Consider the following 57671-nt stretch of genomic DNA (forward strand, 5'->3'; position numbering starts at 1 on the left):
GAAGAAGAAATGCCCAATATTCATTTGGAATTCCTCCCAGAATATAGTCCAGATTATAACTTAATTGAATTAGTGTGGCATTCGGCAAAAGAATATGTAGCTAATCGTCTTTTTACCTCTATTGAAGAACTTGAGTATTTATTACATCGACTTTTAAATGAAGGCGAGTTGATTATTAAGTGGGAGCGTAAGCTTAAAAACAAAGGTAATTCTATTAACGTAATTTAAAAGCGCAACAGCTTACCTATACTTTAGTTTTATGGCAACGTTTGACAGGAGGACTACAAAGACGTTGGGCTAATAAACCTTTGTTGAGGTTTTGTAGGGATTTAGAACAACTATCTCTTATCGGTTTTTCTAGTGGCTGAACCAGAACCGGGGTCTACTTGTCGCGGATATCGCTAGCTTTAGCTTGATTTTGGCTTGAATTTTGTTTAAGTCCCGCTAATGAATAATCTTTAAAAATACTTCTGCGGTGCAAGCCAAAGGTAATCTTTACAAAAATACACAAATATGCCTTAAGCTTGAGGAATACACCTGAGCAAGTGAAATAATTTTATTGGTATAACAATATTTGCCTGGTCTTCCAGAGATAGCCTGTGTTTCAACTTCTATATTTTCTAGTTCATGCAATCAGCCCGATTTTAGTGCCAGTGTGCTTTTTTTGCGCCTGGATGATGACAATTTTGGTTGTCTGGAACATCTCTAGCGCGATCGCACAGGGTGTTTCCAAAACTCAGCGCTTGCATAGTATACCCTGTGTTAATTGTCAATATTTCACTGGTGATTATCGCCTCAAGTGTACGGTAAAGCCCAGCGATGCCTTAACCGAAGAAGCGATTAACTGCTCCGACTATTGTCCAGTTCCCGGTTATTCTCTACATTCTCCAGATTCGCTGTAGGATGGCAAGATAGTATTGTACGAACAACTATTCTTCGAGAATGCTGATTCAAAAGCTTAGTGCTTGTGAGGAATTTATTGCGGGCGATCGCACTCAGTTAAGAGAATTACTGCACCCAGATAAACAGCCGATAGAGTTGCGCTATAGTTTAGCTCACGCCGTTCTCCCAGTGGGACAAACATCTGTAGCGCACTCTTTAAAAACTTCTGAGGTTTACTACATCATTAGCGGCGCAGGTGAAATGCACATTAATGATGAAACCCAGTTAGTCGAACCTGGGGATGCGGTGTATATTCCACCCAATGCAAAGCAATTTATCCATAGTTGCGGAAAAGAGCCACTGGTGTTTATCTGTATTGTCGATCCAGCGTGGCGCAAAGAAGACGAGACAGTTTATTAAAAGGCAAAAGGCTTTAAATGCAACAACAGCACCCCAACGAAACTCACTGAGCGATCTCCTCTCATGGGCTTTTAGACCTGGAGTTGCACTAACTTAATAAAGTTTAGTTGCATAGCTCCCTAGTCAGTAACTGAGGAAATATCAGTCTTTAGGTGGGGTGCTGCTGTTGTTTTTTGACGAGACAGATGTTAGATTAAACAGCGTTTTTTACCTCTCAAGTCGAATATGAACTGCGCTGTGGTATCTGTCAGAGAAGCTTTTCAGCTTCAATTCTTACTTTAGCAGGCTCTCTGGAAACCACAAGAGAACGAAACCAAATTTTACAGTTGCAACAACTGCTGTTACTTTTACTAAGTAACATTAAGCTATTAGGTTGGGTTGAGGTTCCAAAGACCCAACCTATAACTACACATACTGAAGGGAAAGGCTTTTCAGCAAGTAAGCAAATTTATATTATTTTTTCTCCCTTGCTGAATTACTAAATTAATCCAAGTCGGATAAATTTATTTTGCTTTCTGGGGTTTTATAGGTACCACTAGAAACCTGTAGCTTCTGTAAGAATTCTTGCGTTAACTTGATAAAGGCTTTGGAGCCAGATGAACTTGGATTTGAGATAACTACTGGCGTAAAACTGTCAACAGCTTTGGAAACATTAACATCCATTGGGATTCTGGTTTTGAAAATTTGGGTGGGAGTAAAATCCTCGCTGACTCGTTGCATAACTTGCTGGTAATATCTGCCGCTGAGTATATTCCCTGACATAATGAAGACAATTCCCATCATTCGCAGATTCAGCAGGCTCTCAGTGCCATGACTTTCTTTTAATTTGTTGATCCGTCTTTCCAGTAGCTGAATTCCTACTACTGATAGGGGTTCTGGTCTAGCGGGTAGCAAGTAAAAATTACTGGCAACGATACCGCTACGAGTCAAGAGGTTATAGCCGGGAGCGCAGTCCAAAATAATGAAATCATAGTCTTTAATAACCGGCTCTAAAATTCCTCTGATTAATTCCCTTTCAAAGTTATTCCAGACTTCGATGAAGTTATTGTTGTCCCCATTCATCGCTTTTTCATGGAGCATTTCGGAAACTAAAAATTCATCGTAGAGGTCAATGTCTCCCGGTAATAAATCGAGTCCTTTGACTGTGCAAACGTAAGGTTGAATGATATCTTGAATTGACAACTTGCTGGGAATTTCTGGTCTAATTGCTTTGTAAACCAGTTGCCTTAATGTGCGCTTTTCTTTCCGGCTCTTGCCAAAGTCTTGTGGCGACATTAGGCTGAGCGTAGCGCTGATTTGGGTGTCTAGATCGACAACTAAAACCCGCTTCCCATAAGTTTTGGCTAAACAAGTCGCCAAGTTGACGCTGAGAGTCGTCTTACCGACACCGCCTTTCATGTTTACCGTTGCAATGACATATCCCATGTGTTCGCTCCTCTGGTGGGTGATGCTCGCTCTTACAGCGAATCCCCGGCACTCGATCGCTGGTCAACTGTTACAGCCTTAATAATAATCTTGGATTCTTTGTCGGAAGGCAATAGTGCGCCTTGAAGAGTTGCACCGACTTTGCGATCGCAGTGTCTCCCTTGTTAACTAAGGAGAAGGCGATCGCTGCAATATATTAACCGCTTTGGGCTTATGAGAGCGATAAACCTAACTTTCTCTCTCAAGTTCGTTTCTCATGGCTGAATATTTATAGATGCTGTGAAATATTCCCCAGAAGCGCGATCGCTCTGGTTAATTCAAGCACTCTAGCTGGTTGTACGCCAGAACCGCATCCGCCTTGCGCGATCGCAAATGCTTAAAATTATGTAAAATTTTGTAAATACCTGAAAACAAGATTTATGACAACTAATAGTGGATTCGGCAAAGGCAAGACAAGCAAAAAACCAACCAAATCCGCCTCTAAACGCACTCAAGCCTCCAAGCAGTACGACAAATTGAAGTCGGACGGCGTACCAGAATTTAATATATACATTCGCACTCAGGGTAAAAAGAACTGGTATCCAGCGGGTTCTCTAGCAGTAAATCGCACCAGCCAGATTAATCAAGCCATCTTTCAAGAAGAGGAGAACTTGCGCGAAGCCTCCTTACGCCTGTATCCAGTGCTACGCAAGAATAAAAGCCAATTGGAATATGGCTATCGTCTCAAAGGTTCTGAATTTGCAGATGAGCCGATTGAGGTTGCGGTTCCTCAAGAGCCAGTTTTACCTAACTTCTTCCAATCGACTTTCGATAAGGTGAAGAACAGCTTCTCTGGTTTGTTCAAGCGCGGTTAATTTTTTTTAATTAAAGGATAGTTTAAGCGATCGCGTGGTGGGGAAAAATACGCGATCGCTCAAATTTGCTATTGCTGCTGTCAGACGTGCGAGGCTACACTCATACAAGTATGAAAGAACATCATCTCAGGTTAGCGATCGCCTTGGCGCGGAAAACTTCATTCTATTGAGTAGGTTTAAGGTTCCAATCAGTGCAATGTTATTAAGGAAGTACAGAATTGAACTTTAATCCTGAGCTTTGCCGCAACGAGAGCGAAGTAGAAAGTAAACTCATAGTTCAATATCTGCTGCCACAGCTAGGATACACTCCAGAAAATTGGCATCAAGAGATTGCCGTTGGCAGCATTCGATTAGACTTCTTGGCATTTGCAGCGCAAGTTGTTCCATTTGTGTTGGATGACAACTCTCCGTTAAGTGTCGTGATGGAGGCAAAGCATCCTAATCAAAACTTAAATAGACATACTGGTAGGCTCAAGCGCTACTTAACGAGTTTAAATGTAGAATATGGATTGCTAACAAATGGCAAGGAAGTTAGAATTTACCAGAAACTACAGGATGATATTCAGTTAGTATTTAACTGTTCCGGCAGAGAAATCAGCTCTAAAATAGACGAAATAAAAACTCTCATTGGTAGAGAGAACTTAAAAGAAAAACCTACTGAAATTGAAAATATCCAGATTAATCCCAATGAAAACCAAATCCCTACCTCTGAAAAGTCACCAGCAACCCCTTCGATTGAAGTAACAAACGTACAAGCGGATTCAATTAATTCTCAACCCCAATCTACTGAACTTATAAAAGAGAAAAGGCAACATACTGTGAAAACAATTGCAATTTACCACAACAAAGGCGGCGTAGGCAAGACAACAACCGTAGTCAACCTAGCCGCCGCTATCAGGAAGAAAGGCAAAAAAGTCCTTATTGTTGACTTAGATAGCCAAGCTAACACTACCTTTGCAGCAGGTTTAGCAAAATTTGATGATGAAGACCTAGATGAGGTAAAAGATTGCAATGTTCGTCATCTATTGCAGTCAGAAGAGTTTTATCCTATAAACGAAGTTGCTAAGAAATCTCAGTATAGTAGTCCGGAAATTGATGTGTTGCCTTCCCACATCAGTTTAATGCAATACGAAACCGAGCTAAATCAACAAGATTCTAGTAAAATAATGCTTTTGCAAAAACTAAAAGCAGTAGAAGGTCAATATGATGTTGTAATTATTGATACGCCACCATCTTTAAACCTTTATGCCAGAATCGCCTTAATTACAGCTGATTATCTAATTATTCCTTCGGATCTAAAACCGTTTGCTAATCAAGGGTTAGTAAACGTCAAAGATTTTGTTAAAACAATTAATGGGTATAGAAAATTTCTCAATAAGCCACCTATTGAAATATTAGGTGTTCTTCCTTGTAAAATATCTACCAATTCCAGATTTGGACAATATACCTTACCAAAGCGCTTAGAGGTAATTCCCAAACGCTACGATTTGAAAGTAATGGAAAGCGTTATTTATGAAAGAGAGGAACTGGCAAAATGTACCGAAAGAATGCAGATTGTAGGTAATATAGAAATACCAGATCCAATATCGGTACTTGATTTTAAGCCAGATTCCCTCTCAGCCAAGGAATTTGAGTTACTAGCAAAAGAAGTTTTGCAAGAAATAGGACTAACTGCATGAAATTATCTACTTCGCTCGTAGCAGTAAAAAAAATTAACTCTAATGTTCCCCGTGCAGAATTTTTAGAGGATGAGTTAAATCGGACTGCTGAGTTAATTTTAAAAGCTGAAGGTATTATTAATCCCCCAGTTATTCGCAGAACCAGTCTGGAATCCTATGAGGTAGTTAATGGACACTTTGAATACTACGCCGCTGTTAAGGCTCGTGAGATAGATCCTCGTAAAGGGGAAATGATTGGAGCTTTCATTATTGAATCAGAAAATGAGAAAGTTCTCATGGATCAGGTTAAAGTCCTGAGAAATCGAGAAATTAATAATGAGTCACCAGTTGCTGACACACAGCCTTTAAATACGGTTGAATCATCAAAGGAGGTAATACAAATTGAAAGTATATTGCCTGAAATTGAGAAGTTGATAGATAGAAAACTTCAACTGATTAGCAACAGGATAAGTGAACATATTGATGAATTTGTAGAAAAAATTGAACCAATCCTGAATAAGCCAGTAAAAGTAGGAACCGAGGAAGATGATACGCCTCCGGTTAAAAAACCGGACTACACTGGAATGAAAAAGGAGGATTTAAAAGCGATCGCAAAAGAACGGAATATCAAGGGATTTTCAGGTATGAATAAAACTCAACTCATTGCAGCTCTTGAAAAAGCTGATGCAAGTCAAAGTTAGCGACAAATCTGTAAGACTAAACGAATTTTTATGAATATTTTAATGCTATCTTCAACGTTTCCCTATCCGCCTAGCCGGGGGGGAACCGAGATTAGAACCTTTAACTTGTTAAAATACCTGCACCAGCGTCATAACATCACACTGGTAACGCAACGCCACAGCGGGGTATCGGATGCAGAAGTAGAAGAACTTCGTCAGTGGGTAAGCGACTTGGTGATTTTTCCGATTCCTGCGGAACCCAAAGGTGGATTATTGGGGAAAGTGGGACGCTTTACAGAGTCACTGGTTAAGGGAACGCCGCCAAACGTTTTGCATCGCTACTCACCAGAAATGCAAGCTTGGGTGGATACCTATGTCAAAGCTGGGAAATGTGACGCGATTACCTGCGAACATAGTGTAAATGAAATCTACGTTAGCCCAGAATTTCGCAATTCAGTGCGGACGGTGGTAGATATTCATAGTTCCGTTTATGGCTGGAGTAAGAACCATCTGGAAATGGGGGCTTCTCCTAATGCTTTGCGCGATCGCTTATATCTCTCAATCTTGTACAGTTATGAGAAACGCTACTGCACTAAATTCTCAAACATTGTAGTCACTACAGAGGACGATCGGCAGCAAATGCTTCAGTTTAATCCTGCTGCTGAAATTAGGGTAATTCCTAATGGCGTTGATCTAGAGTTGTTTCCCTATCGTCCTAAAGATCCCGGTGGACACCAGCTAGTCTTTGTGGGGGCGATGGATGCTTCCCACAATATTGACGCGGCGCGGTTTTTTACCTTAGAAGTCTTGCCAGAACTGCAAAAGCGTTATCCTGATGCCACATTTAGTATTGTAGGAGCCAGACCAACGCCTGAAGTCAAGGCACTCTCGGATCGCTTGGGGGTAATAGTTACGGGTAAAGTGTCCTCGATGGCAGAACAGTTACACTCCGCAACTGTTTGTGTTGTCCCGCTACGCACCGGGTTTGGGATAAAAAATAAAACTCTAGAGGCGATGGCTGCTGGGGTGCCTGTGGTGGGAAGCGATCGCGGTTTGGAAGGATTAGCAGTTGAGGGTGAAGGCGTACCTTTACGGGCGTTACGCGCTAACGGGGTACGAGAATATGTGGATGCGATCGCGCGACTTTTTGAAGATGCCCAGTTGCGAGAAGAGTTGTCGAAAAATGGGCGATCGCTTGTAGAAACAGAGTATACCTGGGAAAGCGCTGGATCGCGTTATGAACAAGTCTTGATTTCTTAAAACACTCTCGGTACGCACAGATATTACTTTGCGTACCGAGAGCGTTTAAAGTTTAATTTTTGCTACCTGCGTGATATTCATTGAAAGACTTGTAATAGTCTTCTGAATCGTACAGGTGACACTCGTCGGTAATTTGCTTCATCAAAGACCAAGAGAAGCGAGTTTGGCGAATTGAGTCTCCCCACTTTTCTTTGATAGCGCTATGCGCTAGTCGCAAATTATAGGAGGGAATTGCTGTGGAAATGTGATGAGGAATGTGAACGTTGATATCGTGGCAAAGGAATTCTACCCAACGCGGATAATCGCAGTGAACCGTGCCAAATAGCTGCGCTTGCGCCTCATTCCACTGCGTAGCGGGAGTAAAGGGAATTTCTGGTGCGGTGTGGTGAACCAGAGTAAAGGTACTCATCCAGAAGTGGTAAACCAACCACGGTAAGAGCCAAAATTTAACAAATCCCCAAACACCAGTTGTCGCTATTAACAAGGGGAAGGCGACGCTGGCAAATCCCAAAACTACTAGTGCCGACAATTTTACCTTCTGCCGCTCTTTGCCTTGGAATTGCGTCCAATCAAAGTGCATCATCGACCAGTGGATTATCGAAGCTAACCACCAAAACCGGCCCCGCATTAAGCGATAGCCCCACTGTCCCGCCTTTGGCATACTGTCATAAAACTCTGGCTGGAAGGGCTGCCAAGCGTTGTCTTCCTCAAGCTTGTTAGTGTGGGCGTGATGGTAATTGTGCAGAATTCGCCAACTGTGGAAGGGATAAATCAAGGGCAACATAAATATATGCCCCACCAAATCGTTTACCCAGCGGCGATTGGCAAATGAGCGGTGTCCGCAGTCATGGCCAATTACAAAAAAACCTGTCAACGCTGTGCCTGTAAATATCCACAGCAAAGGTGTCAGATACCAGGGCGCGATCGCTAACCCCCAATATCCCAATCCCACCATTAAAACGTTGATTACCACGGTCGTCCACGCTTTCTGACGATTTTTGGCAAAAACCTCACGCGGCAGACTTTTCAAAATATCTCTCAGGCGGAGAGTTTCAGCAGTTGTCGCAGATACGAGGTTGGTGTCGGTTACTTTGATCGTCGATAGAGTCATTAAAAAATTTTCTAAGTATCTGTTAAGTGAATTCAGCCATCAATGCACAAAAAAATCCTGCCCGGTGCGGATTAGTGGCAGGCAATGGTTTTTGTCAGCTATCGGTTGCTGACCGGGTTACAAACCGCACTTAAGAAGGACAAAACCTTACTACTATAGCTTTTTGTTACCGATGGCATCGGAGAAAGCCGCATCTTGACAATCTAATGTTAGACGCTGCTTCTTAAGTGATTGCAGTTGCTGCAAAAGAATTTCAACTTCCACTTGCAAATGCAAGAACTTTACTTGCTGGTCGGTTTGATACACAGCTTTGGTTAACAAAGGCGATACATTACTCCCCAGATGGGAGTTGCCAACATTTTGAGGACGGGTCAGTGTTGATGAAAGAGTGGACATCAATAGATATTTCTGCTTACTCACACCATTGTGCAATTTTATCCTGAACTGTCAACTTAGTAAAACTTCATGTGGCAATTTTACACCTGGGCAAAAAAAATCAGAGTGGTAGACAAAGTGTGATACCCTTTACTGCTTTGGCACTTAACTTTTGCCCTGCGCTCAAGCCCTGAACTAAAGTTCGAGGCTCAAAGCTCAAGTCCGTTAAAACGGACTCTAATGCTCACTATATATAGAATTTCAACCTGTTTTAACAGGTTTTAGCTTTGAGCTGTGAAATTTATTTCACGGCTATACAAGTCAGTGCCATTCTACCCCCTACTGGTTTGGTTTGCTCAGTAGAGCCAGGGAATCAGCTTTTTGACTTGTTGCCGATAATTTGCGTAATCTGGGTACTTTTGCGTTAACCATCCTTCCTCGTGGTTGGCTTTGGCATCCAAAAAGACGAATAGGATAGCTGCGGCTACCAGGTGGGACAAGCTGACGAAGAAGATTGCCCAACTTAAGGCAGCCAAAATTAAGCCACTGTAGACGGGATGGCGCACGATGCTGTAGATACCAGTTTGAACTAGCTGCCCGTTGTCTTTGGGATAAGGTAAGGGAGTCAGCTGCTGTCCCAAATCTAGCAATCCTTTGGCAAGTAGCACTAATGCCACCAGTCCTAGTAGAGCAGCAATCCTTAAGTTAACAAATTTGTCAAGAGGGAAATTAACTGGACGGTAGACTGGCAAAACGACAAAACCGACGATGAGAATTGCCTGAGCTACTACCCAGTATTCGCCTCTTTGATTATTGCGCCAGCCTTCGCGGGAGAAGCCCCAATCTGAGAAGATTTTCATAGGATGCGATCGCTCTATCAATTTTGGATGCAAGGATTTTGCATTTCTTGAGGAGGCAGAGCCTCCCCCTCCTGGTTCCCAGGCTCAGCCTGGGAACCAGACTCTTCGAGGCTCAGCCTCAATTAATTTCGCCAAGGGCGGCTCAAAAGTTCCAGATGGGCAACTTCCTGGGCGCTCAACTGCCAACCCAGCGCCCCAGCATTCTGCCGCGCCTGTTCCGCTGACTTCGCCCCCGGAATCGCAATCACCCCATCCTGGGCAATCAACCAATTCAGGGCAACTTGAGCGGGTGTTTTTTGGTACTTTTCTCCGAGTTTACGCAACGCACATATCACAGGCTCGATTTTCTCCAAACCGCTGCGATTGAAGCGAGAATCAAATTTACGTGCGCCAGTCGGCTCCTTGCCATCCTCGATTCTATATTTGCCAGTCAGTAAACCCTGAGCCAAAGGACTATAAGCCAAAATAGTCACACCTAGCTGACGCGCCGTGTCGAGAATGCCGTTAGCCTCGACTTGCCGAGTCAGCAGCGAGTACCGCACCTGATTTACAGCCAAAGGTACGCCTCTAGCCGCTAAAAGCTGATAAGCTTCTTTCATCTGTTCGGCTGAGTAATTGCTGACACCGACTGTAGCAATTCTGCCCCGCTTCACCTCATCCGCTAGGGCATTCATCAGCGTTTCTTGACTCATCAGGAAGGCGAAAGGCCAATGCACCTGATAAAGCGCTACTTGCTCGACCCGCAGACGTTTTAAACTCTCGGTTAAAGCATCTGACACCGATTGTCCGGTAATTCGCCAAGGGTAAGGGCCGTATTTTGTGGCAATCTGGGCTGTGCGCCCAGTTTCTTGCATGAACTTTCCCAAGAACTCCTCTGATTTTCCTGGGCCGTACACTTCAGCCGTGTCAAAGAAGTTTACGCCGGAATCCAGAGTCGCTTCAAAAGCTTCCTGCAACTGGGTTTCCCCGTAGTCGCTGCCATAGTTCCAAAATAGCTTGTCGCCCCAAGCCCAAGCGCCGATACCTACAGCAGTGAAGGTGGGGCCATTTTGCGCTAACGTGATGGTTTGCATTGGTAATACTTTTTACAAAAGTTTATATTTTTCAGTTTATCGTTGCAGATAGTTGCTGGGGGCTATGGTGAAATTAAAACAGCGTGATGTGCAACTTTATAGAGCAGAACCCCTTTAAAAAGGGCGCTAAGAAAAAATTGCACCGAAGCGTAAAAACAGTAATGCGTGTATTGATTTCCTTTTAAAAAATATGGCAACAGGTGATATAAATTTACAGCCAGATGAGCCGAAACCGCTTGGAACAATCAAGAAAGTGAATTTGTTCACCATGTTCCGACTCGGCTTGTTTCAGATGGGATTGGGGATGATGGCGGTGCTGGCGCTGGGAATCCTGAACCGAGTGATGATTGGGGAACTGGCGATTCCGGCGACAATTGCGGCTGGTACTATTGCGATGCACCAGTTTATCGCCCCAGCGCGGGTGTGGTTTGGGCAGATGTCAGATTCTAAACCGTTATTTGGTTTCCATCGCACGGGCTATGTGTGGGTAGGGGCGGCGCTGTTTGCGATCGCATCCTTCCTAGCTGTACAAGTAATGTGGCAGCTGGGTAATGTGGTGCAAGCTGCTGGCGGTTGGGTATGGACAACTCAAACTTATGGTTGGACTGCGGTACTTGCACTGATTTTCGCGCTTTATGGTTTGGCGCTGAGTATGAGTTCCACTCCCTTTGCAGCGCTGTTGGTGGATGTTTCCGATGAAGATAACCGTTCCAAACTTGTCGGAATTGTTTGGTCTATGCTGATGGTGGGAATTGTTCTTGGGGCAATTATCGGCGGTACTTTGCTCAAAAAAGTTGCCGCAGATGCACCACTTTCTGAATTGCAAGCATCAGTAAATCAACTGTTTATGATTGTCCCCGTCGCCGTGTTTGGGCTGGCGTTACTGGCGACAGTGGGCGTTGAAAAAAAATATTCCCGCTATACCTCTCGTTCTACTTTAGTAGACCGGGAAGACAAAATTACTCTAGGGAAAGCGCTGCGAGTATTAACGGCTAATCGGCAAACGGGAATATTTTTCACCTTTTTGCTCGTGATGACAATTAGCTTATTTATGCAAGAAGCAGTAATGGAACCCTATGGAGGCGAAGTTTTCGGAATGCAAGTTGCGGAAACTACTAAGTTAAATGCTTACTGGGGAACAGGAACGCTACTTGGGATTAGTATCACGGGATTTTTAATTGTGCCTCGTTTAGGAAAGCAAAAAACAACTAAATTAGGCTGTCTTTTGGTAGCAGCAACTTTTGGATTAATTATCCTGTCCGGATTTACCCACAATCAGAAGTTGTTGCAGGGAGCGCTATTATTATTTGGTTTGGCTTCCGGTGTTACTACAACAGGCGCAGTTAGTTTAATGTTGGATTTGACTGCGGCGGAAACGGCTGGTACATTTATCGGTGCTTGGGGATTATCACAGGCAATGGCAAGGGCAATCGCAACTGTTACGGGTGGTGCTGTATTGGATGTGGGTAAAAGTTTATTTACTACTAACTTGGTGTTAGCCTATGGATTGGTGTTTGCACTGCAAGCAGTGGGAATGGTAGTAGCGGTTGTGTTTCTCTCTCAGGTGGATGTGACAGAATTTCGCGACAATGCAAAAGTTGCGATCGCTACTGTCCTTGAAGGTGAATTAGACTGATAAATTGCTAATGGCTAATTGCTAATTGTGAAGATGCCATGAACCATTAGCAATTAGCAATTAGCGATGAACTATCAACTATGAACGATTTTTTTGAGCAGGTTTTGAAGTTTGCGAATGAGACTACGGCTAGAATTGGCAAGCAGCTAATGCAAGATTTTGGGCAAGTGCAAGCTTCCCAAAAAGCTGATGGGAGTCTAGTGACGCAAGCGGATAAGTGGGCGGATCGGGAAATTCGAGAAGCGATCGCTGAAGCTTTTCCCAGTCACGATGTCTTAAGCGAAGAAGCCGAACACACTTTTTATGGTGCCGAATGGTGTTGGGTGATTGACCCCATCGATGGTACAACAAACTTTACACGGGGAATTCCTATTTGGGGAATTTCAATGGGTTTGTTGTATCAAGGTACACCTGTTTTCGGGTACGTACATTTTCCCCCCATCAACCAAACCTTTCACGCCTTTTGGTACAACGGGGGAGAGAAAAATGGTGCCTTTTTAAACAATCAACCGATTCACACCAGCCCTGACTCTCCTAGCCAGAATCACTTTTTCTGCTTGTGTGCCAGAAGTACCTCTATTTTGCAGAAACCTTTCCCCTGTAAAATTCGGATGCTGGGTGTCACTACCTACAACTTTGTTGCTGTTGCTTCGGGTACTACCCTCGGCGGTGTCGAGTCTACGCCGAAAATTTGGGATATTGCAGCAGTGTGGGTAATTTTACACGCTGCTGGCGGGGTTTGGGTGTCCCTGAAGGATGAAGCGGTGTTTCCTTTGCAAGAAGGAGAGGATTATGGCGATCGCTCTTTCCCCACTTTAACCGTTGCTCGTCCCGAATTGGTGCCAGTTTTTCAACCCTTGGTGCAATTTTTGGGTAATAAGAAGTAAACGCAGAGGTAGCGTAACAGCGCTACCTCTGCGTTTATCTTTGCGAACTTTTATTCTTAACTCAGTTCTCACTCAGAAGTTACCCAAAAGTAGTCAGTGATCGCTTTGTCACTTGAAGCTTGCATGACTTCCGATGGATTGAGTAAAATTGAGGATTGGACTATATTATTTCCCAAGCGTCGCGCAACGCGGCTGGGAATACCATAGCCATAAATAATATGAGCTTGTCCAGCCAACACAATGACTTGATAATCTGGGTTTGCTGTCACAAATTTGGCAATTCCTTCTGCCATTGTTTCATCCCAAAGCACCTGCGCTGTGAAGAAACGCTCAAAGTTTGCACTATTTCCGTGTCCGGCTACTTGATGCTGTTGAAAAGACTCTTGCACCATTTGGCGATATTGGGAATTATCGGTGCGAATTTCATTAAATGGCGGAATGTACTTTCTCTCATCTGGTGTCAGACTTTCTAATCCTTGGCGTGCGACTTTGCGCGTTACTTCACTGGGAGTATTTAAGGCTAAAACAGGTAAATTATTTTCCTTGGCAAAACTCAGAATCGGGGCGTAAGATTCCCACGGGAAACCCCAGCGTTTTTCATATTCGCTTTGTTCTAATAACTGGGTTTGGGTTATTTTCCCCGCTAGATATTGATTGAGTACACTTTGATAAGGACGCTGGAACATTTCCATTGCGATCGCTATTTTAGAATTTTGCCGATATAGTCGCTGAATAATCTCCAACTGGGCTTTGTGATCTTCAGGATTATCGTGGGTTTCGCCTAAGTAGATGACTTTGGTTTTGGCGAGTTGTTGCAAAACTTCTTCGACAGAGTATTGCTGCTGCTGGGGACGGGAGATTTTTTGGGCATGAGCAGGCAAGGTGCAGAGTAACATAATTAAAAGCGACCAAGCCGAGATGGTAATTGAGTATTTTTGCATAGAAATATTGTCGCAACTCATGTCTTATACCTACCCAAAAAACCGCCCTGAAATAAATTTCGAGGCTCATAGCTAAAGTTAGCTAAAGCTAACTAAAGTCAGAATTTTAACCCGTTTCAACGGGTTTTAGCTTTGAGCCTTAAACTTTAGTTTAGGGCTTAGTGCAAGATGTAAGGCAGGGAATTGGGGATTGGGGAAAAGTCTTACCTAGTCCCCAGCCCCCAGTCCCCAGTCCCCAGCCCCCAGTCCCCAATCCTATGCTTTAGCCAGAAACCTAGCAAAGGTAAAGCTATCTGGTAGCCGTACTTAGCGCCGTATACCAAACCTTTATGTTCTAAACTTGCCAAAGCACCTTGGAGAGAGCCACCTCTAGAAAGTTGGTGTTTTTGGATGTATTCGCGACTGTGCGGGCTATCTGTGGGGTCAAGAGCTAAACTTTCTAGTACCCGAACTTGGCTGGAAGGTAGCAGTAAAATCAGTGACTCGAAGGTAATAGATATATCTTCAACTAATGCTAAAGCACTGCGATGGACGTGGTGGGGTTGGATTAGTCCTTCTTTCTGGCTTCCGTATAAAACTCGGCAATCCAGCCAAATTCGTCTAGCTAGCGCGATCGCATCCCCTAAATGTCCTTGAACGTAGCTTAAAAATAGCGCTAAACCATCTGCATCAAATTTCAATCCCTGTAAGCTCATTGCTGTCTCAATCCATGCGCTGAGTTCTTGATTAGACAGCGGTGCTAAACAGACAACCTGCAAGTTACTATCTTGCACCCAAGGTTCTCCGACTGTAGCAATTAGCGCATAGCTGACATGAGTATGTATGGCGATTTCTTCACGCAGATAAGCTTCCCATTTGCCATCTCTATCCCAAGACCGGATGTGGGGAAAATTGCGAAAAACCATCACTACGCGGCTATTAAGTTTATCAGCGATCGCTTGCGGTAAGTTCAGCAGAACTTGAAATAGCGACCATTCTCCCTCGTTTGATAGATGCCAAACTAAACGAGTTTGTCCATTCGGCAATTCCTCCAAACTCAGAGGATGTTCTGCAATCCACTGTCCAATTAACGCCAGTTCTTCCGGTGTGGTGAAGGTTGCCATCAAGCTTTCAGCGAACAATTGCAGAAATCGCTTGCCATCAGTGGCTCGCAGACAGTCAATTTCTAGCACTCTAGCTTTCACTTTCTGTGCTGCCCAACGAATAAGCGATCGCCTTCCACTACCAGGAACCCCTGTAATCAGTAAATCGCCATCTATTGAGAGAATTTGGCTGACTTGTTGCAGTTCTTGTTGTCTACCTACTAAATCTTGCGGCACAAACGGATTCGCGACCATCTTCCTTCACTTTGACACTCACTCTACTTTATAGTTCTATGACCCTCATTCTCTCGTTTCTCTCATCTCTCGTTCCCAGTCTCAGACTGGGAATGAGAGAAGCATTGTAATTTCCTTTCAACCCTATCGGAAATTTCAATGCTAGTTTCCTTGACCGTACTTCCTAAGCCACCGTCATCCGCGACGGGCAAAAATTGCGAATTCCCTCACAAGATTTAGTACCGAGTGACGTAGACTTGCGAATTCAAGCACGGAACTTGTAAATTGATGAATCAGCCCTCACAGGCGAATCCCTTGCTGTTGAGAAAGAAACCGAACCGCTAATTAACCTCAACATATTAATAAGTGTAGGGTGGACGCAATCTCCACCCTACAAAATTTAAACGCCTTCCACTTCCGCAACCATCAAGAGAGTTTTCAATACAGAATCGGGATTCAAACTCATCGAATCAATCCCCAACTCTACCAAAAACTTAGCAAATTCCGGATAATCGCTGGGCGCTTGACCGCAAATTCCAATTTTGCGATTAGTTTTCTTGGCGGTTTCAATTGCCATCTTCACCATCCGCTTCACAGCTTCGTTGCGTTCATCAAAGATATGCGCTACTAAAGCTGAATCTCGATCTAAACCTAACGTTAGCTGTGTCAAATCGTTAGAACCGATGGAGAAACCATCAAAAACTTCAGCAAATTCTTCCGCCATGATTACGTTACTGGGCAACTCGCACATCACGTAAACTTGCAAGCTATTTTTTCCTCGTTCTAAACCATGTTTCGCTATTTCAGCTAACACTTTGCGTCCCTCATCAGGAGTGCGACAGAAAGGAATCATGGGGATAACATTTGTCAAGCCCATTTCATCCCTTACCCGCTTTAACGCCTGACATTCTAAGGCAAAGCCCTCACGATATTTCTCATCATAGTAACGAGATGCTCCCCGCCAACCAATCATCGGGTTTTCTTCTGCGGGTTCAAATTGCTTACCACCTAAAAGATTGGCGTATTCATTGCTTTTAAAATCGCTCATCCGCACAATTACCGGATTTGGATAAAAAGCGGCAGCAAGTCTGGCTACACCTTGGGCTAATTTATCGACGAAGTATTGAGGTTTGTCTTCATAAGTTACAGTCATTTCCGCAATTTTTGCCTTAGCTTCTTCATCCTCCAATTTGTCGTAATTAATCAAAGCTAAAGGATGCGCTTTGATGTGATTGGCGATGATGAATTCTAACCTTGCTAACCCAACACCATCATTAGGAATACCTGAGAAACTAAATGCTTCTTCCGGATTGCCCACATTCATCATTATTTTGGTGCGAGTGCGGGGCAAATTTTCTAGCGCTACTTCTCGGACTTCGTAGGGCAATAATCCTGAATAAACTCTTCCTTCTTCTCCTTCCGCACAAGAAACTGTTACCTCTTGACCTGTTTTTAAAATATCTGTGCCATTCCCACATCCCACAATTGCCGGAATTCCCATCTCCCGCGCAATAATTGCGGCATGGCAGGTGCGCCCGCCTTTATTAGTAATAATGGCGCTGGCTTTTTTCATTATCGGTTCCCAGTCCGGGTCAGTTTTATCTGTTACTAAAACTTCTCCTGGTTGGAACAATTCAATTTTCTGGACATCGAGAATTACTCTCGCTTTTCCCTGTCCAATCATTTCCCCAACAGCACGGCCTCTAACTAAAGGAATTGGTAATTGGGAAGATTTTTGGCCAGCCGCAAGTCCTCTATCCCCTGTCCTCAATTTCAAGTGATAGCTACGTAGGACATTTTTACCTTTTTGGGATTGTACTGTTTCCGGGCGGGCTTGGACGATGAAAAGTTCATCTGTAATGCCGTCTTTTGCCCATTCTATGTCCATCGGCGTATACTTGCCATGAACTTGGCTGTAGTGATTTTCGATTAAACAAGCCCACTTAGCTAGTTGCAAAATTTCGTCGTCATTGATGGCAAATTTTTGCTGTTCGCTCAAAGTTACACGCTCATTTTTGGTGATTTTACATCCACCAACGTCGCAGACTAGTTTGAATTCTTTGCTACCCACTCGTTTGTCGATGATTGGGCGGAATCCTTCTTTTAATGTAGGTTTGAAAACTAAATATTCGTCAGGGTTGACTGCCCCTTGAACAATGTTTTCTCCTAACCCGTAAGCAGCGGTGATTAAGGCAGCATTTTTAAATCCGGTTTCGGTGTCTATGGAGAACATGACACCAGAGGAAGCTAAATCTGAACGCACCATTTTTTGAACGCCAACGGAGAGGGCAACATTAAAATGGTCGAAATTTTTGGTGTGGCGATAGGAAATTGCCCGGTCGGTGAATATCGAAGCAAAGCATTTATGGCAGGCTTCTAAAACGTCTTTGATGCCGTTAATATTCAGGTAGGTTTCTTGCTGTCCGGCAAAACTGGCATCGGGCAAATCTTCAGCGGTGGCGGATGAACGCACGGCTACATCGGTATCATAACCATATATTGCGCACATCTGGTGATAGTAGGATGCGATCGCTTCTTGCAATTCCCTTGGAAACGGCGTTTTTAGAATCAACGACCGGGCTTTTTTTCCCCGTTCCTGCAAGTTCTGCACGTCTTCTACATCCAAGTCAGCAAACAGTTCGCGCAACTGCTTTTCTAACCCCGCAGCTTGAATAAAATGTCGGTAAGCATAGGCAGTAGTTGCAAACCCACCGGGAACCCTGACCCCCTGCTTGGTCAGTTGTCGAATCATTTCCCCCAAGGAAGCATTTTTACCACCGACTATTGGGACATCGACAATCCCAACTTCATCTAACCACAGAACCAGCGATCGCTCTTTAGAAAACCGAGAAGTCCTTTCTGTAGCCGCTGTAACCATAGCTTTTTCTCCTCTTGTAGGTTTATTTTAGCTATCGCTACCTCCCAAAGAGGTATATTGCATCACTTCGTAATTTTTTTTACAATTTCTTTGGGATCATCGAATTTTCCCTCGTTCCCTAACTGGGCCAAGGAACGAGGGAAAAGGCTCCAGCCTCTTACCTACACGTAGCTAGTCAAATCTACCAAGCGGTTAGTGTATCCCCACTCGTTGTCGTAATATGCCAGTACCTTAACGAAGTTATCGGCAAGGACGCTAGTCGAAGGTAGATTCACAATAGCCGAACTAGGATCGCCCACGCAGTCGGAAGACACCAAAGGCACCTCACTCACCTTGAGAATTGACTGCATCGAACCGCGGGCATACTTGCGTAAAGCGTCGTTAACTTCCTCCACCGTCACCGATTTTTCCAACACTGCACTCAAGTCTGTGACTGAACCAGTCGCGGTTGGGACGCGCAAAGCCATACCATCAAGTTTTCCTTTCAATTCCGGCAACACCAACGCCACTGCAACTGCTGCGCCAGTAGTCGTGGGGACGATATTCTGCGCCGCACCGCGTCCCCGCGCCCACTCTTCAGGATGTCCAGTGTCTACTAAACGCTGGTCGGCAGTATAAGCGTGTACCGTAGTCATCAGCGCCTTCTCAATGCCAAATTCATCATTTAAAATTTTGGCGATGGGGGATAAGCAATTGGTGGTACACGAGGCAGCTGAAATGACATTATCTCGCTCAGCATCATATTTTTCGTGATTAACTCCAAACACGAACGTAGGAACTGCACCTTTAGCAGGGGCGCTGATAATTACCTTTTTCGCTCCCGCTTCTAAGTGCATTCCGGCTTTTTCTGCCGTGCGGAAGATGCCAGTAGACTCGATAACGACATCAATTTCCGATTCTTTCCAGGGAAGGGCGGCGGGATCTCGTTCAGCTAATAGGTCAATTCGCTTGTCGCCAATTATCAGACTTTTATCGTCATATCCCACCTCGCTCTCGAAGCGTCGATATACGGAGTCGTATTGCAGTAAATATGCTGCTTGGTCTGATTTTAAGGCAACATCGTTGATGGCTACAACTTCCAGATCGCCATAAGATGCGGCAATGCGAAAGAAGGCTCGTCCAATTCTGCCAAAACCGTTGATGGCTACACGTTTCATCAGTATCTCGCCCTTTACAACAATTTTTTAGAATCAATTACTTACAAATTAGTTAACTCCTCCATCCCATTTGCTGCTGTAATATTTGCCACTTTTAGGGAATGTTTAAGTTGTACTTAACTATGGAGAAATTAATAAACAATTAATCTTAATTTCCGGAATAATATACAAAATATCTATCAGAATAGGGACGCAATCTGTCAGTTTATTCGACTGGGTGGTTAAAGAACGATTCAAAATGTTGGGATGACATGAACAACTTCTGGTCTAGCGATCGCTCTTTGCAACTCCTGAGATTTCATCAGGCAAAGTTTCGGAAACTCAAGCTTCCCGTCCCACGATCTACACCACGACGAGCAAAGAAGCGCGATCGCGTGAGTGCAAAGATAATGGTGATGCCTAGTCCATTTGTCCAACCTAAGCCGTATAATATAATGCTGGCCAAATAGTCTTTTAGAAACTACCGCAGACTGAACAGTTAGCTACTGGTGTCCAGTGTATGCAGCTTGCAACAACTCACGCCAAGCGCCTCCTAGTAAACAGCTCCAGTTAATGCTAGTTATCTTAAAAGCCTAAATACTGCACTTTTTTTAACCCAGTCAGCGGAGGGAGGCGTTGAAATGAACTTGAACGGCAAAAGCAAAATTCCGGCAATTCTCAAAAATTACGAAGCCCAACTGTTGACAGAGTGGCTAAACGAGCAAGTAGCTGCTGGTATCCGTAAAGACTTGCTCAGGGAGACAGAACTGCGCGAAGAGTGCAAAGAATTTCTTGACCTGTTTACAAATGCAGTACAGGGAGGTAACTTAACCGACATCCAAACGTCGCAGTGGCGTGGAGTGCGCGATTTGCTGGCTTCGATTTCGCGATCGCGCTCGATTAAAGGCTTCACCCCATCAGAAACCGCCATCTTTGTTCTTTCCTTTAAGCAGCCTTTATTCAGCCGCTTGCGCCAGGAACTAGCACAGGATGTCGAGACACTTATAGATGAAATTTGGTGTGCCACTAACCTCCTAGATAAGCTAGGACTCTGGACGACGGAAAGCTATCAAAAAGCCCGCCAAGAGGTAATCCTCCGCCAGCAAGAGGAATTGATGGAACTCTCAACGCCAGTCGTAAAACTGTGGGAAGGGATTTTAGCATTGCCCATTATTGGCACCCTCGACAGCGCCCGCACTCAGATTGTCATGGAATCTCTACTAAACAAAATTGTCGAAACGGGTGCAGAAGTTGCCATCATCGATATTACCGGAGTGCCAACCGTAGATACCCTGACAGCACAGCACCTACTAAAAACAGTAACAGCTGCTCGACTGATGGGTGCTGATTGCATCATCAGCGGTATTCGTCCCCAAATCGCTCAAACCATCGTCTACCTGGGCGTGGATCTGGCTGATGTAATTACCAAGGCTACCTTAGCCGATGCCTTTGCTCTAGCCTTGAAACGAACGGGGGTGGCGTTCGTTCGCTCCCAGACACCCACTTAATAAGCAAGGAGTTGTAATGGAACGCATCCCCATTCTTCAGATGGGCGAATTCCTCCTAGTCACTATTCAGGTGGATATGCACGACCGCCTAGCGATGACCTTGCAGGACGATCTGACAAACCGGATTACCCAGACAAATGCTCGTGGTGTCCTAATCGATATCTCAGCACTGGAAATAGTTGATTCCTTTATTGGGCGGATACTGGGAAACATTGCCAAGATGTCGCAGGTGCTAGATGCACAAACGGTTGTCGTAGGAATGCAGCCAGCAGTCGCCATCACTTTAGTAGAGTTGGGACTTTCCTTAACAGGGGTTCGCACAGCCTTAAATGTTGAGAAGGGAATGACTCTTTTGCAGCGATCGCTACGTAGAGACAGCGGCTATCGCGTCTCCACTCCAAGGGGGTTTCTGGATGGTGATGCACAAGCATGAAACCATGAGCATCAACACTTCGGCAGATGTTGTGCTAGTACGGCAAGCCGTGCGCCAGTTTGCCGTAGAGCTGGGTTTTAGCCTGATAGACCAGACTAAAATTGTCACGGCGGCGAGCGAATTAGCACGCAACACCTTGGACTATGGCGGTGGTGGAACAGTCAAACTAGAAGCATTAGATGAAGGAATTCGTCGTGGTCTGCGTTTGACTTTTGAAGATTCGGGGCCAGGGATTCCAAACATCGATCTAGCGCTAAAAGACGGCTTCACCACCGGAGGTGGACTCGGTATGGGCTTAAGCGGTACAAAGCGGCTGGTGAACGAATTTAATATTGTTTCCAATGTCGGCGAAGGCACCTGCGTCACAATAACAAAGTGGAAGTAAATATATGAGAGATCCAGTCGGCTTGCCCATCTTAGAGTTTAGTCAGGCTGGTGAAGCGCGACGGATGGCTTTATCCCTCGCCAGTAATCTCGGTTTCAACGAAACAGAACGAGGGAAGGTAGGCATTGTTGTCACCGAGATGGCAAATAACCTTGTTCGTCACGCTACCGACGGTCAGTTGCTGCTCCAAGCTTTGGAAAAAAACGACATCGTGGGGATCGAAATCCTAGCGCTGGACAAAGGGCCAGGAATGAGCAATATCAGCGAGTGTTTGCGCGATGGCTATTCTACGGCGGGAACTCCGGGAAATGGCTTAGGCGCGATCGCTCGCCTCTCCGCTGTTTTTGATATTCATTCTGTTCCCAGTGTAGGGACAGCCTTATTAAGCCAACTCTGGGCTAGTCCTAACCAAGTGCCGCCACGCAGCAATATAGATATAGATATAGGTGTAGTGTGCTTGCCCAAAATAGGTGAGGAGGTTTCGGGTGATGCTTGGGCAATAGATCGCTGTGGCGATCGCACTCTGTTCTTAGTTGCAGATGGTTTAGGTCACGGGCCTCTAGCCGCCGAAGCGTCCTTAGAAGCGGTGAGGATATTTCGAGAGAATGTCTGTCAAAGTCCCAAAGAAATTATTGAAGCAGCTCATGCGGCTTTGCGAAGTACACGGGGAGCAGCAATGGCGATCGCTGAAGTAAACTTTGAAAAACAAGCAGTTTGTTTTGCTGGAGTTGGCAACATTTCTGCCACAGTTCTTTCTCCCAACCAAGAGATAGGACTAGCCCGTTCTTACAGTATGGTTTCCCATAACGGCACTGTCGGGCATGAGGTTCGCAAAATTCAGGAGTTTGTTTATCAGTGGTCTAAAGGGGGGATTTTGATAATGCACTCCGACGGTTTAGGTACGCAGTGGCGTTTAGATCGTTATCCTGGTTTAGCCGCAAAACATCCCAGCCTGCTCGCTGGAGTTCTATACCGGGATTTTACCCGACACCGCGATGATGTCACGGTGCTGGTCGCACGGGAAAATTAATAATAACTGTTGGGCGGGCCTCTTGTCTGCTATCAAATAAGGTGGGGAAGATGCTTGTTTTACTGAAAAACTATAGCGGTTCTCAGTTGCGTGAAGTACATCAGAATAACCTAACCCCCAACCCCTTCCCACCTCTCCCTAACCCTCTCCTACGTTAGCGTTAGCGGTGCGAAGCACGGAGAGGGAAGCCGAATAAATGTTTTTTACGGGGAAGGGGAGTAAGAATCAAAGCCTCTCTCAAGAGATATCAGAGTGTACCGCATCGAACCGAGAACCGCTATATAGCAGTCTTTGCAGGTTTGTAATAATTTATGAACCGCTCAGCCTACGCTTTGGGCTTAGCAAGAGAAAGGAGAAACAAGAGAGAAACAGGAAAGACGGAAGGTTTTATAAATGATTTAGGATTGCTATATATATTAATAAATAACCGATGGCTAAGGAAGAGATAACTATCCTCACTATAGAAATACGCTTTGAACAAGATGTCGTTCTGACACGTCAGCGGGTGCGCCAGATTACTGAGTTGTTGGGTTTTGACTCTCAAGATCGGACGCGCATTGCTACTGCTGTTTCTGAAATTGCCCGCAACGCTTTTCAATATGCAAAGGGTGGAAAAATTCAATTTTGGGTGGAAGGCGAATCACCTCAAATATTCATGGTTTCCATTCGTGACAAAGGGCGGGGTATCCCTAATCTCAAGACTATTCTAGAGGGACAATATAGGTCGAATACGGGAATGGGGTTAGGTATTATTGGCAGCAAGCGACTGATGGATCAGTTTCGCATTGACTCTACCCCTGAGCAAGGAACAGTGGTAGTGATGGGGAAAAATTTGCCTAAACGCAGTCCTATAGTCACCACAAAACGTTTGGGTGAGATTGCTAATGAGTTGATAATGCGATCGCCTGAAAATCCTTATTCTGAAATTCAGCAGCAAAACCAAGAACTGCTTCGCACTCTAGAAGAACTAGAAAAACGTCAAGCCGAGCTAGCTCAACTCAACCGTGAGCTAGAGGATACTAATCGCGGTGTTGTGGCACTATATGCAGAATTAGACGAAAAAGCTGATTCTTTACAGCGCGCTAATGAACTTAAAACTCGCTTTCTCTCGAACATGAGTCATGAGTTTCGCACACCGCTAAACTCGATTTTGTCTCTGTCCCGCCTACTGCTGGATCGGATGGATGGCGAATTGACAGATGAGCAAGAAAAGCAAGTAAGGTTTATCCGCCAATCAGGTGAAGGTCTTTTGGAGTTAGTTAACGACCTTTTGGATCTGGCAAAGATTGAAGCGGGAAAAATTGTTATTCATCCGAATGAGTTTGAGGTGAGCGAGCTTTTCGGCGCTTTAAGAGGTATGCTGCGTCCTCTTCTCGCTTATAATTCTTCAATTTCTCTGATTTTTGAAGAACCCGTTGGTATTCCCACACTCTACACTGATGAGGGCAAAGTTGCTCAGGTTCTGAGAAATTTTATTTCTAATGCAATCAAATATACAGAAAAAGGTGAAGTTCGCATTGCTGCCAAATTGGTTAGTAGAACGGTAGTTTTTTCCGTGGCTGATACCGGAATTGGCATTGCACCGGAAGATAAAAAGCGAATTTTTGAGGAATTTGTCCAGGTAGATTCCGCTTTTCAAAAGCGGGTTAAAGGCACAGGACTTGGACTTTCTCTATCACGGCATTTAACCGAATTGCTGGGCGGCAATGTTTCTTTAACAAGTGAGCTGGGAAAGGGTTCAACGTTTTTTGCTACCATCCCGATTAGCTACAATAATTCCGAGTTTGGGGCAGGGGTGCCAGATATTAACTGGCAGTTAGATCCGTCTCGTTTGCCTGTACTCGTAATAGAGGATAACGAGGAGACATTCTTTACTTACGAGAAGTATTTCCAAGGTTCAAATTATCAGCTTATTCAGGCGCGATCGCTCAAGGAAGCCCAACTTGCTCTTGAGATGTTTAAACCTGTCGCGGTAATATCTGACATATTACTAAAAGAGCAAAATACCTGGAATTTGATTTCAGAAATGAAACAAAATGAAGCAACGCGGGATATCCCCCTGCTCGTCATTACTGTTATTAATAACGATAAAAAAGCGCTAGAATTGGGGGCAGATGCGTTTTTTGTTAAACCAGTAGAGCGATTATTACTATTGGATAATTTTAATAGACTTATCAATAAAAAGAGACAACAGAAAGTTTTGATAATTGACGATGAACAGGTATCCCGATATTTACTAAAGCAATTATTAGCTTATACTAATTTTACAATCCTTGAAGCCGACAATGGACGCGAAGGCATCCGCTTAGCGGGAGAAGAAAATCCGGATTGCATTTTTCTGGATCTGGCAATGCCACATATGAACGGATTTGAGGTGATAGAACTTCTAAAAAGCGATCACGCTACTAGCAATATACCGGTAATTATTAATACATCAAAAGTGCTAGAAGAAGAGGAAAAAAGGGATCTTGCCCGCAGGACGGTAGCGATTCTCTCTAAAGATCCATTGCGGGAAGATGCGATCGCCCGAAGTCGGGAAGCACTGCTTAAAGCTGGGCTAGTGCTGGAACCTGGAGAAAAAAATCATGGATGATAGCGTTGTAACTATTCTGCACGTAGACGACAACGAAACCAACCGCTATGTCGTCAGCCGGATGTTAAAACAAGCCGGATTTCAGGTTAAGGAAGCAGCAACAGGCGAAGCTGGTCTGCAAATGGTGGTAGCACAACAACCCGACTTAATAATCCTTGACGTAAAGCTTCCAGATATCGATGGGTTTGAGGTATGTCGCCGGATTAAGGAAAACCCTCACACGTCCTTTATTCCCGTGCTACATTTATCCGCTAGTTTTGTCAAGAGCCGAGATAAGGCACAGGGATTAGAAGGCGGTGCAGATGGCTACCTAGCCCAACCTGTAGAGCCAATAGAATTGATCGCCACTGTCAAAGCGCTGCTCCGCATCCGAGAAGCTGAGGAATCGGCGCTGGGTTTAGCGAAGGAGTGGCAGACTACCTTTGATGCAATGAGCGACGGTGTTTGTTTACTAGATTCCAAAGGCAAAGTTATCAGATGTAACAGCGCCATGTCTCAGCTTCTGGAGAAACCCTTCAGCGACATCGAGGGTAGCTTTCACCAGGAACTTCTACAAAAAATACTGGGTTCAAGTCAGGAGTGTCCCTTTTCTAGCATTCAGCAAACTCAGCGTCGCGAAAGCAGAGAGCTAAAGAACGGTACGCGCTGGTTTGCCATCACCGCAGATCCGATATTTGACCAGAGCAAAGCTTTCACAGGTGCCGTTTACATAGTAGCTGACATTAGCGATCGCAAGTTTGCCGAGGAAGCACAGCGGGTAAGCGAAGAGCGGTTCCACCTGTTGTTGGACAATGTGAAGGAGTACGCAATTTTCTTTCTCGACACAGAGGCGCGTATTGTCCGTTGGAGCGCTGGGGCAGAACGCATCTTAGGCTATCAGGAAGCAGAGATCCTGGGACAACATTCTTCAATTATCTTCACACTAGAAGACTTGGAGAGCGGCGAGGACAAAAAGGAACTCCAAACAGCAGCAACGCAAGGTCGGGCTGAGGATGAGCGCTGGCACGTTCGCCAAGACGGCAGCCGTTTCTGGGCAAGTGGCTTCATATCACCCTTAAAAGATGAAACTGGGTTGCGAGGCTTTGTCAAAATCATGCGCGACTTCACCGAACGCAAGCAAGCTGAAGACGAACGCGCCCAGCTACTCGCCTCGGAACAGGAAGCACGCGCCGCCGCCGAGGCAGCCAACCGGATGAAGGACGAATTTTTGGCGACACTTTCCCACGAATTGCGATCGCCACTAAATGCCATGCTAGGGTGGCTGCGACTGCTGAATACTCGAAAGTTTGACGAAGCGACTACTGCTAGAGCTATGGAGACCATTGAACGGTCTGCCAGAGCGCAAGCACAACTGGTTGAGGATTTGCTGGATGTCTCCCGCATTATTCAAGGCAAACTCCGCTTGAGTGTCCGCCCAGTGGAACTGTCTACAGTCATTGAGGCGGCTCTTGATACCGTCCGCCCAGCGGCTGAGGCTAAGGCAATCCAACTGCAAAGCATACTTGATCCGGCAGCCGGGCCAGTTGCAGGCGACTCAGACCGTTTGCAGCAGGTAATCTGGAACCTGGTATCTAATGCGATTAAGTTTACGCCCAAGGAAGGGAGCGTTCACGTTAGCCTGAAACGGATTAACTCTCATGTGGAGATTACAATCAGCGATAGCGGAGAAGGCATCAACCCCGACTTTGTGCCTTATGTCTTCGAGCGGTTTCGTCAAGCTGATAGCTCTATCACTAGGCAATACAGCGGACTCGGACTAGGTTTAGCCATTGTCCGCAACTTGGTAGAACTGCACGGCGGAACAGTTCGCGCCCACAGCGAAGGCGCAGGGAAGGGAGCGACATTTATTGTCAAACTTCCAGTTATGCCTGTCCGTGTAGAGACAAGCAATGCGGAGCGGGTACAGCCAGCAGCTGTTGAAAGTGGTGTATCGTTCGAGCCGCCCTCGCTGGATGGGTTAAAGGTACTTGTGGTCGATGACAATGCTGATACTCGCCTGTTTCTGACTACGGTACTCGAAGAGTGCAAAGCCCAAGTAAAAGCAGCTGCATCGGTGAGCGAGGCAATGGAGCTGATTAAACAGTCAAAGCCAGATGTTTTAGTCAGCGATATCGGGATGCCTGAAGAAGACGGCTATACTTTGATCGGCAAGGTACGAGCGCTATCGCCAGAGCAAGGGGGCCTGATTCCAGCTGCTGCACTAACAGCATACGCTAGGGCTGAGGATCGGACGCGATCGCTAATGTCCGGTTTTCAGATACATTTACCTAAGCCTGTGGAACCAGCCGAGTTAGCTGCGGTAGTCGCAAACCTCGCTGGGAGAAGTGGAATTCGTTGCTAATTGCTAATTGCTAAATGTCATTAACCCTTGACTAATACCTGTCATAATCTATCGGGTCATCTCGTCTGCTTTCCAACCGAGGCGGCAGAAACTCAGAACGCCTTCTTTGAGTTACACTTGGCGGGTGAGTAGGAATCGGATGAATCACTTGCACTGTCCGGGAATGACGCTGCTGTTGCGAGAACACAACAAAAATTCCTGCAACGACAATGCCACCAAACAAAGTTAAAACGATTCCTCCAAATGCCCAGAGTACACCGGAAAGAATTTGATTATTCGGCTGCCCAGCAGTTGCCAAAGTCGCTGAGTTCACCTGTCCCCCCAGCACATTTGTTTTTGCCTGCGTCGTCAGAGCCTCGATAAGCGTCTGCTGATTCCGCAGTTGAAGTTTCATCTGCTCAGTTTCATTCCGCTGCTGTTCCAGCTGATCTCGGAGCCGTTCTGTGTCGTTCTGCTGTCGGAGACAATAGGAAGAAGATTGAGTCTGATCCTGCGGCGCGATCGCGCTAGCACCAGGAGGAGGCGGCGGCAGCTGCCCCGTCATCGAAGGCTGACCCAGCGGCGGCGGTGGCACCGCAGTATAAGCGGATAGGTTAGTTTGTCCTGCACTACCTCCTGTCTTCAGCAAGACGATAGCCGCAATTCCAGCGAAGGCAGCCCCGGCCAGAAATGCCATACTTTTATCACTCATCGTTCTTGCTTCTTAACTGCAACTTAACCACAAACAGAACTGACGCACTCTGACCAACCTCACTTTAACCCGACTTTACTGGCGTTGAACACCGCAACTGAGTATATGAGGTATTGAGCAATTTGTTAACACATCATATCGTTTAGGAATACTTCTAATACATTCATGCACCAGAATATTTTAGCTATCTACTTCAAATTTTTTTACCTGGGCTTTTGCCCACCTAGATACTCATCGGTGCTATGCTTGCCACACTAGGCGGATAATATGTCTTGGGGTCTACCATCGGCATCAAAACCACCGCCATTTAGCCCAAGATTCTGCGAAATGAGCGCATCAGAAGAACTGGTTACTTATGAAGGTGGGTGTCACTGTGGCGCAGTGCGCTTTCGCGTCATAGTGGACGAGCATAAGGCAGATGATTGCAACTGCTCCATCTGTAGAAAGAAGGGTTTTTTACATCTGATTGTGCCACCGGAGCATTTTACCTTACTGTCTGGTGCAGAGGTTTTGACAACCTATACCTTCAACACTGGTATTGCCAAGCACACGTTCTGTCGTATTTGTGGGATTCACCCATTTTATCGCCCCCGCTCCCATCCCGATTCGATTGATGTCAACTTGCGCTGTTTGGATGGTGATGTGTTGTCTTGTTTTCACATCGTTCCTTTTGATGGGATGAATTGGGAGGAAAACGTACATAAGATTCGCTCTGAGACATCAAAAACCGAGCTATAAATCGGCAAATATCTCAAAAAAAAATTAAAATCAAGCTAAATGGTAGATTAAATCAGCCAACGGCGGGTACTAAAATGCAAGCATGGTCAGGGGCATTTGTTCAAAGAAGCTGTTGAAGGCTCCAAACGGCTGTAGGCAAGCTCTTACCAAGCCGTAGCGGTGAAAAAAAAATTAGCAAGTTCTGACACCGTAGGGGTTCTTTAAGGGTGGGGAACGTTTTAGGCTGGCAGTCTTCCTTGGCTTCTAATCTTATAACCTGACAAAGTTTATGTAATGGCTCAGCTCTCAAAGCCGAATTTCAGTGGAATGCGATCGCGTCTGCTACGCACAGGTGCCTCAGTATGGAGGCTACCAACAGTTGTAGTGACTGTGGCAGTCAGTATCTTTGTGGTGGGGTTGCGGCAGCAGGGCCTGCTAGAAACTTTGGAACTGGGTGCTTATGACCAAATGGTGCGGCTGCTACCTGAGAAAGAACCAGACCCCCGCCTGTTGGTGGTGGCTGTCACGGAAGCGGACATCCAAACTTACAAAGATTATCCAATAACTGATGCCGTGATGCACCAGTTATTGACAAAATTGCTCTCAAAAAATCCGCGTGCTATCGGTCTGGATATTATTCGCGATTTGCCAGTAGAACCGGGCCATGCGGCATTTTCAAAGCTGATGAGTAGCGAGCGCCGCATCGTTCCGGTGTGTATAGTCAAAGGTGGGGAAAATCCCGGCAATGCCCCACCTCCGAATGTTGCCGACGATCGGGTTGGCTTTGCCGACATGAAGGCTGATGCTGATGGCATTATTCGCCGGGGTTTGTTATTCGTCTCTCCATCCGCTCACCAGCCTTGTCCTAACCCTAACTCCTTTGGATTCCAGCTGGTACAACCTTACTTGGAAAAAGAAGGAATTAAGCCAACACAGAGTGAGCAAGGTTATCTCAAAATAAAAAATACCGTATTCAAACCGCTAGAAGCCAATGATGGAGGGTATATAGGGGAAGATACACGCGGTTATCAAATCCTGCTAAATTACCGCGCCCCTAAATATCCTGCAAAGCAAGTCACAATGTCCCAAGTTCTCAACGGTCAGGTTGACGAAAACTTGGTAAAAGACCGCATCGTTCTCATCGGTGTCACCGCTTCCAGCGTTCCTGATGCTAAATATACTCCCTACAGCGCTGGACTAACGGGCAACCGCACAATGCCCGGAGTTGTGATTCATGCCCAGATGGTAAGTCAGATTCTCAGCGCTAGTCTGGATGGGCATCGTCAATTTTGGTTCTGGTCTGAGTGGGGAGAAGCACTTTGGCTGGTAGGCTGGTCTGTAGTCGGCGGACTGGTGGCTTTTCGGCTGCGGCATCCAGGGCATCTGGCACTAGCAGAAGGCGCGTGCTTGGCGGTTTTGTCTGGAACGTGCTGGCTTCTGTTTACTCAGGCGGGATGGGTGCCAGTGGTGCCGCCAGCCTTGGCTTTGGTGATGACTGGTGCTGGGGTGATGGCTTACAATACTCACCAAGCCGAGAAAGAGCATAAAAAGATTGCGCTTTTGGTTCGGGAACAGCAGAATAACCTGCTGGAGATGCAAGCACTGCTGAAAGAAAAACGGCAGGAGACGTTAGCGACAGGAGCGATCGCTCCTGAACAATCTTGGGCGCGAAAGGATGATGATTCAACAGCGATCGCTCCTGAACAATCTTCGGACACAGATGATAGTTCGACTGCGGTCTGGGAAGACAACCCAGACGCGACTACCAAAGCCGCCGATCTGCACAACGAGCAATCAAAGCGACCTCTCTTACCATTGTCCTTAGCCGGACAAATAGGCGATCGCCGGGGTGGTTCCCTACTAGCAGGACGCTACAAAACCGTTCGGGGTTTAGCTTCCGGCGGTTTTGGTCACACCTATCTAGCAGAAGATACCAAGCGACCTGGTAATCCCCTGTGCGTCATTAAGCACTTGATGCCTGCTCATCGCGATGAAAAATTTTTGCAACTGGCAAGACGACTGTTTCACACAGAAGCCGAAATTCTAGAACAGTTGGGTCATCATCCTCAGATTCCCCAATTATTAGCTTATTTTGAAGAAAACCAAGAATTTTACTTAGTTGAAGAATTTGTCAAAGGTCATCCGCTGAGCGACGAATTACCAGTAGACAAGCGCCTACCAGAAGCGCAAGTCGCTGAGATACTGTACGGGATTCTGGAAACTTTGGCTTTTATCCATGAAAACTACGTAATCCACCGGGATATCAAACCCAGCAACATTATCCGCCGCGAAAAAGACAATAAACTGTTTTTGATTGACTTTGGGGCGGTTAAACAAATGCAGCCCCACCCTAACGAACAGGAAAATCTCACCGTTGCCATTGGTACGAAAGGTTACACGCCGCCTGAGCAATACAAAGGTAAGCCAAACTTCAGTAGCGATATCTACGCCGTTGGCATAATTGGCATCGAGGCGCTGACGGGCATATCTCCCCAAAAGCTTTCTAGTGACGAAACCTGCAACGTCATCTGGCGCGATTTCGCCTCAGTTCAGGAGGAATTTGCCAACATCATCGATAAAATGGTGCGTTACCACTTCCTCGACCGTTACCAGACAACTTTAGAGGTGCTAAACGATTTGAAACGCCTACAAGATTCTGGCACTTTACAACAGTCGGTCATGCCTAGACAAGATTTGGGACTCAGAAGTGCGGAGCCAGAAATTAGAAGTCCCTCTTCAGGGGTGCCGAGATGAGGGGGATTGGGGATTGGGGATTGGGGATTGGGGATTGGGGCTGGGGATTGGGGACTGGGGATTGGGGAATTACCACTCCATAGTTAAAAAGGGATTGGGGATTGGGGACTGGTTAGCAGAGGAAGCTAGGGGATTAGCACTCTATAGTTAAAAATGTAATCATTTTTAAGTTGTAAATTGGAATTTTTAAGGGATAAAAGTGGCACAATGAAAGTCTGTCAATAACAAGCCCGGAGTAAAAATTCTGTGAGTCCGACTGCCTCAGCGCCTGAAAAAAGAGCAAGCCGTGCGGTTTTTCCTTTTACTGCGATCGTCGGTCAGGAAGAGATGAAACTGGCTTTGCTGCTGAATGTAATTGACCCCAAAATCGGCGGTGTGATGATTATGGGCGATCGCGGCACTGGCAAATCCACCACCATCCGGGCGTTGGCTGACCTATTGCCCGAAATCGAAGTCGTTGCTGATGACCCCTTCAATAGCGATCCCAACGACCCCGACGTGATGAGCGACACCGTGCGCGACCTGGTTGCACAGCAGCAGGAAATACCCGTCGCCAAGAAAAAAGTCCAGATGGTTGACCTGCCCCTTGGTGCCACAGAAGACCGCGTTTGCGGCACCATCGACATCGAAAAAGCTTTATCCCAAGGAGTCAGAGCCTTTGAACCCGGACTCCTCGCTAAAGCTAACCGGGGTATTCTCTACGTGGATGAAGTCAACTTACTTGACGACCACCTGGTAGATGTGCTACTAGACTCAGCAGCTAGTGGCTGGAACACCGTAGAACGGGAAGGCATTTCGATTCGCCACCCTGCCCGGTTTGTGTTGGTGGGTTCCGGGAACCCGGAAGAAGGCGAACTGCGCCCCCAATTGCTCGACCGTTTCGGAATGCACGCTGAAATCCGCACTGTGAAAGAACCAGCGTTGCGAGTGGAAATTGTAGAGCAACGAGCCGAGTTTGACCAAAATCCGCAGCAGTTTCTCGAAAAGTACCAGGACAAGCAACAAGAGTTGCAACAAAAGCTAGTCAGCGCCCAGGAGTTACTACCCTCGGTGAAAATGGAGTACGAACTGCGGGTAAACATTTCCTCTGTTTGTTCAGAATTGGATGTGGATGGTTTGCGGGGTGACATCGTGACCAACAGGGCCGCCAAAGCGATCGCGGCCTTGGAAGGACGCACCGAAGCGACTGTAGACGACATCCGCCGCGTCATTGCCCTTTGTCTACGCCACCGTCTCCGCAAAGACCCCTTAGAGTCGATTGATTCCGGCTACAAGGTAGAAAAGGTCTTCGGGCGTGTCTTCGGGCTGGAGATGTCCTCAGAAGAAACTGGCACGGCTACATCGAACGGAGTCCGTCAGGGCGTAAGGTAATGGGATTGGGGATTGGGGATTGGGGATTGGGGATTGGGGATTGGGGATTGGGGATTGGGAAAAAGTCTTATCTAGTCCCTAGCCAGTAGTCCCCAGCCCCCACAGCCCCCAGCCCCTAGCCCCCAGTCCCCAGTCCCCAGTCCCCAACCCCCTATGTCTGAACCGCTAATTGAACTAAAGGGAATTTCTAAATCTTTTGGCAGCAGTGTCATCCTAGATCAGGTTAATCTGACGATTTATCAGGGTGATGCGCTGGCAATTATTGGCCCCTCTGGAACTGGGAAATCGACGATTTTGCGAATTATTGCTGGACTGCTGGCTCCCGATGCTGGCGAGATTTATATCCAGGGAAAGCGTCGTAAGGGTTTAATTGAAGATGCTGAAGATCCGATAAACATCGGCATGGTGTTCCAGCAGGCGGCTTTGTTTGACTCCTTGACAGTGGAAGAAAATGTCGGCTTTCTGCTGTTTCAGCGTTCTAAACTAGCGTATCGGCGGATACGAGAACTGGTAGAGGAAAAGTTGGAGATGGTCGGGTTGGGGGGAATGAGCGATCGCTACCCCTCCCAACTTTCCGGCGGGATGCGGAAGCGAGTCAGTTTCGCTCGTGCTATAATGTCCAATCCAGACAGCTCCCAGGACACGCCAGAAGTTTTACTGTATGATGAGCCTACCGCTGGACTTGACCCCATCGCCTCCACGGTGATAGAAGATTTAGTCCGGCAGTTGCAACGTCAGCAAGGCGGTTGCGGCAGTTACGTGATGGTGACGCACCAAGATAGTACCATTCGCCGCACCTCTGACCGAATTGTGTTTCTCTATCAAGGACAGATACAGTGGTCAGGTGCAACGAGCGAGATTGACACTACAGATGATCCTCTGGTGCGACAATTTTTTAGCGCCAGTGTAACCGGGCCCATTCATGTTGTCGGCTAAAATCAATTAAAAATTAAAAATTAAAAATTAAAAATCTACTTTTTTAATCTTTAGTTTTGCATTTTTAATTTTATGAGGAAGACAGATGCGATCGCGAACAGTTCGAGAAGGCTCCGTCGGTTTGTTAATCCTAGTGTCCCTTTTCTTGTTTGGTGGACTAATCTTTTGGATACGTGACATCAGGTATGGTAAAAAAAGCTACACGGTAATCGCAGAATTTGCCAACGTTGGGGGAATGCAACAAGGCGCTTCCGTCCGCTATCGCGGCGTTAACGTCGGTCAAATTACCGCCATTAACCCCCGCTCTAATGGCGTGGATGTGACAATGGAAATTTCCCCAGCAGACTTGGTAATGCCAAATGAAGTCGTAGTTGAAGCCAATCAATCCGGTCTGTTGAGCGAAACTTCCATCGACATTAATCCCCTCAAGCAGCTCCCCCCTGAAGTTAAAGTTGCGCTGCCGCTTGACCCCCAATGCCCAACGGGCCTGATTGTTTGTAACAACGAGCGTGTAAGAGGTCAAATTGGTATTAGTTTCGATGAACTGCTTCGCAGCACTACCCGCATTGCCAATCTCTACAACGACCCAACTTTATTAGCTAACCTGAAAGCAGCCACTAAAAATACCAGCGATGCCGCAGTTGGAGTGGCGCAACTCACTCGCGATTTCTCCGGTTTGAGCGCGACAGTACAACAAGAGATAAAAACCTTCTCAGGTGCTGCCAATGCTGTAACCCGCGCCGCCAACCAAACCAGCGCCCAACTTAGTCAAATTGGCGGTACAGCCAATCAATTCGGTTTGGCAGCAAATCAGATTACTAGAACTGCCAATCAATACAGCCTAACCGCCACTCAGCTAAACCAACTGCTTGGCAATGTCAACAGCTTAGTGGTACAAAATCGTTCGACTTTGCTCAGCACTTTAGATAACTTTTCCAGCAGCAGCCAACAACTACGCACTACAGTAAACAGCCTGACGGGACAAGTCAACCAGTTTGGCAATACGGAACTGCGGCGTAATTTAGAAGTTCTTTCGGCTAACGCAGCGCAGGCATCTGTTAATGCGGCGCAGGCATCAGCTAACTTGCGCGACCTTACCACCGCTCTTAATAGTCCAACAAATTTGGTGGTGTTACAACAAACATTGGATTCGGCGCGGACAACTTTTGAAAACGCCCAGAAAATCACATCCGATTTGGACGATCTCACAGGCGATCAAGCTTTCCGTAACAATTTACGAAATTTGGTCAATGGACTCAGCGGTTTGGTGTCTTCAACCCAGCAGCTAGAGCAGCAGGTTCAGATAGCTGAGGTTTTGGAACCAGCAAGAGCGGCGATTAACACGCAAGTTGCCGGAAAAATGAATAAAGACGTTTCTTCATCGTTCTCCTCTAGCCCTTTGACAAATATTAAGGCCCAGAAGCAGTTAAAGTCTAACCCAATTGCTCGACCGAAAGCGATCACTTTACCCCCTGCCTACTGGCATGAAGAATCAACTCAGCCAGCTGCGGATTTTGAAAAGAAAAAGTGAACTTGCTTTTGTTACTCAGGATAAATGACTGTTTCTATCATCCAAACTTCTGCTGCGGCTAACTTCAAACAAACAGGAGGCAGAAATGCCTAGCCTAGAATCTGTGAATGGAACACCCGCTAAACGCCAAAGATGTTATAGCGACACAAGGATGTCAATATAATATTTTACTGGTTCTGTCGCGGAGCGTGTTTAGAACAATCTAGTATGGCAACAATTAACACCAACTACCTGAAGTTGAAAGCAGGCTATCTGTTTCCCGAAATTGCTCGACGGGTGAATGCTTTCGCACAAGCCAATCCTGATGCCAACCTTATTCGGCTAGGTATTGGCGATGTCACGGAACCACTGCCGGAAGCCTGCCGCGCGGCTATGATCAAAGCTGTGGAAGAAATGGGCGATCGCGCTAGTTTTAAAGGTTATGGCCCAGAGCAAGGCTACGCCTGGTTACGCGAGAAAATTGCGATTAATGACTTCCAATCGCGGGGATGCGAGGTTGATGCGTCGGAAATCTTCATCTCTGACGGTTCCAAGTGCGATACAGGCAACATTCTCGACATCTTTGGAGATGATAATGCGATCGCTGTCACCGATCCTGTTTATCCGGTGTATGTAGACACTAACGTGATGGCAGGACATACGGGAGACGCTAACGAGAAGGGCGAATTTAAAGGTTTAGTGTATCTGCCGATCACCGCAGAGAACAACTTTACCGCAGAGATACCTCGTGAGAAAGTTGATTTGATTTATCTGTGCTTCCCGAATAATCCTACAGGAGCGATCGCTACCAAAGAACACCTGAAAGCATGGGTAGACTACGCCAAAGCCAATGGCTCGATCATTTTCTTCGATGCAGCCTACGAAGCATTTATCACCGATTCCAACCTTCCTCACTCCATCTACGAAATTGAAGGAGCAAGGGATTGCGCGATCGAGTTTCGTTCCTTCTCCAAGAATGCAGGTTTTACTGGCACCCGTTGTGCGTTAACAGTAGTACCAAAAACGCTCACAGCAAAAGCTAGCGATGGTTCTGATGTGGAACTCTGGAAGCTGTGGAATCGCCGCCAGTCCACCAAGTTTAATGGCGTGTCTTATATCGTGCAACGCGGAGCCGAGGCGGTTTACTCCCCAGAAGGAATTTCACAAACTAAGGCGCTTGTCAACTTCTATATGGAAAACGCCAAAATTATTCGCGAGAAGCTGACAGCAGCCGGATTGCAAGTATATGGCGGCGTGAATGCACCTTACGTCTGGGTGAAAACGCCCAATAATTTGTCTAGTTGGGATTTCTTCGATAAGTTGCTGCACACAGCGAATGTTGTGGGAACCCCCGGTTCTGGTTTTGGTGCAGCAGGCGAAGGCTACTTCCGCATCTCGGCGTTTAATAGTCGGGAAAATGTGGAAGAGGCAATGAAACGGATTACCGAGCAATTTAAGGTGTAAGGCGAGTAGTTTTGACTATCGATTCTCGCCGATCATACTAGACCTTGTATTGGTAGTGGTAAGTATAGCAATCCTATCTGAGACGTGAACTATAGCAATTCAAGGGTTGGGTGCGATACATCTGTAGGGGCATGGCATTGCCCATCGGTGTCAATTTAAGCCCTGGCGACTGGAAGTCGCGGCTAAACAAACCAAGTCCGCTTGCCTTGGCTAACGCTGTGATCAAGATTCTTATAACCCGCGCAGGCGGGTTTTGTTTGTGTAGCTGCGGTTTCAACCGCCAAGCTAACGTTAAGTTGACACCAATGGGCATTTCTCCATGCCCCTACAGCGTCAACTTAAGCCCTGGCGACTGGAAGTCGCGGCTAAACAAACTCAGTCCGCCTACCCTTCGGGAACGCTAAAGCGAACGCGGACTGACGAAATATCAAGGTTCTTTTAACCCGCGCAGGCGGGTTTTGTTTGTGTAGCTGCGGTTTCAACCACCACTAACGTTAAGTTGACACCAATGGGCATTGCCATGCCCCTACCAACGTTAGAACCACAATATATTCCACCCAACTGAGAAACGCTATATATAAATGTTTTTTCGTCAGGCACGCATACAGTTTACAAATTAAATAGGATTGCTATATGTAATGGAAAATACACTACACAGTTAATGAGGCATTTATGTATACGTCTACAGTTACCCCGAATATTATCCTATTCGGCATAGTAAGCGTGTGTAAGCTCTGCTAGATTCTAAACTTTGATGACTGGGATTTTTTGTATTTATGGTAACAAAGTAAACTAAACGCAGAACTATTCCTTATTATGTAGAACAATAAACTGCTCAACTCAATTCAATAATGCCTTTTGGTAGATTTAAAGCGATATAAAATCAGTTTAATAAAAAGTATAGTATCTGGCAGAAAGTTTCCCGGATTACTTCTTACCATCATGACGGATAGTAAGTTAAACCGAAATTCCTCCCTCACCGATTTTGAGTATTTTTTTTTTAGAAATGAGGTATCAATATGCAACAGCGTTATGCTGATTTAGTCAGCCGGATTAGCGACAAAGAGCGTGCTTTTGCCCTAGCCATTGGCATCTTCTTTTTGTTTGTAGGCATTGTTGGATTTATACCGGGCTTTACTGCTATGCCTGAAGTTGCATCCGATGCGCCGCTTTATGTACCTAATCTCAAGTTTAGTGACGGATACGGCAATGTGTTGGGGCTATTTCCCACCAATTATTTGCATAATGCCGTACACATTGTAGTGGGTATTCTGGGAATTGCCGCGGCTACTAGCCCCAGTGGTGCGCTGGTATTCAATCAAGGTTTTGCCATTGTCTATACCTTGATAGCAATTATGGGTTTGTTGCCCTTCACGAACATGACTTTCGGTTTAATGCCAATCTTGGGAAACAATGTTTGGCTTAATGCTCTCACGGCAGCAGCAGCAGCTTATTATGGGTTCTTTAAGCCTGCAAAATTAAAGGATGTTGGTGTATCGCCTAGCGTCTAGTTTGGTAGGGTGCGTTGCGCTTGGCTAACGCACCCTACGGTGCAAGTATTTTGTATATTAGAATACTATTTCATTTAACACAGAACTATTCCTTAAGTACAAGTAAGACAAGCTTTTAGGATGAAGCTGTAATTTCTAAGGATATCGAAAATAAAAGAAGTATTAACGGACTGGGGAGTTAAAATCGACCTTCTAACTGAAGCTTTATAGATGCAAGCCTACGATGTTGTAATTATTGGGGCTGGTCATAATGGTATCTAGATTCAACATTTCTGGGTACGGGATGGACGGAAGAGTTGAAAAATAAGGTGGCAGACCGGGTGGTTTACAAAGTAGCAGATTATGCTCCAAATGTCAAAAATTCCATCATTGCTCGTAATGTGGAAAGTCCGGCTGAACTAGGCGATCGCTTGGGAGTCCTGAAGGGTAATTACTATCATCTGGATATGATCGACCAGATGATGTTCTTCCGTCCTTTGTCAGAGATTGCTAATTACAAAACTCCGATTTAGGGTCTATTTCTGACGGGTGCGGAAACTCATCCCGGTGGGTCAATTTCTGGGATGCCGGAACCCAATTGTGCGCGAGTTTTCTTACATAATCAGCGTCCGATTGATCAGACTCTGGCTGATGTGGGTTCTGCTATGAAATCAACAGCAAAATCTGTGTTAAATATCAAATAGGAGGGAAGACAAAAATATTATGATTGCACGAGATTTTATTATTTGTTTGCGAGAAACAACTTTCAGTTTTGCACTGAAAAAACCTCAAGAGTGTTTGTTGCATCTTCCCTGTGGGTGTGCTAATCCAGGGGAAGCAATCAAGTGTGAAGACTGTCCTTATCTTGAAGCTTGTTTGTCTCGTTGTAAGCCGAAGAAAGCTAAGGGAAATAATGTCAAAATTGTTTGATTGTACCAAGTTGCATTCATAGGAACTATAGCAATCCTATTTTATGGGTGAAAATTACCTTTTTTTACGAACCGCAGAGGCAAGAAAGGGCGCAGAAGAGGAGAAAAGGGAGAATCTAAATAAATTAGGATTGCTATAGCAATCCTAATTTATTCGTGAACCCCTGTAGGGACACGGCACTGCCCTGTCCCTACACCAGGGCGAATACTCGTTCACAACTTAAATAGGATTGCTATATATGCGATGCTAAGGACAGCATGACATATTTGAACACTACTTGATATTACCTAATGCAGCCTAAAGTTATTTTTGGAAACGCTCAGACTGAGGGTAAAAAACGTTGGGGTTGGATTCTTGGTCACTTTGTAACTCCGACGGATGACCCGCGTTCGACCACAGATTTAGAGGTAAAATGGGCTGTCCACCAAGCAGGAGATAGTAGAGATCAGTGGGCAACGAATGAGGAAGCAACCACACTTTCTATTCTGATTAAAGGGCGATTTCGCCTGCAATTTCCGGAGCAAGAAGTATTATTATCTGGTGAGGGTGACTATGTTATTTGGGTGCCTGGTGTAGCTCATTCTTGGTCTGCTGTTGAAGATTCTATTATTCTGACTGTCCGATGGCCTTCAATCTCAGGCGATAGTGTAGAAGTTGGCTAATTGCTAAAACTAATGTAAGCCCTCCCCAACCCTGTCCGTAAATGGCGAGGGTTGGGGAAGGTTTTAAAAGACTACAATGAAATTTCTGGAACTAGAATGCGTCCGGTGTTACCTGCATTTTTGTAACGTTCAAGTACGTTTTGCGCGATCGCGCCCGCTTTTCCCGCCTCAACCAAAGCCACGCACGCACCCCCAAAACCAGCACCAGTCAGCCTTGCACCAAAAACTCCGGGAGTTTCTTGCAATATCTCCACGAGGGTATCCAGAGCTAGAACAGAAACTTCGTAATCGTCGCGCAGGCTGGCGTGAGAAGCGTTCATCAATTCCCCAAACCGCTGTGCTGACACTCCTTGCAGAACCTCCAGCACTCGGTTATCCTCGGTGACGACGTGACGAGCGCGACGCCGGTGGGGTTCGGGTAAATTTTCCACTGCTTGCGGATCTGTGATATCTCTGAGCGCTTTAACCCCAAGCGATCGCGCTGCTTCTTCGCACTCAGCGCGACGCTGGTTGTATCCGCTAGTCGCCAAAGTCCGAGGTACGCCGCTATCGATCACCAAAACTTCTGCACCAGCAGGGAAAGGGATCACTTGGCGTTCGAGCGATCGCGTGTCTAAAAACAGCATAGAATCTGTGTCAGCCAAGCTCGAAGCCATCTGATCCATAATGCCGCAGTTGACGCCAGCATATTGAATTTCCGCCTGTTGTGCTATTTCGGCGATGCGGACATCATCGAGATCGAGATTGAGGAGCGATCGCACTCCCCTAAGCGTTGCAACTTCTAAAGCCGCACTGCTAGACAAACCCGACCCCATCGGTACCGACGAACTAACGTGCAAATTCAGCGGCGGTATTGCGTGTCCTTCCTGCTGCAAAAGCCTGATACACCCTAATATATAGCTGGCGAATCCTGGCGGCGTGTGTTCGTTGTCTGAAATGCTTACCCGTTCGTCGAGTTCTTGCGAGTAAAAGTGGTGCTGTCCATCCTTGCTGAAACCCAAATTTACCGTTGTCCGTTGTGGAATCGCTGTTGGTAACACGAATCCATCATTGTAGTCGGTGTGTTCGCCTAGCAAATTCACCCGTCCTGGTGCGCTGGCTTGCGTTTCAGGTGTTTTACCAAATATCTGCTGGAAGTCCATCATAGTTTATTACGAGCTAGCGTTACATTGACTTTTTTTCGTATTTTCTCAACGAAAAATTTGGGAACTATTTTTTGTGGCTATCCCTAACTGAACCAGAAAAATATGATTTCCCACTACCTATGATATTTATATAAAAATTTGACCTTTATTAACATTATAGTATGCAGCATTTCGTTAACCTTTACCTGAACCAGCAACAGTTATTATTTCAATATTTAATCTATCTCCACATCTTTTAATATTTAAAAATAGCTGTTGTATTTTCAATCACAACTATCCTTAATACTACATCCTACCGGAGATAGACCTAAAAATAAGCTTTATTAGCTTCCGGAAAGAGTCAATAATAAGTAGAAATTTTATAAAATTAATAACACAATCAGAAAGCTTTTAAGGAAACAAAGAGGGTTAGTAACTATGCTTAATATAGGTGATTACGTCCTAAGTCAAAAAACAGGACACATCGGCAAAGTTATCGGCTACGGACATGAAATTATTGGGAACACTTACACTTCAACAATCAAAGTGTTAGTCGATCATACCCCAGATTTTAGGAAGAAAGGACTTGTGGAGGAAGACGTATATTCGGCATGGACAGCTTGGCAGGGAGCTAATAATTCCAAACTCATGAGTTAACTGCCATGACTAGGATTAACTAAAGTTGATAACCTCCTCCCTGCCAGAATCATTAGGTAGAATAGGCAACTCCCCTAGATAAAACTGGCGTTAATCCCGACAGGACTGGATGCCCGGACTTGACCACCTGCTCAACAATATCAGCAGCTCCTTTTACTCCACCTGATTGACGGATAGATTCTTTCAACTTTACGGCATTATTTAAGTAAGAATCCTCCGTCAGCACCCGTTTAATAGCTGCTTGCAGTTCAGTCGCGTTCAGGCTAGCCAAAGGAAGCGCTTCCCCAGTTCCTGTCCACCTAATTCGCGCTCCCGTTCCTGGCTGTTCATATGTGATTGGGATGGCAACCATAGGAACCCCGTGACTCAGGGAATCTAGTACCGTGTTGAGTCCTCCATGAGTGATGGTTAAGCTAGCTTTGGAAAGCAGTTCTAGTTGAGGGGCATATTTTACAACTAAGGGAGAACCGGGCAGTCCTTGCACCGCTTCTACATCCATCCCGCCCCCAAGAGTGATAACCAGCTGCACATCCAGCCCCTCGCAGGCTGCGGCGATGCAGTGATAAATATCCTCTTTAGTATTTTGCACAGTTCCAAGCGAAGCATAAATCAGCGGTTGCCCGGTCAAGCGTTCGTAGGGAAAGGAAATTTTGCGCGGCGAGGGATTGCGAAAAGGCCCAACGTAATGGAAGTGCTTTGGTAGGTTGGCGCAGGGGAAATCAAAAGCAGCAGGTTGCTGGCTAATGTGGGCAAGTCGAGAACGGGAGGCATACAACTTGCGAACCACTGGTAACTTCCACTGTTTACGATACTGATTGAGGGCTTGCAGAAGCGGTTGGCTATTGCGATCTAATAGGTAATAAGCAGCCTGATTGCGAAGACGCGCCCACAACTTATTCTCGTAGTTCCAAAGAGTGAAGAAGGGAGGAATTTCTGCTTTGCGGTGGATAGCTTGGGCGCAGGACACGGTTACAAAAGGCATACCCAAGTATTCGGCTACCGTTTCACTTGCTGGTTCTAGCTGATCTGCCAGCAGTGCTTCAATTCCCGCTTCTGCAATGGCACGGGGGGCATCCTCGCACATTGTAGCTGTGAAACGTTGGCACACTTCCACTGAATAACGTAGGGATTCTATACCGCTTAATTTACCTAATTCTGTGAAGCTTTCGGCAAGTTCGCCCGGTCGATAAGCAGACTTTCCAATAGGCCAAAAATTTAGTCCTTCCGAACGCACTGCTGTTTCTAAATCGGGTATTTGCAGGAAGGTGATGCAATGACCGCGCCGTTGCAGCTCTCGCCCCAAGGATGCCATAGGATGAATATGACCAGCAAAAGGTGGACAAATTACACCAAAGTGAGTCATGGCTTGGATCAAATAAAGTTTTAACGATGTTTGGGTTTTATGGGAGTGCTATAGATTCAGAAGATAAGCTACAAGAAGTAATCGCCGAGAAATTTGCCTCAAGAGCGATCGCGCAGTTAACTTCTGAGACTGATAGCTAAAAGCTTAAGTCAATAATTAAAGCACGAAAGAGTATAAAATATTCTTGTTTTATGGTAGTTAAACCATACAAGAATATTTTTTATTGGTTTCTACTAACCAAAGTAATTGCTACTACTTAATCTATACTTCTAGCTAAAGAATAGTCTTACTGTTAAGGTAGGTTGTAATTTTAAATACTAAAAATGTTAGTTTTTGTCAACTAAGAATAAGTGTAAGTTCATTAAACGATAGTAAAACTAAACAAATTCTTATAATAATTGGGGTTCGTCACTCAAGACAACCTACATGAGTTTTATCTTATTAGCCCTAATGTACATGACTTTGGTTCAAGTTTGAATGGCAAACTCTTCCGGGGAAATTCCCCAATTCACCCAACGAATAGCCTCCCGCGCCGATTCAATATCAGGCGGTACGCGCAAGACATGAATAAATTTGGTGCTTGGGCAAGTCATCTTTAATAAATAAATTGGCTCTATATCAATATCAGTATCAATTTTTAATAAAGTATATTCTTGATATGAATCTAACTCTATTGCTCCTAATTCCTGCGCGATGCGTTCGTAGCCAATTCCCTGAATTAGCACTCTCCGCAGTTCGGCGTTATCTTCTTCTAAAAGCCATTTGGGTTGCCACTGGTTCGGGTGTAGGTTGCCGTATTTTTCAGGTAATGTCACGCCATGATAGGCGTAGACACTGTATCCGTCGGCAAACTGTATCGCTGGTGCGCCTTCCGCGTGGAGACGCTGCTGGTTGTCCAAGGAGAGGATGCGAGGGCGATCGCAAATAAAACAAATCTTTTCAAAAGGGAAAGTCCAGCCACAATTGTTAACTATTGATTGACAAACTGCCCATCCTTTTAGTTTGTGCGAGTAATTCAAGTTAAATTCATTAACATAAAAACTTAAAATAGCATCATATATAGCCCATTCTTGTATTGCAATATCAAAACGATATGAACATATACTAAGATTACACATTGAAACTAATCCCGTAACTAATTATATAGGAATTCCGCCAACCACTCTGCCCAATATTTCCTCTTCTAGTTCACTGGGATGGTAGCCCATTATTTGAGACCACATTTTTTCCTGAAAGCTGTTTATTTTAAACGACACTTCACAAGAAAAAACCTTATAATGTTGTTGTTCTTTCAGCAGATATTTAAATATTTTTTCCGCTTCACAAGGGCTATCAAAAAAAAGTATTTCAGGTTCTGGTAAGCCAATCAAAGCATAAATCTTTTTTATCGCTTCTTTAGCTTTTCCTCTGTCAATCGGTTCAGTAGAGAGAGCAATCTTTCGCCACTTCTCCCAATAAACAGGAATCAATGCTTCTTGTTCTGGAGTCAGCTTTTCAATTTTTTCGTGTGACATATTACCCCGCGTTGCTGAATATACCTTTGGCAGAAAATCCCCTGGCGATTAGAAATCGCGGCTACGCAAACAAAGTCCGCCTACGCGGACTTAAGAAAATTTGTATTTTTAAACCTTTGTCAAACAGATTTAGTCTGTATAGCCGCGAATGGAATTCACTAGGGCATTTCCATTATCCAACTTCCAAAGGTACAGGGCGCAACCTTCCTTCTACCTCCACACTAGGCCAATTTGGATCTAAAGTTAGATTTTCCAACTTTCCATCATTAACAAGGACAAAAGTATCTTCAATCTTTGCCCCTGGTACACTTGGATTCCAAGCAACAGCCATATTCTCCGCTAGAGTGTCATTAGTCGTTGGATTGGCTACAACTTCTCGCGCCAAATATCCCGTAGTTCCACCTTGATGATGTTCGCGGATGGCATTAGGAAAACCGTGCTTTTGATAAGCATTAGCTAAAGTGTCATAAACTGCATTAAGCGATACCCCAGGCTTTAAAAAATTCAAAGCTTCCGCTTCAATTTCCCTGACATGGCGGTGCAATCTGGCGCTTTCATCGGACGAACCAAATGACACAAATCGGGTAAGATTCGCATACAAACCATGTTCCCTAGCGCAAAACACTAGCATCGCTTGCTGTCCAATTTTTTCCCCGCTAGCGGTAGCGTGACGGTAAAGAGGCAAACGTCTCTCGCCTGCTACTAGCGTCAGCGCTGGATGTATCCCCCTCGCCCACAAAGCCTCTGCACCCGCACCCGCAAGCTGATATTCTGTCCAATCCGGCTTGGCGGCTTTTAGTACCTCAGTCATCGCTTCGCTTGCTTTACGCCCTAGCTGGCGATATCGCTCCAGCTCACTTGACATCAGGGTTCGTTTATGCTGTTGTAGAGACGCGGGTAATCGCTTCTCTACATGAGGAAGCGGGCGATCGCTTAAAACTTTCCCCCCATTGGTAGCTTCCTGCACAAAAGATTCACGCGCCGCAGCATCAGCCCAAGGATTGACGTAAAACTGGAAATTTGCCGAAATTTCCTCATCTTTAAAACGCTGGGCTTCGATTTCGTCAGTTAATATCCAGGCATCTTGGGCTGTCACCAGCACTTCTGCGACTCCGGTTTCTGCGGTTAGCAGTACGGTGCTGGAACCGCCAGCAGTCGCCCACGCGAACCAATCTGTGCCGCGTAGTCGTAAACCCTGCGCGTCGGCTTCAGTTAGGGCTTTTCGGATTAACTCTAGCTTATGAGATTCTTCACTAAATTGATTCATAACTCACCTATTACACCAGGAAACTCCTCCCCCAGCCCCTAGCCGGAGTTCTTCTCCTTCCCTTGCAAGGTTAGGGGGTTAGGGGGTTAAGTTTTGATTCACAACCGTACCGAATTTTCGAGTGTTATGGCTACAGCTTGTAAATCCTTAGCTTTCTCCTCTGGAAGCGCATCATTAGCAAACATCCCTGCTGCTAGTTCAGTTCCCGCCAAATACTTAAGCCGATCTTTGGTACGATAAGGCGGATAAAATTCGGCGTGCAGGTGTGCTTCGGGATGCGGTTGTCCATCGGTAGGTGCTTGGAACCAAGCCATCAAGTAAGGAAAGGGACGATTCCACAAACCATCGTATTTAAGAGTAACAGTCTTTAAGGCTTTGGCAAGTCCCGCCTGTTGCTCTGGGGTAAGATCCATGAAAGTTGCAGCAGGCTGGATGGGCGCAAGCCAAACTTCGTAAGGATAACGGGCGCAAGCGGGGATAAATGCGATCGCTTGCTCATCCTGATAAATTATCCGCTGCTTGTCTTCGATTTCCTTTTGTATCAAATCTTGCAGCAAGCCCCGGTTATTTTCCTGATAATATGCCTGCTGACGCTCTAACATTCGGGCGGGGACAGGCGGGACAAAAGGATAAGCGTAGATTTGTCCGTGGGGATGCTGCAAAGTCACCCCCATTTCTACACCCTTATTTTCAAATGGCAACACATACTGAATGTGGGGATTTTCGCCGATAACGCGAGTGCGATCGCTCCAAACTTGGAACAGCAATTCTAAATGATCCAGTTCCAGGGAACCGATAGTAGCCTGCGGATCTTGAGTAAAAACCACCACCTCGCACGCACCATCTGCCGGGAGAGTTTCAACAATGCTGGCGGGTGGGTTATGCGCCGCCAGCGTCATTGAAGGAAAGCGGTTATCGAAAACCGCTACATCATATCGACCTTGGGGTAGTTCCGTGGGAAAGTTAGGATCGGTGGTAGGTGCTAGAGGATTGTATTCTGGGGGCGGCATAAAAGTCCGCCCCTGACGATGAGAAGCATAAGCTATCCATTCTCCCCGCAACGGGTGCCAACGTAGATGAGGATTTGCGGCTACAGCTTCATTGCTGGGACTAGGAGCTATAATTCCCTCCGCAATGGGGTATCTGCTGTACAGCTTCAGAGTGCGACCATCCGGTTTCAACAGATCCAGGGAATGCATTTTTGTCTTGCGACCATCCAGCTTTCATCCCTGAGAGCATAGCGTCTTCCTCGTCGTCGCCGCCCCTACCTAGAGTCGCAGATGCGATCGCTTCTATGGGGAATTTCGGTGTCCGGTCAGCATACAACAGTCCGTTAGCTTCTTGGAAAGTATCCGTTAGCTGGGTGTAACAAAATCCGCTGAATAATTCGACTTTGTTAACCACGTTCAGTAAGGCGGTATACCTTACTTCCAATTCTGAGAGATTCTCAGAACGCACGTATCCCCATATCTTGTTAGAGTCAGGGCTTTCCCGATGCGCGTAGGCAATGCCCCCGAACTCAGTCAGCATGATAGGCTGTCCTTGATGAGGATACCCGTCAAGCGTCAGAACGCGCCCACCCGGACGCTGGCGATCGAACAGATCCGATAACTTCACCTCTGGCCCATAGCGCTTGGATAACCGAGTCGGTCTGTTATCGTAGTCGTGGATAGCCAGGATGTCGGTGGCCGCACTTTCCCAGCCATCGTTACCAATTACGGGACGAGTTGGGTCTAGAGTTTTGGTTAAGTGATAGAGTGCTTGCACGCAGTGGCGATGAGCCTCTGTTGATGTCAAGTCGGGAACTCCCCAAGATTCGTTGAACGGCACCCAGACTACAATACACGGATGGCTGGCATCGCGTTCGATTACCTCAGTCCACTCCTTCGTAATGCGTTCTACGGCTTTGGGGCTAAAACGATAGGGGCTGGGCATTTCTTCCCAGACCATCAAACCAAGTACGTCTGCCCAATACAAGAAACGAGGGTCTTCTATCTTTTGGTGCTTGCGGACACCGTTGAAGCCCATTGCTTTGGCTAACTCCACATCGCGCCGCAACGCCTCATCTGAGGGTGGAGTCATCAGCGTGTCGGGCCAGTAACCTTGGTCTAGAACCAGCCGCAGATAGTAAGGGCGACCGTTAAGCATAAAGCGATCGCGCTGAGTTGAGACAGTCCGCATCGCTGTATAGGATCTGACGTCATCCAACAGCTTGTCATCAGACCACAACTGCACAGAGGCATCAATTAAAGTCGGTTTCTCCGGACTCCACAGTAACTCGTTGCGGTAGTCGTCGATACCAGGGTCAGATAAAGCAATGCGGCGGTGAATCTCCCCGTTAATCACTTCGTAGGTATCGTTTACCAGCAGATGACAGCCGACGGTTAGTTTAACTTTAATTTGGATGCCATCGCGCAGCTCACCCCCAACAAAAGCCTCAAAACCAATCTCCCACCGCTCAAAGTGCGGAGTCCAGCGGATACGCTGAATATAAGTAGAGGGAACGCGCTCAACCCAAACAGTCTGCCAAATTCCACTGGTGCGCGGATACCAGATACTGTGGGGTTCCAACTGCCAATCTTGCTTACCGCGAGGTTTAGCTAAGTCTTGCGGATCGTCTTGCGCCCAAAGTGTTACCCGCTGGGGTTCATCTTTATTCAATACAGATGTAATATCTATAGTGAATGGGGTATGACCGCCCTCATGTTCAGTCATAAACTGACCATTGACCCACACTTTCGCACAATAATCTACAGCTCCGAAATGGAGGAGTACCCGCCCCTCACCTTCCGGTACGTCAAATTCCCGCTCATACCAGCAATTAGGATGAAAACCCGTATCGCCTATCCCACTTTGGGCGGATTCGGGAGCAAAGGGGACTTGAATGGTATGTGTCCACTCAGAAATATCTGAAGGACGAATTTTTTTGCCATCGTCATCAAATGTAAACTTCCAAGAGCCGTTCAGACAAACCCAGTGCGATCGCTCTAACTGCGGACGCGGATATGCTGGTTGCCGATCATAACAATCCGCGGAGTCGGCAGGATTGCAGGGGATATAACAGTTTTCTAGCCACTTGCCTAAAGAGTGCATAACTTCATCTACCCAAGGTTATATATCTAGAGTACCCGCAAGTATCTGACCTGTAACTGTTTTTGGATATTTTATTTAAAAATATTTCAAAGTCTCACACAGTCTAGGTTTCAACAAGTTGAGCCTATATCTATTTTACCCTTTGGTACAATTGCATTACAGAAGTAGTGTGCGCTTTGGAGAGCGTAACACAAGGCCAGCCTTCTACTGGACTACTCGAAGCGACTCAAAGAACGTAGATTGGGGAGCCAGTACCGTGCTGCTTTGTGTTTTTATCATTAGGCAGTATAAGGAAGATATTACCAGCATTTCAACCGATTAATGCAGTACCAGAATAAACAGTTTGTATTGCCTCCTTCAAAGAAAATTATTATCTAACTTTACACAGATGCAATAGTGAAAAAAATTCTTTTAGTTATACATCAAAAAACATCAGATTCCGGACTTGTTGGGCAAATTCTCCGCAGCAACGGTTATGAACTTGATATCCGTTGTCCCAGCATCGGTGAGGAACTACCACGCACGATGGACAGCCACGAAGCTGTTGTCATATTTGGTGGGCAGATGAGCGCAAACGATAGCGAAACCCTACCATTCATTCGTAGAGAACTGGATTGGATACCGACTGCTCTCTCTTCTGGTAAGCCTTTTTTCGGAATTTGTTTGGGCGCTCAGTTATTGGCGCGTGTACTTGGTGCATCCGTTACACCCCATCCAGAGGGCATGACTGAAATCGGCTATTTTCCAGTCGAGCCAGCAGACGCAGCACCAGAACCTTTTGACTCCCTTAGATATGTATATCACTGGCACCTTGAGGGATTTGGACTGCCAACAGGAGCAGTTAAGTTAGCTAAAGGTGAGATTTTTGAAACACAAGCTTTTCGTTATGGAGATAATGCTTACGGCGTACAGTTCCATCCCGAAATGACTAAAAAAATGCTCAGAAAATGGACTAACCTTGGCGCTCATATGCTGGCACTTCCAGGCGCACAGTCTCGCGAAGAACAGATACAAAAGCAATTACTTTATGGCAGCGAATGTGAAACTTGGCTAAAAGGTTTTCTTCCCTTCTGGCTGCAAACGACAAAAACAAAAGTGTGATTACTCTTACCCTGGTTCCCAGTCAGAGCCTGGAAACCAGAGATGAGAGACCTGCTATTTGGGCATCAAACTGGCGAAACAATCTTGCAGTAACTCCCGATTCAGCGAGTTATACTTGGTTTGCCCTTCTTTTCGGGTTTGGATTACCCCAGCTTCCAGCAGTGTCTTAGAGTGATGACAAAATAGAGCCAGACTAATCCCTAACTGATTGGCTATCTCTGAACCGCTCTTTTCCCCACACTCGCCGCAAAGAGCTAACATCTCCACCATCCGCAAGCGCGTTGGGTCAGCGAGAGCCGCAAAGATTTTCGCTCGACGTTCTATGTCCCCTTGTGCAACTCGATACACCGAGGGCGATTGAACGCTATCGTTGTTATTCATAATTCTATTTTATGTCTAAAAATAGTTAAATAACTACTTGACTACTATAGAAGATTGTTCTAGTATTTAGTTAAATGGTTGTTTAACTACTAAACCAGTTGATTCGCCTCACGTTGCGCTCCAGCCTAAAGGAGGCTGAAAATCATGTCAGACAACTCTAAGTATGTCATCTTGACAGAAGATAACTTTGAAACCGAAGTCCTTGCTAGTTCAGTTCCGGTTGTTGTAGATTTCTGGGCTGCTTGGTGTGGGCCTTGTCGAATGCTCAATCCTTTGATTGAAGAATTAGCTGCTGATTTTGAAGGAGTGGCTAAGGTTGGCAAGTTGAATATTGATGAGTACGGGCAACTTGCTAATCAATACAAAATTCAAGCTGTTCCAACTGTTTTGTTTTTCAAAGATGGTCAAGTTGTAGATCAAGTAGTTGGGGTAGCGTCTTTAGAGGTGTTTGCTGCCAAAGTCAACGATTTACTTCCACAGAATAACTCAACAATAGAGCAAGCTGCTTAAATTAGTCAGTTTCTATATCGGTGATTTCAGCCAGCAAAAGTATTGTACTAGCTGGCTGAAGTTCCTGATACTTTAATGTCGTTGCAATGGAGATTCTATCTATGAGTGCTAATGTCAATCTTTTCTCGCCTGTTCAGTTGGGTTCTTTAGAACTTCCTAATAGAATTGTGATGGCTCCGTTAACTCGGATGCGTGCTGGTGAGGGAAATGTTCCCGGAGCAATGAATGCTACTTATTATGAACAACGGGCATCGGCGGGGTTAATTATTGCTGAGGCAACTCAAGTATCGCCGCAAGGACAAGGATATGCCAATACTCCAGGGATTCACTCGCAAGAACAAGTGGCTGGGTGGCGATTGGTAACGGATGCAGTTCATGGGCGTGGCGGGCGGATTTTTCTACAACTGTGGCACGTTGGGCGCATTTCTCACCCGTCACTGCAACCGGGGGGAGAATTACCAGTAGCACCAAGCGCGATCGCTCCCGTCGGAGAAGCTATGACTAATGAGGGGCCAAAACCCTTTGTAACTCCTCGCGCCCTCTTAACACAAGAGATTCCAGGGATTGTCGAACAATACCGCCAAGGGGCTGAAAATGCTTTGGCGGCGGGATTTGATGGTGTGGAAATTCACAGCGCTAACGGTTATTTACTTGACCAGTTTCTTGAGGATGGCACGAATAAACGCACCGACGAGTATGGGGGTTCAATTGAGAACCGCGCCCGACTTTTGATGGAAGTAACTGAAGCGGTTGTAGGTGTTTGGGGTGGAGAACGGGTAGGAATTCGCCTTTCTCCCAGTGGCACTTTTAACAGTATGTCTGACTCGAATCCAGCAGCTTTGTTTAGCTATGTAGCTTCTGCACTTAACCGTTTTGGTTTGGCTTATTTGCACATCGTGGAACCGAGACTTGATGGCAATACGACCCTAGAAGTCAATACAGGCGGCTTGTCTGTGGGATACTTCCGCCCCATCTTCAAGGGAATGCTGATTGCGGCGGGAGGATATGACCGCGAGTTGGGGAATGCTGTCTTGGCTTCTGGTGATGCGGATTTGGTGGCATACGGTAGGCTGTATATTGCGAATCCAGATTTGCCAGAGCGTTTTGCAGCTAATGCTCCACTGAATAAGCCGGATCGCGACACGTTTTATGGTGGAGATGAGAAGGGATATATTGACTATCCCAGCCTGGAATTACAAACTGTGTAAATCTCTCGTTCCCAGTCAGTGACTGGGAACGAGGAAGGTTACATCAAGCCGCTAAAATTGTCTTCAAACCGCGCACTAATCGCTCAATACCTTCTGCTGCTGTATCTTGTTGCAATGCACCGTAGGCGACGCGCAAGTAACAACCGTCCTCCATACCAAAGGTTGTACCGGGAATGACAGCTACACCATGTTCGCGGATTAGTCTTTCTACCAGCTCCATTGCGTGCAGATTAGCATGAATTTTCAACAGAAAATAGAATGCTCCGTCTGCGGGGGGAACTGTACAAATATCTTGTATGCTGTTAAGTTTTTCTAGTAGGAGTTGACGCACGGATGCGATCGCGCTAATTTTTTCTTGACAGTAAGCAACTCCTGTTTGCAATGCTCCTAATGCTGCATACTCCGAGATGACTGGTGGACAAATTAGAATCGTATCTTGGACTTTCTTTACCGATACTAGCAGATGTTCTGGAATTACCATATATCCGATACGCCAAGAAGCAAAACCGTAGGCTTTTGAGAGGGTATAAAGTGAAATTGTATAATCGGTATTAGCAGAAATTGAGCCTGGAGAAAAGTGTTTTACGTTATTGTAAGTAAAATATTCATAGGCTTCATCGCTAATATGATAAATTGCGCGATCGCGACATATTTGATTAACTTGGCGCAAGGCTTCTGGCGAGTAGACTGCGCCTGTGGGATTATTAGGTGAAATCGTGACGACAGCACGAGTTTTATTTGTAATTGCAGATGCGATCGCATCTGGACGCAGTTGATAATTTTCGTCAGTAGCAACGAGTACCGGACGGCAACTCGACATGGTAATTGCCATTTCGTGATTGAAATAATAAGGCGTTTGGATAATAATTTCGTCCCCTGGAGAAGTGATGGCAAGAATCGCATTCATAAATGCCATGTTGCTTCCAGCAGAGACAACAATGCAATTTTTTCTGTTATCGATATTATTCTCGGCTTTCAGTTTTGCCGCAATTACATCTAGCAAAGGTGGAATACCTTCTACTGCTTTGTACTTGTGATTTTCTGGTTCAGCTAGAAATTGCGAAATCTGTGCAATCGCCTCTTTTGGCGGATTGTAATATACCACGCCTTGACCCAAGGAAATCGTCCCCGGATGGTTGCGGATTAGTTCTCCGACGACGGGAATTATTGGCGATTGTACCGCCTGCATACGAGAATTTAAGGTTGACATTAAGGAATGGATTGGTAGCTAGGGGCTGGGAACAAAAACAGGGCTGGGAATAGGTGATTAGGGATTAGGGTAGGGCGAGAAGCCAGGGTTATATTCTTCTCTTCCCCAGTCCCTAGTCCCCAATCCCCAGTCCCTCATCCTGAAGAAAGCACTCCTTCTATAAATTGCTGCATTCGTTCATAATGCGCCCCTTTCCAATAAATCTGGCTGCATTCAGTACAGCGATGAAATTCATTAATTTGCAAGGCGGTATTGTGTGGTAATTGATCAATGATGGTTTCCTTAGCTACGGGTTTTAATAATCCATTGCAACGCAGACATCTTTGCAATGGCAAAACTCGTTCAAATAAGTTAAAGCGTCGCAGGACTTCCACAATTTGTCGCTCTGGGTTAGTTTCTCTGACATAATATCCATATATTACTAGACTACGCATTAATAGACCTTTATCGCGAGTCAAGAGAATTCGTTCTTCAGCAGATGAAATTTTGGCTAATTCTTCGTCGTCGTAATCGTTGCGGTAAAGGGTATCAAACCCTAACATTCGTAAAGATGTTGCCAGCTTACCTAAATGTATATCTAAAACAAAGCGAAAAACATTTAGCAGTTGAGGTCGCACGAGAGAGATTATTGCTGCGTTTTCATTGGCAGCGGAAACCGGATAGACTTGGATGCGATCGCTATCAGCTACAATATAAGAAAAATCTACAGATTTCCCATTAACTAAAATCAAGTCAACTTCCGGATGGGGTACACCCAGAGATTCAATCGTATCCTTAATCGATGCCCGTTCTTCAAAAAGATGAGTAATTGTTACTTGCCTTTTTTTAGGCGGCAAGAAATCATTCAGTTCTGCATAAAAGCGAAAATCTGCTTTAGCCATATTGAGAAATAAATAAACTTCTGTTTCTCTCAATTTTTTCTTATAATAGTCGTTGCAGGAGTTGTAAATCTTTCCGTTTGTAGCGTCTCGTTACGAGAGCAACTTGCCGGATGCTATAACCAGAAAAATTTTAACACTCCCTTGGATTTGCTAACCTCAAGTATCCTTTCCTCCTGCCTTTTTTAATGGTGGAAGCGACAGCATTGCAATTCCTGCGGTGAACGCGCCACAAGTCGCCCTCAAACTAATACCAACACGTATCCATACTACTCAAATTCAGTCATTAGATAGGGTTGCTGTTGCCAAATCAGCTTCAATTAACTTGGCACCACTTAAGTTAGCACCACTCAGGTTAGTTCCAGTTAAATCAGCGCCTCTTAAGTCTGCCAATTCTAGATTTGCTCCCCTTAAGTCGGCTTCGCTGAGATTAGCCTCACTCAAGAAAGCCTTAGTCAAATTTGCCCCTCTTAAATCTGCCAGCCGCAGGTTAGCTTTAGCCAGGTTCGTTCTAGCCAAGTTAGCTGTACCCAGGTTGGCTTCGGTCAAGTTGGCTTCAATCAAATCTGCATCACTTAAGTTGGCTTTACTTAAATTGGCTCCACTCAGGTTTGCTAAACTCAGTTTTGCCCAGCTCAGGTTAACTTCACTAAGTAAACACTCGCCAAGCTTAGCGCACCTCAAGTTAGCATTGATAAAATGCCTTTCTCCTGCTGCATAACGTCGCCTTAAGTCATCAGCACTCAATCTGCTTGTATGGGCGATTTTGGCACCATTGTAACACCATCGCGCCCCTAACAATTCAGCAGCCGTATTAACCGCTATTTCATCGCTTTTACTTACCAAAACCCCATTACAACCATCCCACTCCCCGCCAATTATAAAAGCAATGTCTTGGGCAGCAAATGAGGAGTCAAATAAGAGAACATCTTGCTTGCTCCGACCTTCAAAACTATTGAAGTTAGTTGGAAAATTTAATATTTTTTGTATTAATTTTTTCATGTCGTACTTTTCTCACTGTCATTGAAGTAAAAACGCCTGAGGACTAAGGGCGAAAAACCTGTGGGCTATAATTGCCTTAAAATAAACTTTGAATAGCCTAGCAAACGCAAATATATTTAGACATCAATCAACAGGCGTATTTATCTTCGGGAAGAAACCGGGGAGAGGGTTTCATTCCAATTGCTGCCTCCGTTGTTATCCCAATTGTTCCCATCAGTGAAAGCAAAATTTAAAGCGGTTCCACTCACTGGTATAGAAATTGTGGTTTCCCAAAAGCCATCATTTCGCTTAAGCATCGGCTTATCAGTGACGCTTTGCCAATTGTCGTGTCCCCAGCGTAAATTTAACTGTTCAGAACTCGCCAAAAAACCTTTGTAGTAAATCGTTAAAGCTTTCCCTGGTTGCACAGAAGCTTGGTTATAATCAACCGTTTTATCCTCATGCGGCTTGTATGAATTGCTCACATAGCGCTGATAGACAATCTCCGGCATATCCATTACTTTGCCACTATAATTCGATGCCAACAGCGTGATGTATTCCCCCATCGACCAGGAAAGCGGTGTCATTGATTTCGTTGGAGTTCCTGGCGTAAAACCAGAGGGTGCGTTTAAATCCCACACTTGTTCAGGAATCATGTAAGAACTGTTAGCAAACGCACGCATTGTTGCCAAATAAGAGTCAGCATTTCCACCGCTGGCAATGACAAAATGACCGCGTTCTCCGGTGAGAATAGGCCACAAACGCCCGATACCAGCACCAGTATAATCAGCGCCAGTTGATGTTTCACCATAACCATCATGATTGTAGCGAAACCATCCGTCTCCTTTAGCGGGAATTGTTTGTTTAATGGTCGAGTCAATTGCAGCAATCGACGATAGTATATAAGGATTATTTCCAGGTTTTACCCCATGACGCACCAGTTCTAAAAAGCTGCTGTCAACGATAGAACGCTCATCATAAGAACCGCCACCGTTGCTTATATTTAAAATGTGTCCGTCGTTAGGATTCCCGTTATCATCAATCCGTTCAAAATATTTGCCATTGCCGATAGAACCGCTAGTCGTGAACGTCCAATTTTCCACCATGCTTTGCCAGTAATCTGCTTTCGCGAGATAGTTAGTTTCGCTAGTTGTATCGCCGTTGACTTTAGCAATGTCTGCGGCACAGACTAAAGCTGCAATTTCAGATGCAATAGTTCCTGGTGAATAACCTGCATTTTCTTCCCAACGCTCTTGTTGAGTCCAAGGCCCGTTTTTTACAATATAATCAGCAGCAGGTTTGATATGATTTGTATAAGTTGTTGCATCGTTACGACCGAGTTTCCACGCCAAAATAATTGGAAAAGCTGTCTCATCCATTTGAATTCCTGTCCAATAAGGCGTACCATCTACAAAAGCATTCTGAAGAAAATGTCCGTCGGGTTGTTGCATGGTAGTTAACAACCAGTCGAGGGCTTTAGAAGCAGTAGCCGAGTCACCCGCTACAATTAAGGCACTAGCTGTTTTATACAAGTCACGAGGCCAAACTAGATGGTAGCCGCCTTGCATTTCTATCCCTAGCGGATTGCAGATTGAGTAGTTAGAATTGCCCCAAGGATTGCCTAAACCTGCAACCATAGCACCAGAGGTTTTGTCAGTAGCTGCCTTTAGTGCCATTGCAGCCACGTAATATTGAGTATCAGCGGTGCCGCCAAAGTTGTTTAAATTATTAGTGTAGCTGTTCCATTGTGCGTTGTAAGCGGACAGCATATTAAGAACATTCTCGTTCAGAGTTTCTGCTGCCACTTTTTTAGCGTTGGTTTCGTTGTTGCCAAAGCCGAGAACTAAGTTAAAGGTGACTGATTTCTGGTTAGCATAATGACTTAAATCAAACATCGCCATTTGTGCAATGTTTCCATTAGTTGCTGATTTATAAGTCCAGTTCATCGTATTATCAATTTTCCCACCTTTCAAGTCTTGCCAGCCGTCGCTGTGTCCGACGAAGCCAGAGGAAATCATGCCTTTTTTGAAATTCAGAGAACTTGCTAGTGCTGATGCCATACCATTAGTTGAATTTTTAGCAATTAGCATCCTAATACCGTTGTAGGTGGTGTTGTAACCCGTGGTAGATTTTCCATCGTTGCCAATTGCTGGATGGTACAAAGTATAAAGCTTAAA

Annotated in this window: 51 protein-coding genes and 2 pseudogenes (1 of these 53 running past the window's edge); 29 read left to right on the forward strand and 24 right to left on the reverse strand. The window is 45.6% G+C overall.

What is annotated here, in order from left to right:
* From H6F74_RS15530 to H6F74_RS15540, 3 genes are all read left to right on the forward strand, one after another.
* Window positions 1–228 (forward strand): transposase (locus tag H6F74_RS15530; protein WP_190442650.1); only part of this gene is annotated, 228 nt, incomplete at its 5' end.
* Between the two features lie 371 nt (window positions 229–599).
* Window positions 600–902, forward strand: coding sequence for a hypothetical protein (locus tag H6F74_RS15535; RefSeq protein WP_190442652.1), 303 nt, complete (start codon window positions 600–602; stop codon window positions 900–902).
* 40 nt (window positions 903–942) lie between these two features.
* A complete protein-coding gene (locus H6F74_RS15540; RefSeq protein WP_190442653.1) occupies window positions 943–1302 on the forward strand; it encodes a cupin domain-containing protein in 360 nt (119 codons plus the stop codon).
* Between the two features lie 483 nt (window positions 1303–1785).
* Here H6F74_RS15540 and H6F74_RS15545 read toward each other — a convergent pair whose 3' ends face one another.
* On the reverse strand, window positions 1786–2727 hold the full coding sequence (locus H6F74_RS15545; RefSeq protein WP_190442655.1) for a ParA family protein: 942 nt from the start codon (window positions 2725–2727) through the stop codon (window positions 1786–1788).
* 419 nt (window positions 2728–3146) lie between these two features.
* Here H6F74_RS15545 and H6F74_RS15550 point away from each other — a divergent pair, with 419 nt between their 5' ends.
* The 4 genes from H6F74_RS15550 to H6F74_RS15565 all read left to right on the forward strand — a co-directional run bounded on the left by H6F74_RS15550 (window position 3147) and on the right by H6F74_RS15565 (window position 7179).
* On the forward strand, window positions 3147–3581 hold the full coding sequence (locus H6F74_RS15550) for an HHL1-like protein (protein WP_190442657.1): 435 nt from the start codon (window positions 3147–3149) through the stop codon (window positions 3579–3581).
* Between the two features lie 218 nt (window positions 3582–3799).
* The gene (locus tag H6F74_RS15555) at window positions 3800–5260 is read left to right on the forward strand and encodes an AAA family ATPase (RefSeq protein WP_190442659.1); all 1461 of its coding nucleotides are present in this window, start codon (window positions 3800–3802) and stop codon (window positions 5258–5260) included.
* Window positions 5257–5940, forward strand: a complete 684-nt coding sequence (locus H6F74_RS29395; protein WP_199301275.1) for a Rho termination factor N-terminal domain-containing protein — start codon at window positions 5257–5259, stop codon at window positions 5938–5940. Before H6F74_RS15555 ends, H6F74_RS29395 begins: the two co-directional genes overlap by 4 nt.
* A gap of 30 nt (window positions 5941–5970) precedes the next feature.
* The gene (locus tag H6F74_RS15565) at window positions 5971–7179 is read left to right on the forward strand and encodes a glycosyltransferase family 4 protein (protein WP_190442660.1); all 1209 of its coding nucleotides are present in this window, start codon (window positions 5971–5973) and stop codon (window positions 7177–7179) included.
* A gap of 52 nt (window positions 7180–7231) precedes the next feature.
* Here H6F74_RS15565 and H6F74_RS15570 read toward each other — a convergent pair whose 3' ends face one another.
* The 4 genes from H6F74_RS15570 to H6F74_RS15585 form a co-directional block, all read right to left on the reverse strand.
* A complete protein-coding gene (locus tag H6F74_RS15570) occupies window positions 7232–8290 on the reverse strand; it encodes a fatty acid desaturase (RefSeq protein WP_190442662.1) in 1059 nt (352 codons plus the stop codon).
* Window positions 8291–8443: 153 nt separating this feature from the next.
* The gene (locus H6F74_RS15575; RefSeq protein WP_190442663.1) at window positions 8444–8686 is read right to left on the reverse strand and encodes a hypothetical protein; all 243 of its coding nucleotides are present in this window, start codon (window positions 8684–8686) and stop codon (window positions 8444–8446) included.
* A 335-nt stretch (window positions 8687–9021) separates the two neighbouring features.
* A complete protein-coding gene (locus tag H6F74_RS15580) occupies window positions 9022–9525 on the reverse strand; it encodes an isoprenylcysteine carboxylmethyltransferase family protein (RefSeq protein ID WP_190442665.1) in 504 nt (167 codons plus the stop codon).
* Window positions 9526–9647: 122 nt separating this feature from the next.
* Complete coding sequence (locus tag H6F74_RS15585; protein ID WP_190442667.1) at window positions 9648–10598, reverse strand: aldo/keto reductase; 951 nt, start codon at window positions 10596–10598, stop codon at window positions 9648–9650.
* A gap of 190 nt (window positions 10599–10788) precedes the next feature.
* On the opposite strand from H6F74_RS15585, the gene H6F74_RS15590 reads away from it, so the two are divergent.
* Both H6F74_RS15590 and H6F74_RS15595 read left to right on the forward strand, forming a co-directional pair.
* Complete coding sequence (locus H6F74_RS15590) at window positions 10789–12234, forward strand: BCD family MFS transporter (RefSeq protein ID WP_190442669.1); 1446 nt, start codon at window positions 10789–10791, stop codon at window positions 12232–12234.
* An 80-nt stretch (window positions 12235–12314) separates the two neighbouring features.
* Window positions 12315–13121, forward strand: coding sequence for an inositol monophosphatase family protein (locus tag H6F74_RS15595; protein WP_190442671.1), 807 nt, complete (start codon window positions 12315–12317; stop codon window positions 13119–13121).
* Window positions 13122–13189: 68 nt separating this feature from the next.
* Here H6F74_RS15595 and H6F74_RS15600 read toward each other — a convergent pair whose 3' ends face one another.
* From H6F74_RS15600 to H6F74_RS15620, 5 genes are all read right to left on the reverse strand, one after another.
* A complete protein-coding gene (locus H6F74_RS15600; protein ID WP_242022126.1) occupies window positions 13190–14083 on the reverse strand; it encodes a ChaN family lipoprotein in 894 nt (297 codons plus the stop codon).
* A 182-nt stretch (window positions 14084–14265) separates the two neighbouring features.
* On the reverse strand, window positions 14266–15399 hold the full coding sequence (locus H6F74_RS15605) for an ATP-binding protein (protein WP_190442675.1): 1134 nt from the start codon (window positions 15397–15399) through the stop codon (window positions 14266–14268).
* A gap of 379 nt (window positions 15400–15778) precedes the next feature.
* On the reverse strand, window positions 15779–18256 hold the full coding sequence (ppsA, locus tag H6F74_RS15610; RefSeq protein ID WP_190442677.1) for a phosphoenolpyruvate synthase: 2478 nt from the start codon (window positions 18254–18256) through the stop codon (window positions 15779–15781).
* Window positions 18257–18417: 161 nt separating this feature from the next.
* Window positions 18418–19416: a type I glyceraldehyde-3-phosphate dehydrogenase gene (gap, locus tag H6F74_RS15615; RefSeq protein ID WP_190442830.1), complete on the reverse strand. Its 999-nt coding sequence runs from the start codon at window positions 19414–19416 to the stop codon at window positions 18418–18420.
* 298 nt (window positions 19417–19714) lie between these two features.
* Window positions 19715–19858 (reverse strand): hypothetical protein, encoded by a 144-nt coding sequence (locus H6F74_RS15620; RefSeq protein WP_190442679.1) that lies wholly within the window; start codon window positions 19856–19858, stop codon window positions 19715–19717.
* A 175-nt stretch (window positions 19859–20033) separates the two neighbouring features.
* On the opposite strand from H6F74_RS15620, the gene H6F74_RS15625 reads away from it, so the two are divergent.
* From H6F74_RS15625 to H6F74_RS15650, 6 genes are all read left to right on the forward strand, one after another.
* A complete protein-coding gene (locus H6F74_RS15625; protein ID WP_190442681.1) occupies window positions 20034–20900 on the forward strand; it encodes an STAS domain-containing protein in 867 nt (288 codons plus the stop codon).
* Window positions 20901–20916: 16 nt separating this feature from the next.
* Entirely contained in the window at window positions 20917–21333 is a 417-nt protein-coding gene (locus H6F74_RS15630; RefSeq protein WP_190428087.1) for an STAS domain-containing protein, read from the forward strand.
* A 4-nt stretch (window positions 21334–21337) separates the two neighbouring features.
* Window positions 21338–21718, forward strand: a complete 381-nt coding sequence (locus tag H6F74_RS15635; protein WP_242020172.1) for an anti-sigma regulatory factor — start codon at window positions 21338–21340, stop codon at window positions 21716–21718.
* 4 nt (window positions 21719–21722) lie between these two features.
* Complete coding sequence (locus tag H6F74_RS15640) at window positions 21723–22748, forward strand: ATP-binding SpoIIE family protein phosphatase (RefSeq protein WP_190442684.1); 1026 nt, start codon at window positions 21723–21725, stop codon at window positions 22746–22748.
* A gap of 430 nt (window positions 22749–23178) precedes the next feature.
* Window positions 23179–25341, forward strand: coding sequence for an ATP-binding protein (locus H6F74_RS15645; RefSeq protein ID WP_190442685.1), 2163 nt, complete (start codon window positions 23179–23181; stop codon window positions 25339–25341).
* Window positions 25334–27682, forward strand: coding sequence for a response regulator (locus H6F74_RS15650; protein ID WP_190442687.1), 2349 nt, complete (start codon window positions 25334–25336; stop codon window positions 27680–27682). The genes H6F74_RS15645 and H6F74_RS15650 overlap by 8 nt, the downstream gene beginning before the upstream one ends.
* 31 nt (window positions 27683–27713) lie before the next feature.
* Here the strand turns inward: H6F74_RS15650 and H6F74_RS15655 are convergent, their stop codons facing one another.
* The gene (locus H6F74_RS15655) at window positions 27714–28373 is read right to left on the reverse strand and encodes a heterocyst differentiation related protein (protein ID WP_190442690.1); all 660 of its coding nucleotides are present in this window, start codon (window positions 28371–28373) and stop codon (window positions 27714–27716) included.
* Between the two features lie 327 nt (window positions 28374–28700).
* Here H6F74_RS15655 and H6F74_RS15660 point away from each other — a divergent pair, with 327 nt between their 5' ends.
* From H6F74_RS15660 to H6F74_RS15690, 7 genes are all read left to right on the forward strand, one after another.
* Window positions 28701–29111: a GFA family protein gene (locus tag H6F74_RS15660; protein ID WP_190442692.1), complete on the forward strand. Its 411-nt coding sequence runs from the start codon at window positions 28701–28703 to the stop codon at window positions 29109–29111.
* Window positions 29112–29384: 273 nt separating this feature from the next.
* Window positions 29385–31844, forward strand: coding sequence for a CHASE2 domain-containing serine/threonine-protein kinase (locus tag H6F74_RS29400; RefSeq protein ID WP_199301277.1), 2460 nt, complete (start codon window positions 29385–29387; stop codon window positions 31842–31844).
* On the forward strand, window positions 31798–31995 hold the full coding sequence (locus H6F74_RS15670; RefSeq protein ID WP_190442694.1) for a hypothetical protein: 198 nt from the start codon (window positions 31798–31800) through the stop codon (window positions 31993–31995). The genes H6F74_RS29400 and H6F74_RS15670 overlap by 47 nt, the downstream gene beginning before the upstream one ends.
* A gap of 95 nt (window positions 31996–32090) precedes the next feature.
* Window positions 32091–33215 (forward strand): magnesium chelatase ATPase subunit I, encoded by a 1125-nt coding sequence (bchI, locus tag H6F74_RS15675; protein WP_190428100.1) that lies wholly within the window; start codon window positions 32091–32093, stop codon window positions 33213–33215.
* A gap of 153 nt (window positions 33216–33368) precedes the next feature.
* Complete coding sequence (locus H6F74_RS15680; RefSeq protein ID WP_190442696.1) at window positions 33369–34151, forward strand: ABC transporter ATP-binding protein; 783 nt, start codon at window positions 33369–33371, stop codon at window positions 34149–34151.
* An 85-nt stretch (window positions 34152–34236) separates the two neighbouring features.
* Window positions 34237–35682 (forward strand): MlaD family protein, encoded by a 1446-nt coding sequence (locus H6F74_RS15685; RefSeq protein WP_190442698.1) that lies wholly within the window; start codon window positions 34237–34239, stop codon window positions 35680–35682.
* A 207-nt stretch (window positions 35683–35889) separates the two neighbouring features.
* Window positions 35890–37125: an LL-diaminopimelate aminotransferase gene (locus H6F74_RS15690; protein WP_190442700.1), complete on the forward strand. Its 1236-nt coding sequence runs from the start codon at window positions 35890–35892 to the stop codon at window positions 37123–37125.
* A gap of 73 nt (window positions 37126–37198) precedes the next feature.
* Here the strand turns inward: H6F74_RS15690 and H6F74_RS15695 are convergent, their stop codons facing one another.
* Together H6F74_RS15695 and H6F74_RS15700 are read right to left on the reverse strand one after the other, a co-directional pair.
* Entirely contained in the window at window positions 37199–37438 is a 240-nt protein-coding gene (locus H6F74_RS15695) for a hypothetical protein (protein WP_190442703.1), read from the reverse strand.
* Between the two features lie 125 nt (window positions 37439–37563).
* Window positions 37564–37725 carry a hypothetical protein gene (locus H6F74_RS15700; protein ID WP_190442704.1) on the reverse strand — a complete coding sequence of 54 codons (162 nt, stop codon included), beginning with the start codon at window positions 37723–37725 and terminating at the stop codon, window positions 37564–37566.
* A gap of 419 nt (window positions 37726–38144) precedes the next feature.
* Between H6F74_RS15700 and H6F74_RS15705 the strand changes: the two genes are divergently transcribed.
* The 3 genes and pseudogenes from H6F74_RS15705 to H6F74_RS15715 all read left to right on the forward strand — a co-directional run bounded on the left by H6F74_RS15705 (window position 38145) and on the right by H6F74_RS15715 (window position 40207).
* Window positions 38145–38636 (forward strand): DUF4383 domain-containing protein, encoded by a 492-nt coding sequence (locus tag H6F74_RS15705; protein ID WP_190442706.1) that lies wholly within the window; start codon window positions 38145–38147, stop codon window positions 38634–38636.
* 275 nt (window positions 38637–38911) lie between these two features.
* A pseudogene (locus H6F74_RS31055) lies at window positions 38912–39319 on the forward strand (NAD(P)/FAD-dependent oxidoreductase); the annotation flags it as partial.
* A 516-nt stretch (window positions 39320–39835) separates the two neighbouring features.
* Window positions 39836–40207: a signal peptidase I gene (locus H6F74_RS15715; protein WP_190442708.1), complete on the forward strand. Its 372-nt coding sequence runs from the start codon at window positions 39836–39838 to the stop codon at window positions 40205–40207.
* A 71-nt stretch (window positions 40208–40278) separates the two neighbouring features.
* Here H6F74_RS15715 and galK read toward each other — a convergent pair whose 3' ends face one another.
* A complete protein-coding gene (gene galK, locus H6F74_RS15720) occupies window positions 40279–41349 on the reverse strand; it encodes a galactokinase (RefSeq protein WP_190442833.1) in 1071 nt (356 codons plus the stop codon).
* Window positions 41350–41769: 420 nt separating this feature from the next.
* On the opposite strand from galK, the gene H6F74_RS15725 reads away from it, so the two are divergent.
* Complete coding sequence (locus H6F74_RS15725; RefSeq protein ID WP_190442710.1) at window positions 41770–41988, forward strand: hypothetical protein; 219 nt, start codon at window positions 41770–41772, stop codon at window positions 41986–41988.
* A gap of 52 nt (window positions 41989–42040) precedes the next feature.
* On the opposite strand, the gene H6F74_RS15730 is transcribed toward H6F74_RS15725, so the two are convergent.
* The 5 genes and pseudogenes from H6F74_RS15730 to H6F74_RS15750 all read right to left on the reverse strand — a co-directional run bounded on the left by H6F74_RS15730 (window position 42041) and on the right by H6F74_RS15750 (window position 49225).
* Window positions 42041–43351 (reverse strand): glycosyltransferase, encoded by a 1311-nt coding sequence (locus H6F74_RS15730; RefSeq protein WP_190442712.1) that lies wholly within the window; start codon window positions 43349–43351, stop codon window positions 42041–42043.
* Between the two features lie 467 nt (window positions 43352–43818).
* Window positions 43819–44865, reverse strand: a pseudogene (locus tag H6F74_RS31060) (DUF6745 domain-containing protein).
* Window positions 44866–45037: 172 nt separating this feature from the next.
* Window positions 45038–46132 (reverse strand): M24 family metallopeptidase, encoded by a 1095-nt coding sequence (locus H6F74_RS15740; RefSeq protein WP_190442714.1) that lies wholly within the window; start codon window positions 46130–46132, stop codon window positions 45038–45040.
* A gap of 98 nt (window positions 46133–46230) precedes the next feature.
* Window positions 46231–47331, reverse strand: coding sequence for a galactose-1-phosphate uridylyltransferase (galT, locus tag H6F74_RS15745; protein ID WP_190442716.1), 1101 nt, complete (start codon window positions 47329–47331; stop codon window positions 46231–46233).
* Window positions 47243–49225, reverse strand: a complete 1983-nt coding sequence (locus H6F74_RS15750) for a sugar-binding domain-containing protein (RefSeq protein ID WP_190442718.1) — start codon at window positions 49223–49225, stop codon at window positions 47243–47245. Before H6F74_RS15750 ends, galT begins: the two co-directional genes overlap by 89 nt.
* A gap of 396 nt (window positions 49226–49621) precedes the next feature.
* Between H6F74_RS15750 and H6F74_RS15755 the strand changes: the two genes are divergently transcribed.
* Entirely contained in the window at window positions 49622–50326 is a 705-nt protein-coding gene (locus H6F74_RS15755; RefSeq protein ID WP_190442719.1) for a glutamine amidotransferase, read from the forward strand.
* A 54-nt stretch (window positions 50327–50380) separates the two neighbouring features.
* On the opposite strand, the gene H6F74_RS15760 is transcribed toward H6F74_RS15755, so the two are convergent.
* Window positions 50381–50707 carry a metalloregulator ArsR/SmtB family transcription factor gene (locus H6F74_RS15760; RefSeq protein WP_190442721.1) on the reverse strand — a complete coding sequence of 109 codons (327 nt, stop codon included), beginning with the start codon at window positions 50705–50707 and terminating at the stop codon, window positions 50381–50383.
* Between the two features lie 144 nt (window positions 50708–50851).
* On the opposite strand from H6F74_RS15760, the gene trxA reads away from it, so the two are divergent.
* Entirely contained in the window at window positions 50852–51217 is a 366-nt protein-coding gene (trxA, locus tag H6F74_RS15765; RefSeq protein ID WP_190442723.1) for a thioredoxin, read from the forward strand.
* Between the two features lie 101 nt (window positions 51218–51318).
* Complete coding sequence (locus H6F74_RS15770; protein WP_190442725.1) at window positions 51319–52425, forward strand: alkene reductase; 1107 nt, start codon at window positions 51319–51321, stop codon at window positions 52423–52425.
* A gap of 43 nt (window positions 52426–52468) precedes the next feature.
* On the opposite strand, the gene H6F74_RS15775 is transcribed toward H6F74_RS15770, so the two are convergent.
* The 4 genes from H6F74_RS15775 to H6F74_RS15790 form a co-directional block, all read right to left on the reverse strand.
* A complete protein-coding gene (locus H6F74_RS15775; RefSeq protein WP_190442727.1) occupies window positions 52469–53635 on the reverse strand; it encodes a pyridoxal phosphate-dependent aminotransferase in 1167 nt (388 codons plus the stop codon).
* Between the two features lie 134 nt (window positions 53636–53769).
* Complete coding sequence (locus tag H6F74_RS15780; protein WP_190442729.1) at window positions 53770–54516, reverse strand: Mut7-C RNAse domain-containing protein; 747 nt, start codon at window positions 54514–54516, stop codon at window positions 53770–53772.
* A 276-nt stretch (window positions 54517–54792) separates the two neighbouring features.
* Window positions 54793–55515, reverse strand: a complete 723-nt coding sequence (locus H6F74_RS15785) for a pentapeptide repeat-containing protein (RefSeq protein ID WP_190442731.1) — start codon at window positions 55513–55515, stop codon at window positions 54793–54795.
* A 140-nt stretch (window positions 55516–55655) separates the two neighbouring features.
* Window positions 55656–57671, reverse strand: partial view of a glycoside hydrolase family 15 protein gene (locus H6F74_RS15790; protein WP_190442733.1) — the 3' portion only. The gene runs 399 nt beyond the window's last position; the window shows 2016 of its 2415 coding nt (coding positions 400–2415); the start codon falls outside the window, past its right edge; the stop codon is at window positions 55656–55658.

It is taken from the genome of Trichocoleus sp. FACHB-90, from assembly GCF_014695505.1.
GTDB lineage: Bacteria > Cyanobacteriota > Cyanobacteriia > Cyanobacteriales > FACHB-T130 > Funiculus > Funiculus sociatus.

What these genes read in the sequence shown, in the direction of transcription:
- H6F74_RS15760 (WP_190442721.1), bottom strand. Translation starts at nt 50,707, where the DNA reads ATGAATAACAACGATAGCGTTCAATCGCCCTCGGTGTATCGAGTTGCA.
- H6F74_RS15660 (WP_190442692.1), top strand. Translation starts at nt 28,701, where the DNA reads ATGAGCGCATCAGAAGAACTGGTTACTTATGAAGGTGGGTGTCACTGT.
- H6F74_RS15625 (WP_190442681.1), top strand. Translation starts at nt 20,034, where the DNA reads ATGAACTTGAACGGCAAAAGCAAAATTCCGGCAATTCTCAAAAATTAC.
- H6F74_RS15730 (WP_190442712.1), bottom strand. Translation starts at nt 43,351, where the DNA reads ATGACTCACTTTGGTGTAATTTGTCCACCTTTTGCTGGTCATATTCAT.
- H6F74_RS15680 (WP_190442696.1), top strand. Translation starts at nt 33,369, where the DNA reads ATGTCTGAACCGCTAATTGAACTAAAGGGAATTTCTAAATCTTTTGGC.
- H6F74_RS15585 (WP_190442667.1), bottom strand. Translation starts at nt 10,598, where the DNA reads ATGCAAACCATCACGTTAGCGCAAAATGGCCCCACCTTCACTGCTGTA.
- H6F74_RS15580 (WP_190442665.1), bottom strand. Translation starts at nt 9,525, where the DNA reads ATGAAAATCTTCTCAGATTGGGGCTTCTCCCGCGAAGGCTGGCGCAAT.
- H6F74_RS15750 (WP_190442718.1), bottom strand. Translation starts at nt 49,225, where the DNA reads ATGCACTCTTTAGGCAAGTGGCTAGAAAACTGTTATATCCCCTGCAAT.
- H6F74_RS15785 (WP_190442731.1), bottom strand. Translation starts at nt 55,515, where the DNA reads ATGAAAAAATTAATACAAAAAATATTAAATTTTCCAACTAACTTCAAT.
- H6F74_RS15600 (WP_242022126.1), bottom strand. Translation starts at nt 14,083, where the DNA reads ATGAGTTGCGACAATATTTCTATGCAAAAATACTCAATTACCATCTCG.
- ppsA (WP_190442677.1), bottom strand. Translation starts at nt 18,256, where the DNA reads ATGGTTACAGCGGCTACAGAAAGGACTTCTCGGTTTTCTAAAGAGCGA.
- H6F74_RS15695 (WP_190442703.1), bottom strand. Translation starts at nt 37,438, where the DNA reads ATGCCCATTGGTGTCAACTTAACGTTAGCTTGGCGGTTGAAACCGCAG.
- H6F74_RS15740 (WP_190442714.1), bottom strand. Translation starts at nt 46,132, where the DNA reads ATGAATCAATTTAGTGAAGAATCTCATAAGCTAGAGTTAATCCGAAAA.
- H6F74_RS15640 (WP_190442684.1), top strand. Translation starts at nt 21,723, where the DNA reads ATGAGAGATCCAGTCGGCTTGCCCATCTTAGAGTTTAGTCAGGCTGGT.
- H6F74_RS29400 (WP_199301277.1), top strand. Translation starts at nt 29,385, where the DNA reads ATGGCTCAGCTCTCAAAGCCGAATTTCAGTGGAATGCGATCGCGTCTG.
- galT (WP_190442716.1), bottom strand. Translation starts at nt 47,331, where the DNA reads ATGCATTCCCTGGATCTGTTGAAACCGGATGGTCGCACTCTGAAGCTG.
- H6F74_RS15590 (WP_190442669.1), top strand. Translation starts at nt 10,789, where the DNA reads ATGGCAACAGGTGATATAAATTTACAGCCAGATGAGCCGAAACCGCTT.
- H6F74_RS15655 (WP_190442690.1), bottom strand. Translation starts at nt 28,373, where the DNA reads ATGAGTGATAAAAGTATGGCATTTCTGGCCGGGGCTGCCTTCGCTGGA.
- H6F74_RS29395 (WP_199301275.1), top strand. Translation starts at nt 5,257, where the DNA reads ATGAAATTATCTACTTCGCTCGTAGCAGTAAAAAAAATTAACTCTAAT.
- H6F74_RS15690 (WP_190442700.1), top strand. Translation starts at nt 35,890, where the DNA reads ATGGCAACAATTAACACCAACTACCTGAAGTTGAAAGCAGGCTATCTG.
- H6F74_RS15565 (WP_190442660.1), top strand. Translation starts at nt 5,971, where the DNA reads ATGAATATTTTAATGCTATCTTCAACGTTTCCCTATCCGCCTAGCCGG.
- H6F74_RS15685 (WP_190442698.1), top strand. Translation starts at nt 34,237, where the DNA reads ATGCGATCGCGAACAGTTCGAGAAGGCTCCGTCGGTTTGTTAATCCTA.
- H6F74_RS15715 (WP_190442708.1), top strand. Translation starts at nt 39,836, where the DNA reads ATGCAGCCTAAAGTTATTTTTGGAAACGCTCAGACTGAGGGTAAAAAA.
- H6F74_RS15630 (WP_190428087.1), top strand. Translation starts at nt 20,917, where the DNA reads ATGGAACGCATCCCCATTCTTCAGATGGGCGAATTCCTCCTAGTCACT.
- H6F74_RS15545 (WP_190442655.1), bottom strand. Translation starts at nt 2,727, where the DNA reads ATGGGATATGTCATTGCAACGGTAAACATGAAAGGCGGTGTCGGTAAG.
- H6F74_RS15705 (WP_190442706.1), top strand. Translation starts at nt 38,145, where the DNA reads ATGCAACAGCGTTATGCTGATTTAGTCAGCCGGATTAGCGACAAAGAG.
- H6F74_RS15770 (WP_190442725.1), top strand. Translation starts at nt 51,319, where the DNA reads ATGAGTGCTAATGTCAATCTTTTCTCGCCTGTTCAGTTGGGTTCTTTA.
- H6F74_RS15635 (WP_242020172.1), top strand. Translation starts at nt 21,338, where the DNA reads ATGAGCATCAACACTTCGGCAGATGTTGTGCTAGTACGGCAAGCCGTG.
- galK (WP_190442833.1), bottom strand. Translation starts at nt 41,349, where the DNA reads ATGGACTTCCAGCAGATATTTGGTAAAACACCTGAAACGCAAGCCAGC.
- H6F74_RS15595 (WP_190442671.1), top strand. Translation starts at nt 12,315, where the DNA reads ATGAACGATTTTTTTGAGCAGGTTTTGAAGTTTGCGAATGAGACTACG.
- H6F74_RS15780 (WP_190442729.1), bottom strand. Translation starts at nt 54,516, where the DNA reads ATGGCTAAAGCAGATTTTCGCTTTTATGCAGAACTGAATGATTTCTTG.
- H6F74_RS15645 (WP_190442685.1), top strand. Translation starts at nt 23,179, where the DNA reads ATGGCTAAGGAAGAGATAACTATCCTCACTATAGAAATACGCTTTGAA.
- H6F74_RS15550 (WP_190442657.1), top strand. Translation starts at nt 3,147, where the DNA reads ATGACAACTAATAGTGGATTCGGCAAAGGCAAGACAAGCAAAAAACCA.
- H6F74_RS15775 (WP_190442727.1), bottom strand. Translation starts at nt 53,635, where the DNA reads ATGTCAACCTTAAATTCTCGTATGCAGGCGGTACAATCGCCAATAATT.
- H6F74_RS15605 (WP_190442675.1), bottom strand. Translation starts at nt 15,399, where the DNA reads ATGGTCGCGAATCCGTTTGTGCCGCAAGATTTAGTAGGTAGACAACAA.
- H6F74_RS15570 (WP_190442662.1), bottom strand. Translation starts at nt 8,290, where the DNA reads ATGACTCTATCGACGATCAAAGTAACCGACACCAACCTCGTATCTGCG.
- H6F74_RS15725 (WP_190442710.1), top strand. Translation starts at nt 41,770, where the DNA reads ATGCTTAATATAGGTGATTACGTCCTAAGTCAAAAAACAGGACACATC.
- trxA (WP_190442723.1), top strand. Translation starts at nt 50,852, where the DNA reads ATGTCAGACAACTCTAAGTATGTCATCTTGACAGAAGATAACTTTGAA.
- H6F74_RS15540 (WP_190442653.1), top strand. Translation starts at nt 943, where the DNA reads ATGCTGATTCAAAAGCTTAGTGCTTGTGAGGAATTTATTGCGGGCGAT.
- H6F74_RS15575 (WP_190442663.1), bottom strand. Translation starts at nt 8,686, where the DNA reads ATGTCCACTCTTTCATCAACACTGACCCGTCCTCAAAATGTTGGCAAC.
- H6F74_RS15650 (WP_190442687.1), top strand. Translation starts at nt 25,334, where the DNA reads ATGGATGATAGCGTTGTAACTATTCTGCACGTAGACGACAACGAAACC.